Source organism: Streptomyces sp. NPDC043870 (assembly GCF_056435785.1).
On sequence record NZ_JBWKDT010000027.1, the window covers coordinates 1 to 57,671 of the forward strand.

Below are 57,671 nucleotides of genomic sequence, written 5' to 3' on the forward strand. Positions count from 1 at the left end.
TTGGGGGGGTGGAGCCGCGCGTTTGCTCGCGCTACCTTCCCCGCCCCCCACCCCCCCCCCCCCCCCCCCCCCCCCCGCCCCACCCCCCCCCCCCCCCCACAACCCCCCCCCCCCCCCCCTCCCTCTCCCCCCCCCCCCCCCCCGGGTCGTCGGCCCGCAGGTGGCCGTACATCTCCCGGATCAGAGAGGGGCGCTCGGTCCACAGGAACTCGAAGAAGGTGCCGGCGTAGTCGTAGAAGCGGAAGCCGTCCCCGTCGTACGTGGCGTGCAGCAGCTGGTTCACGGTCATGCGCGGCTTGCCGCCGGAGGTGTCGTCGATGATGCCCTGGACCAGGGCCTTACGCACCTTGATGCCGTTGTCGCGGGTGGCGCCGTCGAAGATCAGGACAGTTGAGAAGCCTGGTGCCCCCGCACGAACGATGCGCGGGACACCAGGCTCTCCTGGCTCAGTTCTTGCCGGTGACCGAGGCCCCGGTCACCGGCCGCTCCGGGCCGGCAGTTGGCCGCAGTCGCCGCCGGCGCACTTGCTCAGCCAGTCGGCGAAGTCGGCGTCGTACTTGGTGCCGATGGTGTCGCGGAGCAGCCTGTGGGCCGCGTCGTACTCGCCTGCGCGGTAGTGGCCGAGCAGGGTGGCCACGTCCTCGGGGTGCGACTGGAGCATGTAGCGGACGCCCAGGTAGCCCCACTGGTAGATACGGGTGGTGTCGGCGTTGTCGTAGGTGGTCCCGAAGAGCTGGCTGAGCTTGTAGGTGTTCTTGCCCGCCTCCTCGATCGCCCTGTCGTAGGTGATGCCGCGGTACGAGTAGGAGACGTACTCGGCGAAACCCTCGATCCACATCACGGTCGGGGTGGTCTGCCCGGCTGCGAAGTCGCCGTACATGTCGTAGCGGCCGTCGAGGTAGTGGGTGTACTCGTGGTTGAGGTTCCAGATCTGGAAGGCGTCGTCCTGGGCCGGCTGCTCGTAGGCGATGAAGCGCGGCTGGTTGCCCTCAGCGGCCGGGTCGCCCTCCAGGTACATGCCGCCGTTGTTGGTGTCGATGCCGAAGACGACACCGGCGTAGGTCTTGTAGTCGGTGCTGGAGTTGAAGGCGACGATCTCGATGCTGGTGTTGTTGTCGTCCTTGACCGGGCCGTTGTCCTTGACGATGTTGTGGAAGACCGGGTCCTGCTTGAGGACGCTGTCGCACGTGGCCGAGAGTTCGGACGCGCTCAGCTCCTGTGCGAGGATCTTCGCGCTCGGACCGCATGCGTGCTTGACCGTCAGCACGGCGTCGCGCACGCGGTTCTGCAGGTCACAGGTGTCGTACTCGGCGCAGTTCTCCTTGTCGTACTCGTCCGTCATCTCGGCGAGGCCGACCCAGAGCGGGGCGGTGCGTCCAGTGATCTCGCTGCGGCCGAGCAGCTCCTTGACCAACGGCTTGACGGTGTCCTTGAGGTCGGCTTGCTGCAGGAAGCGGCCGAGTTCGCGTCCGGCGTTGCTGGCCAGGTAGGACTTGTCGGTGCCGAGCAGATCGTCGTGGGCGACGGCGAAGTCACGTAGTCCGGTGAGGACGCTCGGGTCGGCCTTCACGGCTTCCACGAACTCCGGCAGCTGGTGGCCGCGGAAGAGCACGGTGTAGGTGTTGTTGACCGCCGCGAGCATCCCGTAGAACTGGTCGTACGACGAGTTGTAGTCCTTCTGCAGACGCTTGACCACGTCGAGGTAACGGGCGTTCTCTTCGGAGCTGTCGATCAGGGTGACCGTCTCGGCCAGGGTTTCTCCGTTGGCCTCGGTGACGTCGAAGGCGTGGGACGAGCCGAAGAAGGCATCCAGGGCGCCCTGAATGGCGCTCTTCAGCGTCGGGCCGTATTCGCCGACGTTCTCCGGCTGGTTGTACTGGATGTAGTAGCCGGCGCGCAGGTACAACACCACCTGGGTTGCGAAGGTGCTGTTGTCCCCCGGGTAGTTGGTCGCGACATCCTTGAGCGCGTTCGCCACCGTGATCATCTGCTCTTCACGGAAGAGGGCCTTGGAGTCCTGACCGGCCACGCTGAACAGCGTGTTGATGCAGGTGGTTTCCGACTGCTTGATCTGCTCGACCAGGGCAGCGCCGGTCTTCGAGGTGAAGTCGCTGATGTTGCAGTCCGCCGCGGCCTTCGCCGCAGAGCGGGCCTGCTTGCGCTCTGCGGCGTTCTGGGCCGCGGGGAGCGGAGGGCGTTGCGCGGCGTTCGAGGTCTTCGTGGCCGATCGCGCGGGGTCGGCGGCGTGTCCGGGTGCGAGATCGGCGGCAAGCACGGTGGCGGAGGCGGGCTGTGGGGCGGGGGCCGACCTCGGTGTGGGCTTGGGTGCCCCGGCGCCGGCCGGGGCCGCCGCGCCATTGGGAGCGAGCATGGTGAGCCCCAGGCCGGCGGCGGCCACGGTAGGTATCAGCAGTTGTCCGAGTTTCCTGAGTGTGGGGGGTCTGCGCATAGCGATGGCCTCCAGGCCGGTCGGCAGCCGTGCGTGGGGCACGGCGGTGGGGGTGCGGACCGTGATGGCAACGGAAGTTGAGCGCTCCGGAGCTGTCATGCCCACGGAAAGTGTGACCGTACAATTTCACAGTTCACATGGCAGTGAAAGAGGGCTGCGCGCAACAGAAGAAAGTGACGAGTCGTCAGAATGGGATCCTGTCGGTGGCCTTGAGATACCCGGACGGAAATACGTGATAGCTGGGCATGCTCATGCCGGTTTCGAGGGGTGACCGTCGTCCCTGAGGTGAGCCGGTGCCCCTCCATCCCCACTCTGGTGCGCGGATTCCGCCTCGGACCGCGCGGGTGGCGCGGGCGACCAATCCCGGTGGCACGACGGCGACATGGATACGGGGCCGGCTGGACGGGCCGTGGAGCAAGGTGATCTCACGGCGGGCTGTGGCACCAGTGCGGTCGAGGTCAACCGCCTCGTCACTTGGGCCGAGTTCCCGTGGTGATCTCCTGCTGCTGCCTTCGGGTTCAGAGAGTTGAGGGCGGCACCACCGGCGGCCGGGCTGCGGCCCGGTGCCGCTCCCGCCAGCGCGCGTACACCGGGCCGGCGGCGCAGGTGGACAGGTAACCATCGGCGACCCGGCGCAGGATCTCGGTGCCGCAGGCCGCGAGCGGGCCCTCGTGGTGCCAGGCCAGAATGTGCCGGTACCACAAGGGGTTTTCGGCCAGAGGGCGGACTGCGACGCCGGGCACCTCGATGAACGTGGCCTGGCAGAGGCTGACGGCCAGGCCCGCCCTGACGATCTCGATCAACTGCCGCCCCTCCGCCTCGTAAGGAGCGAACGGAGCGCGGTCCGTCAGGGCGCAGACGGAAGCCCAGTACTCGCGGGTCCGGTCGCCGTCGGGCCGGGGAACCGCCCAGTCCTCGTCCAGGAGCTCGGGCAGCGGGACCTCGTCCCGCGCGGCAAGCGGGTGGGTCGCCGGCAGGAGGGCGAAGACCGGCTCCGTGACGATCGGGTGGAGCGCCACGCCCTCGCGCTGCGGCAGCTCCTGGTCCGGGTGGTCACCGAGCACCGCCGCTTCCAGCCGGCCCGCGGCGAGGTCGTCGAGCAGGGCGACGGGCGAGTACTGGCAGCGGGCGGTCAGGTGGGCTTCGGGCAGCAAGGCCTTGACGGCCAGGAGGAGATGACCGAGCAGCGGAGCGCCGACCGAGCCGACACGGATCCGGTCCGCGGCCGACAGGCGGCGGGCGGCCCGTGCCGTGTCGGCGAGGAGCCCGTCGATGCCCGGCAGGACGGCGCGGGCCCGCCCGATGACGAGCTCGCCGAAGGGCGTGGGGACGGTGCCCTCCTGCCGTCGGTCGAACAGGGTGCCGCCCAGCATGGCTTCGATACGGCGCAGTTGGGCGCTGAGCCCCGGCTGCGTCATGCGGAGCGCGGCGGCAGCGCGGGTGAGGCTCGCCGCCTCGGCGATCGCGCACACGACCCGCAGGTGCCGTATCTCCAGATCCATGGCGCGGATGTTATGGACCGGCGACAGCTTTCGGACAGAGTCGTGCGCCAGCAGTCTTATGTGAAATGTCACACGCCATTCATGGAAAGGTAGTGATCGCGTGAGTCCCCCACATCTCTCGTCGACCACCCGGTCGGCTCTTCTTCCGCTGCTGCTCGCCGCCCTGCTCCCGCTCCTCCACCTCGCCACCCCTCCCGCCCGGGCTGCGACGCCCGCGGACAGCACGTCGGCCTGTGCGCTGCGCGGCACCACCGGCTGGACGGACGAAGGGCAGAACACGGACTATTCCGTGTTCAAGCGCCCGTCGGGGACCATCAAAGTCGCCATGATCTTCGTGGACTTCCCCGATGCCCCCGCCACCGAATCCCCTGCCGAGGACGCGGCACAGATCTCACCCGGTGCGGACTGGCTGTGGAACGCCTCGTACGGCAAGGCCTGGCTGGCCATCACCCAGCACCAGCACTGGGTGAGGATGCCGCACAACTCGACCGATTACGGATACGCGCGCGGGCTGTCGCACGAGGATCACGAGGCGTACGTCAAGGACGCGGTCACAGCGGCCGACCCGTACGTGGACTTCTCGCAGTACGACATGGTCTACGCCGTGGCTACGAGGAACGCGTCGGCCGTCTCCTTCACCCCCACCTATGTGTACGACCCCGGAACAGCGGGTGTCGTCGCCGACGGCAGCCGGATCAAGTGGGCGGTGACCTTCGGCCAGGACATGTGGCACTGGGGCAAGAAGCTGGTCGCCCATGAGACCGGCCACACCTTCGGCCTGCCCGACCTGTACGCCTTCGCCGCGGGTACCGATGCCCACCGCTTCGTGGGCGGATGGGATGTGATGGGCCTGATCGGAGGGGCGGGGCCGCAGTACCTCGCCTGGCACTCCTGGAAGCTCGGCTGGACCGAGGACGATCAGGTCGTCTGCCGGGCCTCGGCAGGCAGCGACACCGTGTATCTCACCGCCGTCGAATACGGATCCGGCACCAAGATGGCGGTCGTACGCACCGGCCCCACGACCGCGTACGTCGTCGAATCGAGGCGGGGCGTTCAGGCGGACACGGCCGTCTGCTCCACCGGTGCGCTGATCTACCGGATCGACACCTCCGTGCAAACCGGTGAAGGGCCGGTCCGGGTCATGGACGCCAAGCCGAGTACCACGCCGGCCTCCGGCTGCCGCCCGCTGGACGACGCCCCGTACTGGGCCGGTGAGTCGTTCACCGACACCGCGGCCGGCGTCCGGATCGACGTACTGGGCGCCGACGGGTACGGCGAGACCGTGCGGATCACCAAGTCGTAGCGCAACACGGACGGCTGTGCCCCGGCTCCTCGGCGGGAGCCGGGGCACAGCCGTGCTCAGCGCGGGCCGGGCACCCGCTCAGGCCGCTTCGGGGAAGTGGCAGGCCACTTGCCGCGCCGCGACCGGCACCGTGTTCCCCAGCGACGGTGCCTCGGTACGGCAGATCTCCCGGGCCTTGGGACAGCGCGGGTGGAAGGTGCAGCCGGGAGGGGGCGAGGCCGGGCTGGGCGGGTCCCCGAGCAGGGTGATCCGTTCTCGGGACCGCTCGGCGGCCGGGTCGGGCAGCGGTACGGCGGACAGCAGCGCGCGAGTGTACGGGTGGGCCGGGGCGGCGTAGACCTGGTCCTTGGGGCCGATCTCGACGATCCGGCCCAGGTACATCACGGCGACCCGGTCACACACCCGCTTGACGACCGACAGGTCGTGGGCGATGAAGAGGTAGGCCAGGCCGAGTTCGCCCTGGAGCCGCTCCATCAGGTTGACGATCTGGGCCTGGACGGACACGTCGAGCGCGGAGACCGGCTCGTCGGCGACGACCAGCCGGGGGCCCGTGGCCAGTGCGCGGGCAATGCCGATGCGCTGGGCCTGACCGCCGGAGAACTCGTGGGGATAGCGGTCGATGTGCTCGGGGATGAGCCCCACCAGCTCCATCAGCTCGGCCACGCGCGTACGGGCGTCCGCCGCCGAACTGCCCTGTACGAGCATCGGGTCGGAGATGATCCGTGCCACCGTCTGACGGGGGTTGAGGGAGGAGTGCGGGTCCTGGAAGACCATCTGCAGGTCCTTGCGCAGCGGCTTGAGTTCCCGCTGTGAAAGGTGGCTGATGTCGCGTCCGTCGTAGGTGACGGAACCGGTGGTGGGTTCCAGGAGCCGGACGATCATGCGGCCGGTGGTGGACTTGCCGCAGCCGGACTCCCCCACCAGTCCCAGCGTCTCGCCCGCCGCCACATCGAAGGTGATGCCGTCGACGGCCCGGACCGGGGCGGATCGACGTCGCCCGGGGAACGTCATCGTCAAATCCCGTACGGACAACAGTGGTTCTGTGGACGTCATGAAGCCATGCCTTCGTACGCGGGGAAGTGGCAGGCGGCCGGATGCCCGGCCGGGCCGTCGAGGAGCGGCAGCACCGTCTCGCAGCGGGAGCGCTCCTCGGCACAGCTGCGGGCGAGCCTGGGACAGCGTGGCGCGAACGCGCAGCCGGGAGCTGGCGTGAGCAGGGACGGCGGGGTGCCGGGGATCGCCCGCAGCGGTTCGTCGTCGCTGTCGTCGAGGCGCGGCAGGGAGTCGAGCAGGCCGCGGGTGTAGGGGTGGGCCGGCGCTGTGAACAGGCTGTCCACGGCGGCCCTTTCGACAGCCCTGCCCCCGTACATCACCAGCACCTCGTGGGCAACGCGGGCGACCACGCCCAGATCGTGCGTGATCATGATGACGGCCAGCCCCCGCTCCTGCTGGATCCGTGCGATCAGCTCCAGGATCTGCGCCTGGACGGTGACGTCCAGGGCCGTGGTCGGCTCGTCCGCGATCAGCAGCTCGGGTTCGCAGGCCAACGCCATCGCGATCATCACGCGCTGGCGCATGCCGCCGGAGAACTGGTGCGGGTACTCACGCGCCCGGCGTCCGGGCTCGGGGATGCCGACCTCGGCCAGTGCCTCCACGGCCCGTTCACGGGCGGCCCTTCTGCCGCTGCCGAAGTGCACGCGGTGGTGCTCGGCTATCTGTTCGCCCACGGTGTAGTAGGGATGAAGGCTGGAGAGCGGGTCCTGGAAGATCATCGCCATCCTGCGGCCGCGCAACCGGTTCAGCTCGCGTTCCGGCAGAGCGCTCAGCTCCCGGCCGCCCAGGGTGATGGAGCCGGTGACCGAGGCGTCGGTGTGCAGGCCCATCACCGCCAGGGAGGTGACGGACTTGCCGGAACCGGACTCTCCGACGATGCCGAGCGTCTCTCCGCGCCGCACCTCGAAGCCGAGGCCGTCCACGGCCCGCACCGGACCGCGAGTGGTGGAGAAGGTGACCGTCAGGTCCCGTACCGACAGCACGGGTTCGAGGGCGCCCATCAATACCTCACTCGCGGGTCGACGACGGCGTACAGCAGGTCGACGGCCAGGTTGGCGACGACGATGAAGGTGGCGGCGAGCAGCGTGACGCCGAGGATGACCGGCTGATCGCCGGTCGACAGCGCTCCGTAGAAGAGCCGTCCGATGCCGGGGATCCCGAAGATGGACTCGGTGATCACCGCGCCCGCGAGCAGCCCGCCCAGGTCCATCCCGAAGAGGGTGAGGACGGGCGTCATCCCGGCCCGCAGCCCGTGCTTGACCACGACCGTCCGGCGCGGCAGACCCTTGGCGCGGGCGGTGCGGATGTACGGCTCCGCCATCGTCTCGATCATCGAACTGCGGCTCTGGCGCGCGTACATGGCCGCGTACAGGATGGCCAGGGCCAGCCAGGGCAGCAGCAGGTTCGAGGCCCAGTGGAGGGGGTCGGAGGTGAACTCCACGTACTGCGGGTAGGGGAGGAGGCCTGCTGTTCGGATCAGCCCGTAGATGAGCATCATCGAGGTGAAGTAGACGGGCAGGGAGGCGGCGGCGACCGCACCGACCATCAGGGCACGGTCGGTGTACGTGTCCTTGCGCAGGGCGGCGGTGACTCCGGCGGTCAGACCGAGGAACAGCCAGATCACCGCGGCACCCAGGGCGAGCGAGGCGGAGACCGGGAGCCGGTCCGTCAGCAGGTCCCACACGCCTTGGCTGTTCTCGTACGAGTAGCCCAGGCACGGGAAGTCGCAGTGCAGCGCGTACTGGCCGCTGCCCATGGTGCGGCCGGTGAAGATGCCGGTGACGAAGTCCGCGAACTGCCGCCACAGTGGCTGGTCCAGCCCCATGTGGGCGCGGATCGCCTCCAGACGCTCGGCGCTGCACGACTTGCCGCAGGCCGCGGCGGCCGGGTCCGAGGGCAGGACGTAGAAGATGGTGAAGGTAACGGCCGCGATGGCGATCAGGACGCCGATGACGCCGGGTAGCCGACGGCCGAGGTAGACGATCACGTGCGGCTTCCCCTCGGGTCGAGGACGTCGCGCAGCGCGTCGCCGAGCAGTGTGAACGCGAGCACGGTGAGGAACAGACAGAGGCTCGGGATGACGAAGTACATCGGATCGGTGTCGTAGAAGGCGACGCTCTCGGCGATCATCTGCCCCCACGAGGGCGTGGGCGGGCGGACGCCGACACCCAGGTAGCTCAGGGCCGCCTCGGTGGCGATCATCCCCGGGACGATCAGCGTGGTGTACGCGATGACGGGCCCGGCGACGCCCGGGAGGATGGACCGGCCGATGATCCGCCAGGGCCCCGATCCGGCGACGCGCGCCGCGTCCACGTACTCGCGGTGCCGCAGCGAGAGCGTCTGGCCGCGCACGACGCGGGCGATGCCCGGCCAGCCGAACAGGCCGATCACGGCGGTCATCAGGACCACCCGGTTGACGTCCCTGGCCACGGACATCATCGCGATCATGAAGATGAGGGACGGGAAGGACATGGTGAGGTCCATCAGGCGGGACAGCACTGCGTCGGTACGGCCGCCGAAGTAGCCGGCCGCGATCCCGGCCACCGTCCCCGCGATGACGACGATCGCGGTGGCGGCGAAGGCGATGAGCAGGGAGATCCGGGCGCCGTGCACGACACGGGCGAACAGGTCCCGGCCCGTGACGGGTTCGACGCCGAGCCAGTGCTCGGCCGAAACACCACCGAGCGGACCGATGGGCTGTCCGCCCAGGTAGGGGTCGACGGCCGACTTGTCGAACTCCTCGGGGGACCAGCCGCCCAGCGCGCTGAGCGCGGGGGCGGCCACCGCCATGACCGCGAACAGCGCGACCACGACGAGGGAGACCTTCACAGAGGGGCGACGGCGCAGTTCCGCGCGGGCGAGCTGCCAGGGGCTGCTGCCCACCGGAACGGAGACGGTGGAAGCCATGAGATGACGCGCCTTCAGTTGGCGCTCTTGGAGGGGTCCTTGAGGCCGACCGTGGCGTAGTCGATCTGGCCGCCGAAGGAGGTGTGGCCGAAGGCGCCCGCGACGTTGGTGCCGAGCAGGAGGGGCATGCGCTCGATGACGGCGGGTGCCGCGGGGGCCTTGGCGAGGATCTGTCCGTCCAGCTCACGCCATGCCTTGCCCGCCTGCTCGGCATCGGTCATGGCGGCGATCTCGTCCATCCGCTTCATGGTCGCCTCGTCGCGGAAGAGCGAGTGATTGCCGGAGTTCCCCTTCTCCTTGATGTAGCGGCCGTCGAAGACGAAGGGCAGGAAGGTGGAGCCGGAGGGGTAGTCGGGGCACCAGCCGGTGTAGACCAGGTCGGTGCGGTTCTTGGTGTCGCCGATGGTGTCGTAGAAGGCGGACGGGTCCACCGTCTCGATGGTGACCTTGATCCCGGCCCGGCCGAGGGACTGCTGGATCGCCTCGCCGACCCCCTTGTCGCCGTTGGAGACGGTGATGCTGGTGGAGAAGCCGTCCGGCTTGCCCGCCTCCTTCAGCAGCTGCTTCGCCTTCTCCGCGTCACCGGTTGCGGGGATCTTCAGCGTGTCGGGCTGACTGCCGCCGAAGAGCGGGCCCGGCATGTAGGCGGAGGCCACGTCGTTGAGGGCCGGCCCGCCGGAGGCGGTCAGGATGCCCTCGCGGTCCAGGGCGTACTGCACGGCTTGACGCACCTTGACGTTGTCGAACGGCGCACGGCCGGTGTGCATCTGCACCATCTCGGTGCAGTTGGTGGACTCGGCGAGCAGCCGCTTTCTGACGTCGTCCTCGGTCAGCACCTTGGGGGTGCTCTCGGGGCGCAGCTTGCCCCAGGGCACAGCGGAGGCGTCCTGCCCCTGGCCGGCGATGAGCCGGTCGTCGATCTGGTTGGCCTTGAGCCCCATCACCACGACCACCCTGTCCGGATACGCCTTGCGCACGGTGTCGGTTCCCGGGTCCCACTGGGTGTTGCGGACCAGCACGAGCTGCTTGTCGCGGTCGTACGACTCGATCTTGTAAGGACCCGACGAGAACGGGCGGTTGTCGTACTGAGGCCCCTTGTCCTTCGCCTTCGGCACCGGGGCGAAGGTGGGCAGGACCGTCGCGTAGGGGAACTCGGCGAAGGGCTTGCGCAGTTCGAAGACGATCGTGTGCTCGTCAGGGGTCTTGATGGAGTCGAGGTGCTTGCCCTGGGCCGTGCCCTGGTAGCCCTCCGCGCCCGCGAGGTAGCGGGCCGCGTAGTCCGGGCCGCCGGGCAGGTCGGGGGAGAAGGACCGCTCCACGTTGTACTTGATGTCCTGAGCCCTGATCGGCGAGCCGTCCTCGTACTTCAGGCCCTTCTTGAGCTTGAAGGTCCACGTCTTGGCTCCGTTGGAGGAGACACCGAGATCCTCGGCGAGGTCGGGGACCAGCTCCCCGCCCTTGGCGCCCGGTTCCGCCTTGTACGTGACGAGGGTGCGGTAGAGCAGCCGGGTTCCGAAGTCCATGTCGCCCATCACCCAGTTACGGGCCGGGTCGAGGTGGGTGAAGTCCTGGTTGGAGAGGACGGTGAGGGTGCCGCCCTGCTTCGGCGTCCCGCCAACCACATGGCCGTTGTTGGTCGTTGCCGGGTTCTTGCCGTTACGGGCGCCGCTCGCCGCCGTTCCGCCGGAGCAGCCGGCCATGCCGAGGGTGAGGGTCGCCACCAGCGCTGTGGCGAGAGCGGTACAGGTGCGCTTGTCCATGAGTGGTCACTCCGGAAGCAGTCGGACAGCCCAGGGCGGCTGGAATGTGACCTGTAACATAGTAATGTGAAATTGCACTGCCAAGGGGTCGGGTGCCTCGTTATCTATCCGTGTCCGGGGAGGTCTGCCGCTGCGGTCTGGCGAGATGCTGTGCAATGTGAAATATTACTGCCGCGCTCACGCTTCGGGGCTGCCCACACACCCTCGTGAAATGTCACATACCGTAGAGAGGTTGCGCTGACATGACCGACACCACCTGGAACAGCACCCGCCCCTGGCGCGGCATCATGGTGGCCACCACCCTGCCCCTGCGGGAGGACCTGTCCGTCGACTACGACGCCTACGCCGACCACGTCCGCCGGCTGCTCGACAACGGCTGCGACGGCGTCGTGCCCAACGGCTCACTCGGCGAGTACCAGACCCTCACCGACGAGGAGCGTGCCCGCGTGGTGCGGACCGCGGTCGAAGTGGCGGGCGGCGCACGGGTCATGCCCGGCGTCTCCGCCTACGGCAGCGCCGAAGCCCGGCGCTGGGCGGAACAGGCGGCCGGGGAAGGCTGTGGCTCGGTGCTCCTCCTGCCCCCGAACGCCTACCGGGCCGACGAGTCGGCCGTGCGTGCCCACTACGCCGAGGTCGCCCGGGCAGGGGTGCCGGTCGTCGCGTACAACAACCCCATCGACACGAAGGTCGATCTCACCCCCGGCACGCTGGCACGGCTGCACCAGGACGGCAGTGTCGTCGCCGTGAAGGAGTTCACCGGTGACGTCCGGAGGGCGTACGAGATCGCCGAACTCGCCCCGGAACTGGATCTGCTGATCGGTGCCGACGACGTCCTGCTCGAGCTCGCCGTCGCCGGTGCCGTCGGATGGATCGCCGGGTACCCCAACGCGTTCCCCGCCAGCTGCTCCACGCTGTACCACGCCGCCGTCGCCGGCGATCTGGCCACGGCGCTCCCGCTCTACAAGTCCCTGCACTCCTTGCTGCGCTGGGACTCCAAGACGGAGTTCGTCCAGTCCATCAAGCTGTCCATGGACATCGTCGGACGGCCGGGCGGGCCCACCCGCCCGCCGCGCTTCCCGCTCACCGGGGAGACCGAGGCGGGAGTGCGGGCCGCCACCGAAAAGGCCGTCGCCGACGGCCACCGCTGACCACTCCGCCCGCTGACCGCAGGAAGCCCGTGCGTACGCGCCATGTCTTCCCTGCGGTCGACTCACACACCGAGGGGACGCCTACGCGCGAGATCACCGGCACCGCCCCGTACTTCCTCGACCCGGACGACCCCTTCCCCGGAGGTTTCCTCCTGTGACCACCACCGAATCCCTCATCACCTCACGCAATCCGGCCGACCCGTCCGACGTGCTCCTTCAGATTCCGGCGCCCGGCGCCTTCGCGGCGGCCGACGCCGTGGACCGGGCACGCGCCGCCCAGCCGGAGTGGCTGCTCGGCGGGGCGGCCGCCCGCTCGGCCGTTCTCGGGTCGGTCGCCGACGCCATTGATGCCGCGGAGACCGAGCTGACCGCGCTCGCCGTCCGGGAGGTGGGCAAGCCCCTTGCCGAAGCCCGCGCCGAGGTCGCGCGCACGGCGGCGATCTGGCGCTACTACGCCCAGGCCGCGTACGAGCCCGTCGGCGAGGTCCACGAGACCGCCGCGGGCCCAGGTCTGCTGCTCACCCGCCGTCGGCCGCACGGCGTGGCCGGACTGATTACGCCCTGGAACTTTCCCTTCGCCATTCCGAGCTGGAAGGCCGCACCGGCACTCGCGGCCGGGAACGCGGTCGTCCTCAAACCCGCCCCCGAAGCCACCGCCTGTGCCGGGCGCCTGGCCGAGATCGTCCAGCAGGCCCTGCCGGCAGGGGTGTTCACCGTTCTGCCCGGCGGGGCGACGGAGGGCAACGCGCTCGTCTCCTCCGCCGATGTGGTCTCCTTCACCGGGTCGACCGCCGTGGGACGGGCCGTCGCACGAGGCGCCACGGCCCGAGGGGTTCCGGTCCAGGCCGAGATGGGCGGTCTGAACGCGGCGATCGTCCTGCCCGACGCCGACATCGAGCAGGCAGCGGCCCATATCGCCACCGCGATCGCCGGGTACGCGGGCCAGAAGTGCACCGCCACCAGCCGTGTCATCGCGGTGGGCGCCGCCCTGGAGCCCCTGCGCGACGCACTCGCCGAGGCGCTGCGGACCGTACAGGTCGGCGATCCGTCCGATGCGGCGACCGTGAGCGGGCCGCTCATCAACCAGTACGCCCGCGATCAGGTCTGCGACGCCTGGCACGGACTGAGCACACCGGCCGGCGGCACCGTGCCCGACGGCCCCGGCTGGTACGCGGCGCCGACCCTTGTCGAGAAGGTCCCCCCAGGACACCGCCTGCTGAGCGAAGAGGTCTTCGGACCCGTAGCCGCGCTGCTGCCCGCCGAGGACGTGACCCGCGCGGTGCAGATCACCAACTCCGTGCCGTACGGCCTGGTCACGTCGGTCCACACCGCCGATCTGAACACGGCCCTGTGCGGACTCGACCGGCTCGACACCGGAATGATCAGGATCAACGCACCGTCCACCGGCGTCGACTTCCACGTGCCGTTCGGAGGCACCAAGGCATCCAGCCACGGGCCGCGCGAACAGGGCCGGGCGGCACTGGGGTTCTACACCTCCAGCCGGACTTACACACTGTCACCTGCGAAGCGCTCGGCCTGAAGCGGCACGAACCCCATAACACGGTGCTATGTCCGAGTGAGAGTTCCTCGGGACGGGGTCGTTGATTCACGCTACTTATGCAATGTCACACGTCACCTGGCGCTTGCGTGCTGTGAAAGGGACCCATGAACCCGGCGTACGCCACGACCGATCACTTCTTCACCGTCCCGCTGGACCACTCCCTTCCGAGCGGCCCGACCATCCAGGTGTTCGCTCGCGAAGTCGTCGACCCCGCCCGCACCGGTGAACGACTGCCGTGGCTGCTCTATCTGCAGGGCGGCCCCGGCGGCAAGGCACCGCGTCCTTCGGCAGGCTCGCCGGGGTGGCTGGCTCAGGCGCTCAAGACCCACCGGGTGCTGCTCCTCGACCAGCGCGGCACCGGCCGCTCCACCCCGGTCACCGCTCGCACGGCCTCCCGGTTCGAATCACCCGCCCGACTGGCCGCGTATCTGGCCTGCTTCCGTGCCGACGCCATCGTGGCCGACGCGGAACTGATCCGTCGCCGTCTGTGCGGCGACGCGCCCTGGGAGACGCTCGGCCAGAGCTACGGCGGCTTCATCACCCTCACCTACCTCTCCCAGGCCCCAGAAGGTCTGCGGGCCTGCTACGTCACCGGCGGCCTGCCCGGTCTCACCGCGACCGCCGATCACGTGTACGCCCGCACGTACCCCCGGGTGCGGGAGCGGGTCCTCGACTTCTACGCCCGCTACCCGGACGACGCGCCTCGACTCCGCAAGATCGCCGATCTCCTCGCGGCCGAGGACATCCGGCTGCCGGGAGGGGACCGCCTCACCACCCGCCGCCTGCGCACGCTCGGCCTCGCCCTCGGCATGGGTGACGGCTTCGAACGGATCCACTGGCTGCTCGACGAATCCCTGGAGGACTCGGGCGGCGAGTTGACGGACACCTTCCTCCACCAGGTGGAGGATCTGACCGGGTTCGCCGGCAACCCGCTGTTCGCCGTCATGCAGGAGACGCTGTACGGGCAAGGGGCCGGTCCGACCGGCTGGGCGGCCTCCCGGGCACTCGCCGGCTTTCCCGAGTTCGCCGAGGAGGCGGACCCTTTCCTGCTCACCGGGGAGATGATCTACCCCTGGATGTTCCGGGAGATCAAGGGTCTGCGCTCTTTCGCGGACGCTGCGGACCTCCTGGCCCGGCGCAGCGATTGGCCCCCGCTCTACGACCCTCGCCGCCTGGCCGCCAACCAGGTCCCCCTTGCCGCGGTCGTCTACCACGACGACATGTACGTCGACGCGGATCTCTCCTTGCGCACGGCGCGCGAGGTCGGTGCCACCCGTGCCTGGGTCACCAACGAGTGGGAGCACGACGGCGTCACCGCCTCCGGCGGCCGCGTACTCGCCCGCCTGATGGACATGGCCGCGGGCCGCGCGTAACTCCCTGGCTCCTCGCGCTCCCCCCTTCCCTCCCCTTCTCTTCCCCTCCCCTTCCCCCTCTCTTCCCCTTCCCCATCCCTTCCTTCCCCTGCCACCGCCTCCGACGGGAGAGTCATGCCTGTCCTGCCGACCCGCCTGCGTCCCTACACCGCGGCCTTCGCTCTCGCCGCCTCGTGTCTTGCCGCCTCCACCCCGGCCAACGCGGCCACCTCAGCCCCTCTCCCCGCTTCCCCCGCCGCCCCCGCTTCCCCCGCCGCCCCCGCTGCCCCCGCTGCCGATTGCGCGCTACCCGGCAGGACCGGCTGGACCGACGAAGGCCACGACACCGACCGCACCCAGTTCCAGCCCTCCACAGGAACCCGGCGTGTGCTGACGCTGTTCGTGGACTTCCCCGACGCCGAGGCCACCGACTCCACGGATGCCTACGCCGCCCAACTGGCCCCGGCCGCCGACTGGATGCACACGGCCAGCTACGGCCGCTCCCGTCTCGACGTCACCTCGCTGCATCGCTGGATCCGTATGCCGGCGAATTCGGACTCGTACGGATTCGCACGCGGCCTCACCTTCGAGACCCACGAGAAGTACGTACGCGACGCGATCGTGGCCGCCGACCCGTACGCGGACTTCTCCCGCTACGACATGGTCTACGTCGTCCCCACCAGGGTGGCGTCCGCGATCTCTTTCTCCCCGACCTACCTCTACGACCCCACCGCGTCCGGCGTGACCGCCGACGGCACCCGCCTCAAGTGGGCTGTGACGTTCGGCCAGGACATGTGGCGCTGGGGCCCCAAGGTCGTCGCCCACGAGACCGGCCACACCTTCGGCCTCCCCGACCTGTACTCCTTCACCGGCGCCACCCACCAGTACGTCGGCGGCTGGGACGTCATGGGCAACATCGCCGGCCACGCCCCTCAGTACCTGGGCTGGCACTCCTGGAAGCTGGGCTGGACCCGCGACGACCAGGTCGCCTGCCTGCCCGACCGCGGACACCGCACCGTACGGCTGACTCCCGTGGAGCGACCCGGCGGTACCAAGATCGCCGTACTGCGCATCAGCGAGACGACGGCGTACGTCGCGGAGTCCCGCCGGGCCGAGGGCAACGACCGGCAGGCGTGCTCGGCCGGAGTCCTCATCTACAAGGTCGACTCCGCGACCCGGACCGGCGAGGGGCCGGTCCGGGTCATGAACGGCAGCCGGTCCGAGTCGCCGCGCACCGGCTGCAGCGGACTCGACCTGGCGGCATTCACGCCCGGCCAGACCTTCACGGACCCGGACGGCGGCGGCGTCCGTATCGACGTTCTCGCGGGCGGCAGAGCGGGGGATGTGGTGCGGCTCCGCATGTCGTAGGCCATGTGGCCGGGAGCCGATCCCGCCCACCCGTTGCGGTTCCCGGGCGTTCAGGAGCGCGCCCGGGAACCATCGCTTTCGTCTGCCGGCCCGTTTCCCCCGGAAGGCTTCGTCCTTCTCAGTCGAGGACGCGCCGCAGATAGGACTGCGGGTCGTCGAGATAGCGGCGCCAGTGGTCGACCAGGGCGAGATCGCGCCAGGCCACCCGGCGCATCCCGTGTTCGCCGACCTCGACGATGTCCGCGCCCGGCAGTGCGGTGAGCAGTGGCGAGTGCGTGGCGCAGATGACCTGACCGCCGTTCTTCACCAACTGGTCGAGATGACCGATCAGTTCAAGGCAGGAGGAAAACGAAAGCGCCGCCTCCGGCTCGTCCATCACATACAGGCCGGGCTGCAGGAACTTCCCTCGAAACGCCGCGAGGAAGCCCTCACCATGACTGACCGAATCCGGTGCGAACCCTTCCCGGTCCAACGCGTCCAGCGCCGTCTCGGCGCGCAGGAAGAACCCCTTGCGGGCGGACCAGCTGCTGAGCATGCGCCGGCCGCGCGGTGCCGCATCGAAGCGGATCCGCTCACCCAGCACCGACTTGGCGCGATGGCTGGCATAGCGCCAGTCGTGCGAGCCACCCCAGGAATCCAGGCCGAAGCCTTCCGCAAGGGCCTCGACCAGAGTCGACTTGCCCGAGCCGTTCTCACCGACGAGAAAGGTCACCGGCGCGGAGAAGCGCAGTCCGTCCGTGAGGAGTTCGCGCACACAAGGCACGGACCAGGGCCATTCCCCTTCTTCGTACGAGGCCACGTGTGCGTACGCATGCTCGACGATCATGCGTCGAGTCTCCCACAGCGCGCGTCAAGGAGGCGCATGGCGGTGTCACTGAGGTTGTCGTTGGACGTCCAGCCTGAGATGTTCGTACCGTCGACGGCCGCGTACAGCGTCATTCGAGCACCTGCCGTACGGGCTCAGCTGCCGTCCGGGCCGTGGCGGGACCGCGAGCGGAAAGTGCGGCGGTAGGTGTCCGGAGCCACACCGACAGTGCGGTTGAAGTGTCGGCGCAGCGTCGTGGCGGTGCCCATTCCGGTGGATGCCGCGATGGCGTCCACACTGTCGTCGGTAGTCTCCAGCAACTCCTGGGCGTAGCGAATCCGTTGGGTCAGCAGCCACTGCAGCGGGGTGGTGCCCGTCGCCGCCCTGAAGTGGCGGCCGAGGTTGCGCGAGCTCATCCGTGCCTGGCGTGCCAGGTCCTCCACGGTCAGCGGGTGGTCAAGGCGTTGGATCACCCAGGGGAACAGCGCGGCGATCGGGTGGGTGCCCTGGGCGGGCACCGGGGCGGTGACGAACTGGGCCTGGCCGCCGGCCCGGTGCGGCGGCACGACCAGGCGGCGGGCGGCGGCGTTGGCGATCGACGAGCCGTGGTCGAGGCGGACGAGGTGCAGGCACAGATCCATCGCGGCGGCCTTGCCGGCGGAGGTGAGCACACTGCCGTTGTCCACGTAGAGCACGTCCGGGTCGACGTCCACCTCGGGGTAGCGGTCGGCCAGGGCCCCGGTGTGCGCCCAGTGGGTGGTCGCGCGCTTCCCGTCCAGCAGTCCGGCGGCGGCCAGCACGAACGCGCCCGTGCACAGGGAGGCCACGCGCGCGCCGGCTTCGTGGGCCGCGCGCACCGCGTCGACCAGGTCGGCAGGCGGGTCCTCGTCCACATTCGCCCAGGCGGGGACGATCACGGTGTCGGCGCGCCGGAGCCGGTCGAGCCCGTGGTGGGGATCCACCCGGAACAGGCCGACCTGCACGGCGTCTGACCCGCAGACGGCGACGTCGTACCAGGGGACGGTCACCGCTGCCGGGGCGGAGCCGAACACCTCGTAAGCCAAGGACAGTTCGAGGTGCAGCATCCCGTCGGTGACGGCCAGCGCGACAGTTCCCATGTCCGGAATTGTACGTGTCATGTCGTTCCGGACACTCGCGCCGGGACGCCCGCCCTCGCAAGGATGTCCTCAGTGGATCATTCGAGCACGGGGAGAACTCATGGGATCGGGGCGTACGGTGGCGGTGTTCGGCGCGTACGGGCACACCGGACGGTTCGTGGTGGCACAGCTACGGGAACGCGGGTTCGTCCCGGTTCTCTCCGGCCGGAACGCCGACAAGCTGCAGGCGCTGGCGGCGTCTGATCCCGGGCTCGAAGCCCGGACGGCGTCGGTCGACGACGCGACCTCGCTCGACCGCGCATTCGCGGGTGCGGCGGCTGTGATCAACTGTGCAGGTCCCTTCGCCACGACAGCCGCCCCTGTGATCGAGGCGGCGCTGCGCGCCGGAATCCCGTATGTGGATGTGGCAGCCGAAGTCGAGGCCAACGTCGATACGTTCGCGCACTTCTCGGAACGCGCACGCGCCACGGGAGCGGTGATCGTCCCCGCGATGGCCTTCTACGGCGGTCTCGGCGACCTGCTGGCCACTGCGGCGATGGGCGACTGGGAGACGGCCGACGAGGCGCACATCGCGTACGGGCTGAGCAGTTGGCACCCCACAACCGGGACGCGTGCCGCGGGCGCGGTCTCCCGGCAACGGCGGAACGGGCAACGGGTCCGCTACACGAACGGGCGGCTGGAGTACCGTCATGACGACCCGCCCATCCTGGAGTGGCCCTTCCCCGACCCGATGGGCACCCGTGCCGTCATCGGGGAGTTCACGATGGCCGACGCGGTCACCATCCCCAGCCATCTGTCCATCCCTGAGGTACGCACGTACATGACGACCGAGGCGGCCAGGGACTTGTCGGGCCCGGACACGCCGACGCCGGCTGTGGTCGACGAGCGTGGGCGGTCCGCGCAAACCTTCCTCGTCGACGTCGTCGTGCGGTCCGGCGGTACCGAACGGCGCGCCGTCGCGAGGGGCCAGGACATCTACGCTGTCAGCGCGCCGCTCGCGGTGGAGGCGGTTGACCGCATCCTCACGGGGCGGACCAGGACGGTCGGTGTCGCCTCCGCCGGCGAGATCTTCGACGCGCCCGACTTTCTCCGCGCGCTGTCCACGCATATTTCCCTCGAGTTGCTCCAGTAGCGGACAGACCGTCTGCACGGTGCGCCGGGCTGCTGCGGTTGCGGTGAGAGTTTCGCTGCGAAGGCTGTTGTCAGGCCGTGGTCTTCGTCCATGGCTTTCCTGGTCGGGTCAGTCGGCGCGTTCATAGTGGTATCCGTCGCCGTGGGCGGGTCCGACGTTGTGGCGGATGCCGGTCGGGTCGTCGAGGATGAAGTAGGAGGGGGCGGAGTCCGCGCAGACGGAGGGGCTGGAGCGCGCCTCGTCCACTTCGGCAGTGCCGACGTTGATGCGCGCGCCACTGTCCGCCACTGAGACCAGGTCGGCCACCTGCTCGCAGTGTGCTCCGCCCGCATCCGTGACGAGGGTGACCGCGTGTCGGCCGGGCACGGCCCGGTAGATGGTCACCTTCTGCGGTTGCGGAGCGTACGGGGATGTGAGGGACCAGGTGCCGGCGAACTGCGCCGGAACCCGGTTGTCGGACGTGCCGGAGCCGGGGTCCGGGTTGCCGCCGCTGCCACTGCCGGGAGGGGGCGTGGTGACGCCGCCGGGCGAGCCACCGCCGTCGGAGGCCGGGGCGCCGCCGGAGGAGTTGGTGCCGGTGCCAGTGCCGCTGCCGCTGCCGCTGCCGCTGCCGGACGAGGACGAGCCATTCCCGCCCTCGCGGCCGTCCCCGCCGTTGTGCGTGTCCCCGTCCCCGTCCCCGTCCTCGTCCTCGCCCTGGTGCTGTCCTTGTCCTTTGTCGGCGGGGTCCTTGGACCGTGAAGGCATGGCGTGCGGGGCGGAGTCGGTGGGCCGGGGCGCGACGGTGCGGTGGTCGCCGGGGGCAGCCCCTTGCCTGCCGCCGTGGCGGTCGAGAAGGGGGACGGCGGTGCCGGTGACCACTACGGCGATGGCGACAACCCCGATGCCCAAGGTTCTGCGTTGGCGGATGTGGGTGGGGCCGGGGGCCGTTGTGGCTCCGGCAGGGGCGGAAGGGGGAGCCTTGGCCGCCGGTGCCGGCTCGGGTGCGGGTTCCGGTGCCACCCGTTCCGGCGTCGGCGCCTCGGGCTCCTCGGAAGCCGCCGGCTTCGGTCGTAAATCAACTGTGGCGATGTCGGCTGCCGCCGGAGCCGCCGGAGCCGCCGGTTCGGGTGCCGGACTCGGCCCCCGCCCCGCAGTGGATGGTGCCTCCGCGTCGAGAAGCCTTGCCGCCTGCTGCGCAATACGGGTGACGAGCCCCGGGGGCAGCCAGGCCCCGCTCGCCGGCTCCGAAGACCTCGGCCGCGCAGGGTCCGCCAACAGCGTTTCCACACCTGGGCGTTCGACGGCTGCCTTCGTCAGACAGCGGGCGATCAGGGCGCGTAGCGGCGCGTCCTCGACCGTTGCCAGATCCGGCTCGGACTCGACGATCCGGTACATCACCGCGTGCTGGTTGCTCGCGCCGCGTCCGAACGGCAGCCGCCCGGTCGCCGCGTACATCAGCACACAGCCGAGCGCGAAGACATCGGCGGTGGGCCCGGTCTCCTCGCCGAGGATCTGTTCGGGCGCCATGAACCCGGGCGAGCCGATGACCATTCCCGTACTGGTCAGCAGGGACTCCACAGAGGTCTGCAGGGCGCGTGCGATACCGAAGTCGATCACCCGTGGGCCCTCGACGGTGAGCAGCACATTGGACGGCTTCAGATCGCGGTGCACGATCCCGGCACCGTGGATGCCCTGGAGCGCCCGCAACAGCCCGTCGGCCAGCGCATACACGGAGGCGGTGGGCAACGGACCGTACTCTCTGAGGACCTGGTCCAACGACGGCCCCGGCACATAACCGGTGGCCACCCAGGGGCGCTCGGCCTCCGGGTCCGCGTCGAGCACGGGCGCGGTGAAGTGCTCGCCGACGCGTCGAGCCGCCGCGATCTCCCGGCGGAAGCGCGCCCGGAACTCCTGGTTCGAGACGTGCTCCTCGTGCACCACCTTCACGGCCACCGTGCGACCGCCCTCGGAACGGGCCAGATAGACCCGGCCCATCCCCCCGGAGCCGAGCCGGCCGAGCAGCGTGTAGGGGCCGACCCGGAGCGGGTCGCCGGGCGACAGCGGCTGGATGCCCCCGGGGCCGCCGTCCCGCTCGTCGCCATGGTCACTGCTCATGCCGCTTCGATCTCCCCCACGGTGACGGTTCGTGCCCCTGTGTGGTCACGCGAACTCGGTCCGGAACACATCGGCTTCGCTTCCAGGTGGCGAGCGGCTTGTCCGCATCGTCCGGGTCCCACTGGTCACTCCTCACGGTGGTCATCTCCGCACAGGCAGCAGTGGCAGCCGGTGGCGCAGCTGCACGTTCCCAGGTCCAGTGTGCGCGACTGGACGTCGCCATTGAAGCACTTTTCTAGAACGATCTTCTAGTTGTGCTCTACAGTGCCCGGCATGGAGGACAACTTCACGACGGTGGTGACAGGCGGCAACCGGGGCATCGGCTACGCGGTGGCCGCCGAACTGTTGCAACGGGACTGCCGGGTTGTGCTCGTCACCCGGGACCGGGAACGAGGGGAGCGGGCGGCCGCGGCACTGGGCGGCTCCGTCGACCTGGTGATCGGCGATCTGTCCGCGCTCTCCGATGTGCGGTCGGTGGCCGACGAACTACTGCGGCGGTATGAGCAGATCGACGTGCTGGTGCACAACGCCGGCGTGTGGCCCTCGCGGTTGGTACGCACCCCGGAGGGGTTCGAGTACGCATTCGCCGTGAATCATCTGGCGCCGTTTCTGCTCAACCACCTGCTGGAGAGGCGATTCCTGGAGAACCGGACCAGGGTCGTCCAAGTCAGTGCCGGTCTGTACGTCAAGGGGCGACTCGATGCGGACCGGACACCGGTGGGCGCCGACTTCCACCGGATGCGTACCTACTGCACCACCAAACTCGCCAACCTCCTCATGATCCCGCTGTTCGCCGGTCGTTGGCGGGGAACGGGCGTGAGCATCGACGCGATACACCCGGGCGTGATCAGGACCGGCCTCGGAGACCCCGGGGGAGTGGTGGGCGTTCTTCTGAAGGCGATGAAGCGGTCCTGGGCCACCCCTGAGCAGGGTGCCGCCCCGGTCGTCCGGCTCGCCCTCGAACCCGGTGACGCCTCCGGTCGCTACTTCGACGCCGACCGGCAGGTCCCCCTCGACCCCCTCGCGGCGGACCAGACCCTGGCGCAGCGGGTGTGGGAACAGGCCGAGACGCTGACAAGGGTGCGTGGTGTCGCCTGAACCGTGGCCAGGCGGGTCAGTCCGGTCGTAGGGATCGCCAGATCCGGTCGGGAAGGATCCGCGCGGCTTGGGCGAGGTCGATGTCGTACGTGCTGGACAGCCAGCGACGCGCGGTCTCGGCAACCGGTCCGATCACCAGGGCCTCGATCAGGGGTTCGGGGGTGGGCAGGATCTCGCCTGCTTCGATCCGCGGCCGCATCCAGTCCACGATGCCTCCCAGCATGACGGCCTTGGCGGCGCGGATCCGGTCGGCGTGAGCCGCGAGATAGCCGGAGTACGCGGAGGCATGGATGAAGAGCGCGGCGTCGGGCCGCTCCTCGGTGAAGCGCAGATAGGCCCTGACGAGCGCGGCCACACCGGTGCGGGCGGTGCGGGTGCGGGTCACGGCACCGGTCAACTCGTCGAACAGCTCCTCCATGCACCGGGTGTAAAGGCCCGCAGCGAGACCATCGAAGCTGCCGAAATGGTGGTAGAGGCTGCCGAGGCTGACGCCGCTGGCTTCGGTGACCGCGTTCACCGTGAACCCCTGCTGGCCCGATGAGGCGTACACCTGGAGGGCGGCAGTCAAGAGACGGTCGACGGTTGCCTCGCCGCGCTGTTGCTTAGGAGACATGGCTCGATCCCGTTGACGTCATGGCAGACAGCCTAATGCAACAGAAATAGAGGGAATTACTAGAAGAACGCACTACTACCGCCTACGCACCGTGTCAGGGCCCGGTGAAATAGTTCGCGTCCTTGGGGCGCGCGGCGTCATGGTTGGCGGAACGGGGGGCTGGTTCCAGGTGGGGTATGTACTTGGAACAGTGGATGTATGCCTCTTCGACGCTGATCTGGACCCACATCTCAGGGCTCCGACCAGGCGCGACGGCGGTGGGCAGGCCGGGATGCAGGGAGCGTAGGCCCGCGTCGCTGCAGAGCCGGGCTGTGCCGTTGACATGAAGTCCCACGTGGTGGTGCGTGAAGTCCACGAAAAGCATGCCGAGGTGGGGGTTCTCCGTCATGTTTCCGGCGCTGGCGAGCACACCGTTCCCGCGGAACTCGGGGTACGCGAGCGTGTGGTCGTCGATCACGTGGACAAATCCCGGCGGCCCGGCGCGGAAGCTGGCATCGCATTCTCCATGGGAGTCGGCGGTGGCCAGGAAGACCATTGCCTGGCGGCCGATGAAGTCCCGCATCTCGGGTGTGAGGCCGGGGCGTACCTGTTGGTCGTAGAACCGGGCGGCGCGGTCGGCCGTACCCAGTTGCTGCTGCAGCCGGTGTTCACCTGCTGATCCGAAGGGCGGCGCGGGGAAGGTCACAGTGCGTTCTCCTGGCAGGACGGGCCGGCGCGTGGCTCAGGGAAAGGACAGGACGGGCGTCTCGAACGGGTCGTGATGGATGCGGTCGGGCGAGGTGCCGCCCAATGTGAGTGTCTCAGTGGCGGCGACGACCATCGGGGCCGGGTCGCTGAGACAGACGTCGTTCTGGTACCACGGTCCGTACTCGGCCTCGCCGCGACGGGCGACCTCTTCGACGAGCGCGCGGATCGGGGCGAGCCCCGGAGACGGGTGCCGGCGCTGCAGTACCGATCCGCACGCACACCGAAGGTCCCGGTCGGCCGATGAACGGCCGGCCGGGACCTCGGGCTCAGCGGAGGTCGAACCGGTCGAGGTTCATCACCTTGTCCCACGCTGCCACGAAGTCGCGCGTGAACTTCTCTCCCGCGTCCTCGGACGCGTACACCTCCGAGACGGCACGGAGCTGGGAGTGCGAACCGAAGATGAGGTCGACGGCGGTGGCGGTCCACCTGACCTCGCCCGTGGCGCCATCCCGGCCTTCGAACACGTTCTCGTCCGAAGCCGACGCCTTCCACTCCGTGCCCATGTCGAGCAGGTTGACGAAGAAGTCGTTGGTCAATGTCTCCGGCCGGTGGGTGAACACGCCGTGCGGGGATCGTCCCAAGCCGGTGTTCAGGGCCCGCATGCCGCCGATCAGAACCGTCATCTCGGGAGCGGTCAGTGTCAACAGGTTGGCGCGGTCCAGGAGGAGAGTCTCCGGCGACAGCTTCTCTCCCGCCCGGAGGTAGTTGCGGAACGCGTCCGCCCTGGGTTCGAGCACGGCGAACGACTCCACGTCCGTCTGCTCCTGCGAGGCGTCCGTGCGCCCCGGTGCGAACGGGACTGTGATGTCGTGCCCGGCGTTCTTCGCAGCTTGCTCGACGGCCGCGCACCCGCCCAGGACGATCAGGTCGGCGAGTGAAACCTTCGTTCCGCCGGCCTGTGAACCGTTGAAGTCCTGCTGGATCCGCTCAAGGGTCTGCAGCACCTCAGCCACCTCGGGCAGGTCGTTGACCTCCCAGTCCCTTTGCGGCGCGAGCCGAATCCGCGCCCCGTTGGCCCCACCACGCTTGTCGGTGCCGCGGAAGCTCGCCGCCGCCGCCCAAGCGGTGGTGGCCAGCTGGGAGACGGACAGTCCCGAGGCGAGGATCCTGCCCTTGAGGGCGGCGACGTCCTCGTCCGTGACGAGTTCGTGATCGACCTCGGGGACGGGGTCCTGCCACAGCTGCGGCTCGGGAATCCACGGGCCGAGGTAACGCGAGAGGGGTCCCATGTCGCGGTGCAGCAGCTTGTACCACGCCTTGGCGAACGCTACCGCGAGCTTGTCCGGGTTCTCGTGGAAGCTCTTCGCGATCGGCCCGTAGACCGGGTCCAACTTCAGCGACAGATCCGTCGTCAGCATCATGGGAGCGTGCCGCTTCGACGCATCGTGAGCATCAGGCACGGTGCCCCTGGCCGAGGGATCCTTGGGGGTCCACTGCTTCGCACCGGCGGGGCTCGTCGTCAGCTCCCAGTCGTACCCGAACAGGTTGTCCAGGTACCCGTTGTCCCACCTCGTCGGCTCGGTGGTCCATGCGCCCTCGAGCCCACTGGTGAGCGCGTCCGCGCCTTTGCCGCTGCCGTACGCGTTCCTCCAGCCGAGGCCCTGCTGCTCGATGGGGCTGGCCTCGGGTTCCGGGCCGATGTACTCGGCATCGACCGCACCGTGACACTTGCCGAACGTATGGCCGCCGACGATGAGCGCAACCGTCTCCTCATCATTCATCGCCATACGCCCGAACGTCTCGCGAATGTCCCTGGCGGCAGCCATCGGATCCGGATTGCCGTTGGGCCCCTCCGGATTGACGTAGATCAGTCCCATCTGCACGGCACCGAAAGGACCGGCGAGATTCCTGTCGCCGCTGTAGCGCTCATCTCCGAGCCATGTGTCCTCCGGCCCCCAGAAGATTTCCTCGGGTTCCCAGATGTCCTCTCGCCCGAAGCCGAACCCGAACGTCTTGAACCCCATCGATTCCATGGCACAGTTGCCGGCGAAGACCAGAAGATCGGCCCAGGAGATTTTGCGGCCGTACTTCTGCTTGACCGGCCAGAGCAAACGGCGCGCCTTGTCGAGGCTTGCGTTGTCCGGCCAGCTGTTGAGGGGGGCGAAGCGCTGAGCGCCGGAGCCGCCACCGCCCCGGCCATCGGCGATACGGTACGTTCCCGCGGCATGCCAACTCATCCGGATGAAAAGCGGCCCGTAGTGGCCGTAGTCGGCAGGCCACCAGTCCTGCGACGTCGTCATCACCTCGAAGACGTCCTGCTTCAGCGCGTCGAGGTCGAGGGTCGTGAACTCTTCTGCGTAGTTGAAGTCCTCACCCATCGGATTGGACTGAGGCGAGTGCTGGTGGAGAACCTGAAGGTCCAGCTGATTCGGCCACCAGTCCCGGTTCGTTTTGGGGCGAGTCGGCGTGGGGGCCGGGGAGGGGATTGCTGGGTTCTCGCTTTCGCTGCCGGACACGTCCGTCCTTCTTCCTGTCTTGGTGTTTCCTTCTGCTGAATGCCTGCTCATGACTGTGCCTGTGTCGGCGTCCGTATGGTCGCGCACCGCAGACCGCACCGCTACGAGAACACGCAGGGCACCCCCTGCAACAAGAACTCAAAAGCCCAAAGTCGTTCGAGGCCTGACGCCGGCACAATGGTTGACGACTCCCCGGCCTCTGAACCATGTGAGAGCACGCGGCTTTTTCTTATCATCGTGCTCGCCCCGCTGACGTGAGAAGCGGAAGCGAAAAGTAATACGCCGGCCTGGGAGGTAATAGAGGGCTCGGTGTCGTGGGCTCCCTGAGGGGGCGCCGGCCGGACGACTCGTTGTGAGGCATGGAGGAGGCACGGAGATCGAGGAACTCGCGCATGGCAGCACCCCGTTGTCGACTGCGGTGCAGCTGACGCAGCCCCGAGAACACCGGCGCGAAGGGGCGCACGGCCCGGGCCAGCGCCCCCTTCCGAGCTCAGAGCCCGGCGACTTTGGCGTTCGCCGACAGCTCGTAGACCAGGGTGACCGTGCGGCGGCTGCCGGGTGGGAGGCTGATGTCCCAGGCGGCGATGCCTTCGGCGTCGACCACGTCGGGCACCGGGGAGCAGGCTTCCTTGCACAGGCGTGTTTTCACCGCCGAGACCTCGGAGACCGGCATCCGCTCCCGCAGGACGACCACCCGTTCGTCGTGCTCTCCGGGAGCAGAGAACCGGGACAGGTGCAGCCGTACCGTGCGGGTGACCACGGTACGCTGGGTGATTCCGGCGGAGTCGCGGGACTCCTCGGCGTACCGGACAACCCGATAGTCGTCGCAGCTGCCGAAGGCGAGCTCGACGGGAGCGCCGGGCGCGCTGAAGTCCAGCGTGCCGCGGCCGGCGAATCCGCTGCCGCGGACCAGGTCCACCGGCCCGGCGAGCAGCGCATGGCCGGACAGGTTGTCGAACCGCACCACCTGGGTGACCAGTGGAGACAGCTCGGGTGAGCAGGCGTACTCGCTGCTCGCGGCCGCGGTGAAGACGGAGAGCGGCACCCGGTGAGCGCGGCCGTCTCCGGGCACGGCGACCGGCGCGGGGGAGCTCAGCACCCGCGCCTCGCCGCCGTCGTCCACCCCTGGCAGGCCCAGCACGGTGGCGGGGCCGAGGTCGCCGATCTCCTCCTCGCGCAGCTCGACGTCGACCGTGCGGCGCTCCGCAGCGGAGCGGTCCTTGAGCGTCAGCCGGTCCTCGCCCAGCCGCGGGGGATCGGTGGCCAGCGCCGACCGTGCCGTCGACAACGTCAGGCGTACGTCCGACCAGTCCTCGCCGGTGCGCTGCCAGACCATCGCGTCGGTCTCCAGCGTCAGGGAGTCCCCGTCGAGCACGGCCCGGTAGGCGGGCCGCCAGAGCGCACACGGGGTGAGGTGGCTCAGGCGCAGCCCGGCCGGCCCGGCGACAGCGGCCTCCACCGTCAGCTCGATATGGCCGACCAGCTGGGCGGGCTCCGCCTCGGAGAGATCCATGGCTTGCTGGACCTCAACGAGTTCGGGGGCGAGGGCGGCCAGCCGGGCCTCGATCGTGCGGAGTTGCTCGCCGCACGAGTCGCGCTCCTCGTCCACCCGGTCCAGTTCGCGGGCCCATCGGGGCCCTTCGGTCTCCCCGGAGCCGGCTCCTTCGCCGATCTCCCGCAGCAGATCGGCGGCGAGACGGCCGAGCAGGTCGAGGCGGGCATGCAGCCGATCGCGTTGCTGCCCTAGGACGAGCCGCTCCTCTTCGAGGGTGTGCACGCGGTGGCGCAGCGCCGAGTCGTCGTCGGTCGACGGCAGCGGCCCGCGCGGCGTCCAGCTGCGGACGATCCGCACATCGAGCACGGTCGCGGGGTGATCGGCGGCCAGCTCGGCGTGAAGGGTACGGTCGACGGCCAGCGCACTGACCGGCCCGAGACGCAGCCGCTGCACCCCGGCCTCCAGGTCGAGCACGACGGCGCGCTCGATGTGGGCGCGATCCTCCAGGCAGGTGACGGCGGTGACGGGAAGGGCGATCGGCTTCGGGGCCGTGGACATGGCGTGTGTCAGCTCCTGCGGTTGCCGCCGACCAGAGTCTTGCCGGCCGGGATGCGGATCTCGTAGCCGCCGTCGAGGGCGGCGGTGCCGCCGGCGGGCAGGTCCACCCGCCAGACGCGGGTGCCCGGGGCATGGTGTCCGGGCCCCGCGTCGTCCTCGGGTGCCGTCCAGTCGGCTCGTTCCTCGACCCGGACCTCGGGTTCGTAGGTGACCGGGACCCGCTCGTGCACCTCGACCATGACGGGCCTCGCGAGCCGGTTGGCCAGCTCCACATGGACGCGGTGGTCCAGCACAGTGGTGTTGTTGCGCAGGCCCGCGGTCGACTCGTGGAGGTTCGTACGGCGGGTGACCCGGATGCCCTCGGCCGGCCCGAGCCCCACCCGGCGGACACCGCCGGGGGCCAGCGTGGGCAGTGCGGCGGTCAGCAGGAAGTCGTCGCCGATGGTGACCTCCACCGGGCCGGCCAGCAGAGCCTGGTCGGTGGCATTGGAGAGCACCAACGTCGCGTACACGGTCTGCTCCACGGACGGCACGCACACGTACTCGGTGCGCAGGCCGACCGGGATCTCGCCGACGGTGATGGTGTGCCAGGTGCCGTCCGACGGAATGTCGGCCCGCGCGGCGGCATCGAAGCGGTGGTCGAAGGAGTCCGCCGACTCACGGGGCCGCACGGCGTGTCCGGGAAGCGGCAGTGCGGCCACCGCTTCGGCGCGGCGGCGGTACTCGGCAGCCACCGGGTCGCAAGGAGACCGGGGAAACAGCCGGCCTCTGCGACCGCCCTGCTCGTCGGGGCCGCACAGGACGAGGGCGGCGTAGTCGAGTTCGGCGCCGCTCGGCTGCGGCGGACCGGCTGCAGGTGCCGGAAGCGGTGGCGGCGCAGCACTGCCAGGAGCCGCAGGTGCCGGAAGTGGTGGCGGCGCTGCACTGCCAGGAGCCGCAGGTGCCGGAAGTGGTGGCGGCGCTGCACTGCCAGGAGCCGCGGGTGCCATGGCGGCGGGGACCGCGAAAGACCTGCCGCCGGTACCCGGCCTGCCGGCGGGTCGCGACCGGGCCCGCCGCGCTGGATCGGTCGTCCCGTCGGCGAAGACCTCAGGGGAGGCGCCGGGTGCGCCACCGGGCACCGGGATCGCAACGGGCGGCCCGCCGTAGGCCTGCGGTGGCGGTGGCGGTGGCGGTGGCGGTGGCGGTGGCAGTGGCGGAACGGGGCCGGCCGCGGAACCGCCCGCGGCAGCCACGGGCGCGGAGCCGGCGCCGACAACCGCTGGTGCCGCGGTCGTGGCAGGGCGAGGGCCTGCCGAGTCGTACCCGGCGAACAGGTCGGCGAGCCCCGCCGGAGGCTCGCGCCAGCCGGAAGGTGTGGGGGCGGGCTGACGGCGTCCGATCCGGATCGAGCGGAGCCTCGGCAGGTCGGTGCGGCGCCGCAGGTCGGCGGTGGCCAAGGCGATGCGCACGCCGGTCCAGTCCTCGCCGGTGCGCTGGGCGACCGAAGCGCGCAGCACCAGACGGCCGCTGCCGTCGCCCTGACGCTGGGTGAGACGGTAGGCGGGCACCCAGACGGCGCCCGGCACCCCGTACTCCAGCTCCAGCTCCACTTCCGCGTCACTGGTGCCGTCGAGGGTCAGGACCGCGGAGACCGTGGTCTCCACGTGCGCCGACGGTGCGTCGGTGGAGGCGCGGGCGAGCTTGTCCGCGGCGACGGTGAGCTCGTGCTCGACGCGGCGCAGGGCCTCCTCCAGCTCGGTGAGGCGCATATGCAGTCCTGTCAGCCGCTCGTCGACGAAGTCGGCGAGCATCAGCCACGCGTCGACCGGGGTGCGGCGGTGCGGGTCGTCGCGCCTGCGAGCCGGCGGGACCGGGTGCAGGGCCCTGACCTCCTCGATCAGGCTCAGCTGCCGGTCCCGGCGTCCCTGCGCCGCCGCGTACTCGTCGCGCAGCCGATCCACCTCGCGTCGCAAGTCGTCGGGCGTGCCGGGGCCGAGAGGCTCGGCCTCGACCTCCACCCGGGCCGCGGTGACGCGCACCTCGGGGGTGCGAAGGACACAGGCCCGCAGTGAGCCGGGGTCCAGCGAGCGGGGCAGTCCCGTCACCCTCACCCGGCCGTCCGGCGGCACGCTGCCCCGGGCCAGGCGGCGGCAGAGCGCGCCCTGCGCGTACACCACGACCGAATCGAGGGTCGACCCCCACCTCTGTGCCGTCTCAGCCGTCATGTGCTCCCGCCCCCCGCCGCGTCGTGCTGAGCGAAGCCTACGCCCGAGCGGTCGGCGCATCCGCGTCGACGCCCGATGTCAGGGGCCCGTCGTACGGCGGGGCATGAGCGCCACCATGCGGCCGAGTGCGTCATCAATCGCCGCAAGAGACACCGGGCGGTTGCCACTCGCTACGGGAAACTCGCCGTCCGCCACGAAGCGGCCGTCCTCGTCGTGGCCATCAACGAGTGGCTGTGACCAGCACATTCGCTACATGGTTCAGGCCACGTGCCGCACCCGCAGGCTGTTCACCGCACGTCGCAGCTTGGCCGTGCGCTTCGCGAGCCCGGCCGCCTCGGGGCCCTGCGCGTTGCGCAGTTGCAGCTCGATCTGGGCGAGCTCTTCGGCGATCTCCGCCAGCCGGTCGTCCGGTCCCGCCGCCTCCACGGGCGTCCGGTCGGTCACCAGAAGCCGCCGCAACTGCTCTGCCTGCATCGCCAGCTGGCGGTTCTTGCGGTCCAGGTCCAGGAAGACGCTCACTTTGGTGCGCAGCACCCAGGGGTCGAACGGCTTGGTGAGGAAGTCGGCGGCGCCGATCGCGTACCCCCGGTAGGCGTAGTCCGTGTCGGCGTCGGTCCCGGTCAGCAGGATGATGGGCACGTCCTTGGTCTGGTCGAGGCGCTTGATGTTGGCGGCGGTCTCGAAGCCGTCCATGCCGGGCATCAGGACGTCGAGCAGTACGACGGCGAAGTCCTGGCGCAGCATCGCCTTCAGCGCCTCCTCCCCGGAGGAGGCGCGTACCAACTGCTGGTGGAGGGGGCCGAGTACGGCCTCCAGCGCGATGAGGTTCTCCTCCATGTCGTCGACGAGGAGGATGCTGCACTTGTCAGGGGCGGTGGTGGTCATGGCCTCTGCCTCGGCGATTCTCGTCATCGTCATGGTCATCGCCACGACCTTCGGCTTCGGCGATCGTGGTCCGTGCCTCGGCGGTTTCCGGACGGGGATGCTGCACCTGCACCTGCTCAGGTTCGCGCGCCGGATCCGGCTTCGGCGCCGAGGGCGCGCCCTGCGGGTCGAGCAGGTCGCAGATGACCGACAGCAGGTGGTCGATGTCCACGGGCTTGGGTACGTAGTCGGAGGCGCCGCTGTCGATCGCCTTGGCGCGGTCTCCCGGCATGGCCTTGGCGGTCAGCGCGATGATCGGCAGATGGGCGAGGCGGGGGGTGCCGCGGATGGCTCGCATCGTCTCGTAGCCATCCATCTCGGGCATCATGATGTCCATCAGGACCAGCGACACATCGGGGAACCGCTGCAGAACCTCGAGGCCCTCGCGGCCGTTCTCCGCGTACTTCACCGTGATACCGACGCGGCCCAGCACATGTGTGAGCGCGAAGACGTTACGGATGTCGTCGTCGACGATGAGGATGAGGCGTCCGGCCAGCACCCGGCCGGGGCGTCCGCTCAGCCACTCCTTGAGCCGTGTCGTATCCGGCCAGGCGTCCTCCCGGACCTCCGCGGGCGCCACGGTGCCCCAGCCGACCAGACTGTCCGGACTGCCGATCACGGTGTCCGGCCCATAGTCGGCGGCGGCCCGCTCCGGCTCCGGCTGCATGGGGAGCGTGGGCCGCATGGGGAGCGTGGGCGGAGGAGGAGCCGGGGCAGCCGCGGCAGCCGGGGCAGATTCGAGCTCGGGGGGAGTGGCAGGGGGGCCCGTGACCCGCAGTGCCGCCGCTTCCGGCGTGGCCGCGGCGCCGGGGTAGCGTGCCGGAATGTAGAGGGTGAACCGGGAGCCGACCCCCAGCTCGCTCTCGGCGACGATCCGGCCGCCGAGCATCCCGGCGATCTCCCGGCTGATGGACAGGCCGAGACCCGTACCGCCGTACTTGCGGCTGGTGGTGCCGTCGGACTGCTGGAACGCTTCGAAGACCACCGGAAGCTTCTCGGGCGGAATGCCGATTCCGGTGTCCTTGACCGAGAAGGCGACGACGTCCTCCGCCCTCTTCAGCGTCTCCTCCTCGAAGCGTTCCCCCGACACCCGGTCGACACGGAGCTCCACGCCACCGGAGGTGGTGAACTTCACCGCGTTGGACAGCAGATTGCGCAGGATCTGCTGGAGCCGCTGTTCGTCGGAGAACAGCTCCCGTGGCACGTCGTCGGCCACCGCGATCTCGAAGCTCAGCCCGCGGTCCACGGTCAGCGGGTGGAACGTGGCGTGCACGTAGTCGAGCAGCTTGTTCAGCGGCAGCTGCTTCGGGTGCACGTCCATCCGGCCCGCCTCGATCTTGGACAGGTCGAGGATGTCGCTGATCAGCTGGAGCAGGTCGGATCCCGCGCGGTGGATGGTGGCGGCGAACTGCACTTCCTGCTCGGACAGATGACTGTCGGGGTTGTCGGCGAGGAGCCGCGCCAGGATCAGCAGCGAGTTGAGCGGAGTGCGCAGCTCGTGCGACATGTTCGCCAGGAACTCCGACTTGTACTGCGAGGCGGTCGCGAGCAGCGCCGCCTTCTCCTCCAGCTCGGCATTGGAGCGCTGCAGCTCGTCGGAGCGCATCCGCAGCTCGGCGGTGAGCCGCTGCGACTCCGACAGCAGCGACTCCGTACGGGAGTTGGCGATGATGGTGTTGATCGACACACCGATGGTGTTGGCGAACTGGTCGATGAAGGCCAGGTGTACGTCGCTGAACCTGCTGAGCGAGGCCAGCTCGATCACTCCGAGTACCTTGTCCTCGAAGAGGATCGGCAGGATCACGACGCTGTGCGGGAGCGCCGAGCCGAGCCCGGAGTTGATGGTGATGTAGTCCGGCGGGGCGTCCGTGATGATGATGCGCTGCTTCTCCTGGGCGGCCTGGGCGATGAGGCCGCGGCCCGGGGTGCCGGTTCCGGGGAGCGGTCCGCGGCCGCCGGCCTGGTCGGTGCCGTACCCGGCGATGAATTCCAGGCCCGCGCCGGGCAGTGCACCGGCCTCGGACAGGAAGAACGCGCCGAACTGCGCGTTCACCAGCGGCGTCAGCTCGCGCAGGATCAGGTCGGCGACCTCCACCAGGTCGCGGTGGCCCTGCATCAGAGCGGCCATACGGGTGAGGTTGGACTCGAGCCAGTCCTTGGCACGGGTGGTCTCGCGGAGGTTGGCCACCATGAGGTTGACGTTGTTCTTCAGCTCGGCGACCTCGCCCTGCGCCTCGACCGCGATGGAGCGGGACATGTCGCCCTGGGTGACCGCGCTGGCCACCTCGGCGATGGCGCGCACCTGGGTGGTCAGGTTCAGGGCCAGCTCGTTGACGTTCGTGGTGAGCCGCTTCCACGTCCCGTAGACGCCCTCGACGCGGGCCTGGCCGCCCAGCTGCCCTTCGCTGCCGACCTCGCGGGCGACGCGGGTGACCTCGGAGGCGAACGAGGACAGTGTGTCCACCATCGTGTTGATGGTCGTCTTCAGTTCCAGGATCTCGCCGCGTGCGTCGACGTCGATCTTCTTCGACAGGTCGCCCTGGGCGACGGCGGTGGCGACCTGGGCGATGTTGCGTACCTGGGAGGTGAGGTTGTCGGCCATGAAGTTGACGTTGTCGGTGAGGTCTTTCCAGACGCCGGAGACGCCGCGGACCTGGGCGCGGCCGCCGAGCCGGCCTTCGGTGCCGACCTCGCGGGCGACGCGGGTGACTTCGTCGGCGAACGCCCGCAGCTGGTCGACCATCGTGTTGATGGTGTCCTTCAGTTCCAGGATCTCGCCGCGTGCGTCGACCGTGATCTTCTTCGACAGGTCACCGTCGGCGACGGCCGTGGTCACCTGCGCGATGTTGCGTACTTGGGAAGTCAGGTTCAACGCCATGAAGTTGACGTTGTCGGTCAGCTCCTTCCAGACGCCCGAGACGCCGCGGACCTGCGCCTGGCCGCCCAGGTTCCCCTCGGTGCCGACCTCGCGGGCGACGCGGGTGACTTCGTCGGCGAACGCGGACAACTGGTCGACCATCGTGTTGATCGTCGACTTCAGCTCCAGGATCTCGCCCTTAGCCTCCACGGTGATCGTCTTGCTGAGGTTGCCCTGGGCGACGGCGGTGGCGACCTGGGCGATGTTGCGTACCTGGGAGGTGAGGTTGTCGGCCATGAAGTTGACGTTGTCGGTGAGGTCCTTCCAGACGCCGGAGACGCCGCGGACCTGGGCGCGGCCGCCGAGCCGGCCTTCGGTGCCGACGTCGCGGGCGACGCGGGTGACTTCGTCGGCGAACGCGGACAGCTGGTCGACCATCGTGTTCACGGTGCTCTTGAGCTGCAGGATCTCGCCGCGTGCGTCGACCGTGATCTTCTGGCTCAGATCGCCGTTGGCGACGGCCGTGGTCACCTGGGCGATGTTGCGTACCTGGGAGGTCAGGTTCGAGGCCATGAAGTTGACGTTGTCGGTCAGGTCCTTCCACACCCCGGAGACGCCCGGTACCTGGGCCCGGCCGCCCAGCTGCCCCTCGGTGCCGACCTCGCGGGACACCCGGGTCACCTCGTCGGCGAACGCCCGCAGCTGGTCGACCATCGTGTTCACGGTGAGCTTCAGCTCCAGCAGCTCGCCGGTCGCCTCGACCGTCACCTGCTGGGTCAGATCGCCGCGCGCCACCGCGGTGGTCACGACCGCGATGTCGCGGACCTGCGCCGTCAGCCGCGAGGCCATCGTGTTGACGGCCTCCGTCACGTCACGCCAGTCGCCCGACAGGCCCTGCACCTTGGCGCGCCCGCCCAGTCGGCCCTCGGTGCCGACCTCACGGGCGACCCGGGTCACCTCGCCGGTGAACAGCGACAGCTGGTCCACCATCCGGTTCACGCCGCGCCCCAGACGTCGCAGGTCGCCGCGGAGCTGGCGGGTCTCGTGGTGCAGCTCGACCCGCTGGGTCAGATCGCCGTCCGCGACCGCGTCCAGCACGCGCGTCGCGTTCCCGACCGGTACGACCAGCGCTTCGAGCAGGGAATTGGTGGCGTCCACGCTGGTGGTCCAGGCGCCCTGTCCGGGGCTCGCCGCGATCCGCTCGTCCAGCCGGCCCTGCCGGACCACTTCGCGGCGCACCCGCTGAAGTTCCGAGGCCAGATGCGCGTTCCGCGCGACGATCTGGTTGAAGACTCCCGCCATCTCGGCGAGCGGGCCCTCGTGCGATCCCTCCACACGTACGGTGAAATCGCCGTCACACAGAGAGTTCATCGCTGCGAGCAATGGGCGCAATTCGGCCGGGCGCACCCACTGCCCATCGGGGGCGGAGGTCGGTTGGCCTGTGCGGTCAGGTGATTTTTCGAATTCCCCGGACGAGGTGGCGGGGAAGACGGAATCGGGTGCGGCCGGGTCGAGTGCCATGAGCACCCCATTCGCAGAAATCCGTACATATGGGCATCTTGATCGCTTTATTAGGTTACATTGGGTGCTCTGAATGTCGAAGTGATCCAGGGGCCGCACGTGGGGCCGTCCTCCCTTTACCCACGAGAGTCCGTTTCGCGGATGAGGCTCCCCGCGAACGAGATGGCGGCTTCTGCTGCGCGAAAGTTCGTGCGCGCCGCACTCGCCGAATGGGGCTCGCAGGCGCCCTCCGGGCCCTCCGCGCCCCGGCCGCCGGTGATCACCGACCGGCTCGTCGACGACGCCGTGCTTCTCGTCAGCGAACTGGTCACCAACGCGATCATGTACGCCGGCACGGACGTCGAGGTCGCGTGCAGTCTCGAGTCCGGACCCCGCCCCCTCGCCCCCTCCGCAGCGGATGGACCCGCGCCCTCGGGCGTCGTCGTCGAGGTGGTGGACCACAATCCCTCCCGCGCGGTACGCGGCGGGAGGGACGCATGGCGCGAGGGCCGCGGCCGTGGCTTCCAGCTCGTGCGCGCACTGGCCGAATCGTGGGGGGTGATCTACCGGCGCACCGAGAAGTCCGTGTGGTTCCGGCTGGAGACCGCTCGCAGCACGCCGGAGCCCGACGGCCCCGTCAACGCCTCCACCGGCAGCACCTTCGACGACACCGCCGAGGACGCGCTCCAGCGCGAGCCGCGGGCCCCCGGCATACTCCCTCCCTCCCGGCCCCGCCCCCGTCCGGGCCGCACCGCCGAATGGGTCGACCGCGGCGGGCCCACGTTCCTCGCCGAGGCCGGAGAACTCCTCGCCGGGCAGCTGGACGAGGACATGGTCGCCGCGATCGCGGGACAGCTCCTGGTGCCCAGGCTCGCCGACTGGTGCGGGGTGTGGCTGACCACCGAGTCCGGCACCATGCGGCTCTCCCGCGTCTGGCACACGGACGAGCGGTGCATCGGCGCACTGCGCAAGGCGCTCGAGAACGACCCGCCGCCCGCCCGGCTCCCCACGACCGGCATTCCCTGGCCCTGGCCGCAGAACGCGGACGCCGCCGGCGCGGGCGGCGCTGCGCTGCTCTTTCCCCTCGTCGCGAGCGGTTGCTGCCACGGCGCGGTGTTGCTGGGGCGCAAGGGAGTGTCGCAGATGACCGACGGCCTCGTACGGCTCGCGGAAGACGTGGCCCGGCGCGTGGCCCACGCCGTCGCCACGGCCCGCCACTACACCAAGCAGGCCACCATCAGCCGGGCGCTCCAGCGCCGGCAGCTGCCCGGATCCCTCGCCGAGATCCCGGGCATCGACACGGCGATCGTCTACGAGCCGCGAGGCGAGGGCCAGACGGTCGGCGGCGACTTCTACGACCTCTTCCCGATGGGAGACCTCGCAGACCGCCGCTGGTGCTTCCTGCTCGGCGATGTCATGGGCCACGGTGTGGAGGCGATGTCCGTCACCGGCCTCGCCCGGCACCTGGTGCGCCTGCTGGCCCGCGAGGGGCACGGCGTCGAATCACTTCTCGGCAGGTTGAACATCGCACTGACGGAGGAGAGCGTGGAAGCCGTCGCACTCGGCGGCGAGCAGGCGGGGCCACGCTTCCTGAGCCTGCTCTACGGGGAGCTGGAACCCGACCCGGTGGAGGGCGGCGCGCGCTGCACGATCGCCAGTGCCGGGCACCCGCTGCCACTGCTGCTGTCGGCCGACGGCGACGTGGCGCCGGCCGCGGACCCGCAGTTGTTGCTGGGGGTCTCCGAGAGCGCGGAGTTCCGCGCCAACTCCTTCCACCTCGCCCCGGGCGAGACGCTGCTGTGCGTGACCGACGGCGTGACCGAACGCCGACGGGGAAACCGCCAGTTGGACGATGCCGACGGGTTGGCCGAGGTGTTGCGCGGGTGCGTCGGAATGGGTGCGAAGGCCGTGGCGGAGCGGGTGCGGCAGGCCGCGCACGACTTCGACACCAGTCCGATCGACGACGACCTCGCTGTGATGGTGATCGAAGCGACACCGGTGCCTGCGCCGGGGGGCGGGCGGGGCGCGGAGCCGGACGCAGCCCGCCCCAACCGCGGTGCGCAAGCCGGCCCGTACGCAGCCGGGCCCACGGCGTGACGCGCTCACGCGGCTCGGTACGGGCCCGGTCGACCGGGCCCGGCAGCCCGCGGACCGCTGGATGATGAAGGCCTTGACCTCCTCGCCCGGCTGGTATGGGGACTCCGACGACGTGTTCGGCACATGCGTCGTGCTCGATCCGGCTCCCTGTCGTCGACCGCTCAGGGCTGCCTTCTGACGCCTCCTCAGCCGCCCATGACTGGAGGTTTCTATGAATTGCCGTGTGTGTTGAACACGCCAGGGGCCGCCTCCGTATGTATCACGGCGCAGCCCCCACTGCCTTCACGGCAACGACGCACAGGAGTTCTCTTGACACGCACCTCACGAAGACGCTCGAAGAGCGGCAGAAGAATGGTCGCTGCCTCGGTCGCGCTGATGCTGGGCGGGGGTGGACTGATTGCGGTCAACTCCTACGCTGCGGCCGGCGAGGGATGGGGGCTCAGGTCCGACGGCGGGAACGAGCAGACACAGACACTCGGTGCCGGACCCTCCACCATCAAGTGCCCGGAGGTCGCGAACGGGCTCTCCGAGGTGCCGGATGCGGCGAGGCCGGAGGTCGACCGCGAACTGGCCGTGCTGGACAGCCAGATCACCGAGGCGTACGAGCGGTTCGTCGATCAGAAGGAACAGGTCGAGCGCGATCCGCAGTTCGCTGAGAACGCCGTCCTCGAACCGCTGAAGAACAAGCGCACCGCGAGCATCGACCGCATCGCCACAGCCATCGGCCGTGTGGCCGGGGAGCGCCCACAGGGACTGGAGGCGATGGCCCCGTGCACCCTGCAGGTGGATGACGCGGACGGCGCCGGCGGCGGTGAGGGCAACGGCCAGGGCCAGGACCAGGGCGACGGACAGAACGACGCCGACGGTGGCCAGAACAACGGCAACGGCAACGGTGACGGCGACCAGGGCAGCGCCGGTCAGGCCGGGAACGGCCCCGAGGCGTCCGACTTCGTCGACATCGCGTCCGTCCAGCCGAATGTGCGAAGCCCCCGCGAACTCGCCGACGCCTCGCGCGGCACCTTCGCCACGGACTGCGGCCGGAACGAGAACGGCAAGTTCAACCCGGACAACGTGATCGTCGCCCCCGGTGTGAGCAACGGGGCGCACCACATGCACGACTACGTGGGCAACCAGGCGAACGACGCGTTCGCGAGCGACGACGATCTCGCCGACGGAGCCACCACCTGCCGTGACCAGGGCGACAGATCGACCTACTACTGGCCGGTCCTGCGACTGCAGAACGGACAGGACGAGAACGATGCCCAGGCCGACGGCGGCGGCAAGGACAAGAACGTCGGAAGGATCCTGACGCCGGCCCAGGTCACGCTGAACTTCGTGGGAAGTCCGGTCTCCAAGGTCACGGCTATGCCGCGATTCCTGCGGATCATCACAGGTGACGCCAAGGCGTTCGTCAACGGCAACGCGAACGCCAACGCGTCCTGGAGCTGCACCGGATTCGAGGACCGTCAGCTGAAGGACAAGTACCCGGTCTGCCCGCAGGGCAGCAAGGTCGTACGGACGTTCAAGTTCCAGAGCTGCTGGGACGGTCAGAACACCGACAGCGCCAATCACCGCACCCATGTCGCCTTCGCGGATGAGAACGGCCGCTGCCAGAACGGTTTCCGGGCCATTCCGCAGCTGGTGCAGCGCATCGTCTACGACGTTCCGCCCCCGGCCTTCGGTGGGGACAACCCGAGCGTCTTCGCGGTCGACTCCTTCCCGGAGCAGCTGCACAAGCCGGTCACCGACCATGGCGATTTCATCAACGTCTTCGACGACCGCCTCATGCGGGAGCTGGTGGACTGCATCAACGACGGGCGTGAGTGCGGGCCCGACGGCCCTGCGGAACCCGCTGAGCCCAGCGAACCCGGGAACCCGGGTGACCCTGCGGACCCCGCTGAACCGGCGGACCCCGGTGAGCCCGGGAACCCCGCGGACCCCGGCGATCCGGCGGAGCCCGGGGAGCCCGAAGCGCCCGGGGACCCCGGCCGGCCCGCTGAGCCCAGTGATCCGGTTGAGCCCGCGAAGCCTGCGGACCCGTCGGCCGGCAACGGGGAGAAGCCCGGGGCCGGGCCGGTCGCCGGGACGTCCGGTGGGCAGGCTGAGCCGGATGCCCCGGGTGAGGTGCAGAAGCCGGAGGGCTCGACCGATTCGGGTGCGGGTACAACTGGCGGCCAGGCCAAGCCGTACACGAAGGGCGATGCGCAAAAGCCCGGGGTGCCGACCGGGTCGGGCAAGGGCACGTCCGGTACGGAGGCCACGCCGGAGACCGGTGGGAACACCCCGCCGCCCGGCACCGGAGGCGAGCCTCAGGCCGGTAGTGGAAGCGGGACCGGCGGCCAAGCCCAGGCCGTCGGCGAGCCGCAGGGCGGCCGGGGCGGGCTCGCCGCCACCGGCGCTCAGCTGTGGCCCTCCGCGGCCGGGGCCGTGCTGCTGATCGTGGGTATCGTGCTCCTGCGCACGCGCAACCGACGTGGACCCGCCCGGCATTGATGAAGCCGGCCGTGCTCAGGCCCTGGCCGGACCCGCAGTTCGCTGGTCCGGCCAGGGTTCACGGCGGCGGAAGCGCCCGGACCCCGGCGAAGACCGACGCCGGCGCCAGGGCCGGCGTCCGTACGGCCGGCCCGTCAGCGCCGGGCTTGCTCCTGGGTGACAGCGCTGTGCGGCCAAGCTCCGGAACTTGGGCAGATCGTCGGGGCGTCATGCGGGTGGCGTCATGCGGCACGGGCGGCGCACTCGGTCCGGCTGCGGATCACCGAACCGGGCGCGCAGGGGCCATCGCGACCCGGGGGACACCGCTCAGCGGGTGCGCCACCGGCGTCGGAGGTGGGCGCCGACAACGGCGCCCACGGCGACCAGCGCCGCTGCCGCAGCAGTGACGGCAAGGGGAACGCCACCCGAGCCGGCTGCGCTCGACGAGGGCTTCGCGGCGGCTTCCGGTTGGGACGAGGCGGGTGCCTTCGGCGGCTGCGGCGCCGTGGGCCGGCCGGCGGAGACGCCCGGGGCCGACGGTGCGCCCTCGGCGTCCGTCGAGCCGCGGCCGTCCTCGGTGTTTCCGTCGGCCTGTCCCTCGTCACCGGCACTGGAACCGGCATCGGTGACGACGATGTCCGAGCAGGAGTAGTACGTGTCGGGCGTGTCGGTGTTCCGCCAGATCGTATAGATCAGATGGCGACCGGTTCGCCCCTCGGGCAGAGTGCCCTTGATGCGATAGCGGCCGTCATGGAGTACCGGGTCGGTGGCCGTCACGAACGGCTCATTCTCCAGATCGTCCCAGGACAGCGGCGTGTTCGGATCGTAGCCGTCCTTGGTGAGATACACGCTGAAAGTGCCCCGGTGCGGGATGGTCGACGCGTAGGTGAGAGTGAACGGCTCGCCCGCTTCGAGCGTGCCGGCCGGCCAGTCGGCGCGCGCGACGTCCAGGCCCTTGTACTGGTCGATGCCGGCGCTGCACATCTTCCCGTCGGGGATCTTCGTACGGTCACGCCCCTCTACATCTGCCACACGGATGTTGTCCCATTTCTCGAACGCCGCACTCCCACCCGCCTCGGCGGCTGCGGTGCAGGCGGCCGAGCCTGCATGTCCACCCTGTCGACTGCACGCGACGGCCCGGCTGATCGGATCGGTCGGGGCGCCATGTGCCTCCGCCGGGCCGGCAGCGACCCCGACGAGGAACAACGGGGCACTACCGACGAGTGAAACCATGGCCATGGTGCTGCGATGAGTGGACATTTCTGACAGACCTCCCTGGGCCGGAACGGCAGGCGCTCGCCTTGCCCACTAGTACGGCGCAAAGCGAGGGCACTGCTCAGCCCGAACCCGCCGAGGACCACGATCCCTTGCGGGTCCGTTTCAGGGCGCCAGGAACCCGGTGAGTGCTGCAGCGACTGTCTCAGGATCCTCCAGCTGCGGGTAGTGCCCGACGGCCGGCGGCCCGGCGAGCTCCACGACGTGGGCCTCCGTCATGCGCGCCCGGATCCGGGCGAGTACGTGGGCCCCGCTGATGGGGTCGGCCGGCCCCCACACGAACAGCGTGGGCCCGGGGAAGCCCTCCAGGGCCGAGGTCCAGCGCGCGGCGTGCCGGCGGCGCTCGTCGATGTAGCGCAGCAGTCGCGGGGCGAGGCGGTGGCCGTTGGCGCGGGACGCGGCCGCCCACAGATCGCGTACGTCCTCGTCGTGGATCGGCCGTCCCAGCACGGCGCGCAGGGTCGCGGCGAACCGCCGCTCCGTGGTGAGAGGCGCCAGCAGCGGACCCAACGGGCCGTGCAGCAGGCGCTGGACCGGCACGGGGCGGTGAAGATCCGGATAGAGGCCGCCGTTGAGCCAGGCCATGCGCGTGATCCGGGACGGGTCGCGGGTCAGCAGCTCCTGGCCGACACTCACCCCGTAGTCGTGCGCGACCAGAGCGGTGCTGCCGATCCCGTACCGGCGCCAGACCTCCTCGACCAGCGAGGCCTGGTCGAGCACCGAGTAGCGGTGGCGTCGGGGCTTGTCGCTCTCCCCGAAGCCGAGCAGGTCCAGCGTGGTGACCCGGAGTCCGGCTGCGGCGAGCGCCGGGACGACGGCGGCCCAGTCGTGGGAGGAGGTCGGGAATCCGTGGACGAGGGTGACGGGCGCGCCGTGCGCGGGCCCGTCCTGGCGTACGAAGACCGAGTGACCGCCGATCCGCAGGGCGCTGCCTCCCTCGGCCCATCGGCGCAGCGGCGGCAGGACGCGTCCGCCGGTCATGCAGGGGCCTCCTCGGCGTGCAGGTGCCCCAGCCCGTGCAGCAGCGTTCGCAGGCCGAACTCGAACTCGGCGTCGGAGTCGAGCGAGTTGAGCAGTTCGGCGTGTCGGCGGACCACCGGGTGGGTGCGAGGGGACAGGGAGGCGAACAGTTCGGCCATCGCGGCACGCTGTCCGGCGGTGCGGGCCGCGCCGCCGGAGTCGAGCACTGCGGCACCGATCACGAAGTGGGTGACCGTGAGGTAGACGTGGACGGCCCACCGCGGCTCCCACCCGTGGGCGAGGAGCTCTCCGAGGGCGTGCTCACGGGCCCGCAGGGCGTTGGGGCCCAGCAACTGACCGGTGGTCAGCAGGGGGACGACCGCCGGGTGTGCCGAGAGGACCCGGCGGAACTCCCGGGCCCCCCGCTCCAGGCCGGCCCGCCAGTCCTCGTCGAGAGAGGGCAGCCGGATCTCGCCCAGCATGTGGTCGACGGTCTCGATCAGCAGTTCCTCCCGGCTCGCGATGTGCCGGTAGAGGGAGGTGTGGCGGACCTGCAGGTGGTCGCCGAGCCGGCGCATCGTGAGTGCCTCCAGGCCCTCACGGTCCGCCAGTTCGAGCGCGCCCGCGGTGATCCGGTCGAGCGTCAGCCCACCCTGGCGGGGCCTGCGCCGGTCGCGTTCGGCGTACCGGGCCTGCCACCAGGCGGGGGATCCGGGCTCGGCGGGGCCCGGGCAGGGGTCGGCCCGCTGAGGGCGGGCGGAAGCGGGTCCGGCTTCGGGTCGGAGTGTCATGGACGGCGCCTACTCGAAGAGGTCGGGTTCTGTGCGGACGATCTCGTCCCAGAGGGGCTGGAAGGAGAACCAGCCCGCGAGCGGGAATCCGGTCTGGTCCCGGGTGTGCCGGGCGGCCTCGGGGTCGATCAGGTGCGGAGTGCCCGCAGCCTCCGCCAGCAGCTGCGCCTGGGCACTGCGCTCCATGGAGATGAACCACCAGGCCGCCTCGTCGACCGATTCGCCGACGGTGAAGATGCCGTGGTTCTGGTGGATGACGGCCTTGTGCGGCCCCAGCCCCGCGGCGAGCTGCCGGCCGGCCTCCTCCTCGACCACCACTGCACCGGCGCCGTCCCGGTGGACGGTGTGCTGCTCGTACAGGGCGCACGCGTCCTGGGTGATCGGGTCCAGCAGTCGTCCCAGGCTGGAGAAGGCCTTCCCGTGGACGGCGTGGGCGTGACAGGCGGCGACCACGTCGGGGCGTGCGGCGTGGATGGCGGAATGGATCACGAATCCGGCCCGGTTGACCGGGCGCCGGCCGTGGCGGACCTGTCCCTCGTGGTCCACGAGGATCAGGTCGGAGACCCGGATGTGCCGGAAGGACATGCCGAACGGGTTGACCCAGAACATGTCCGGGTGCTCCGGGTCCCGCACGGTGATGTGTCCCGCGACCCCTTCGGAGAAGCCGAGGCGGCCGAAGATACGGCAGGCGCCGGCGAGCCGCTGCTTGCGATGCTCGCGCTCCCGTGCGGGGTCGGTGAACACGGGCGGCAGGGGCAGTTCGAGGTTCTCCTGTCGCGGGAGGAACGCACTGCCGCGCAGCCCGTCCGCGTCGCCGTCCCCCGGAACGGCCCCTGCCACCGGGCCCGTCCTGTGGTGCTCTCGCGTACTCGTCGCCTGGTCCACGCCCCGCCTCGCTTCCGCTATGCGTCCGTTGGACGCACATAATGGGTCCGTTGGACGCATAAAGCAAGACCCGCGGCCGCTCGGAGGCGTTCCCGCTTCCCGGGAACGCCATGAGGGGAGGGCGGGGACCGGAGGCGCTTGCCGCCTGCTCACCCTGCCGGGGGCCGGGTGGGCTCGGCCGAACGGGGGTTTCGCGGTGTGGACCGGTGCCGGTGCCGCCGTTGCGGGTATGGCGGCGCGCATGAGCGGAATTGAACTCAGCAGCAGCGCGTTCGACGACCATACGGTGATCCCCCGTCGGTACAGCGGGGAGGGAGAGAACGTCTCGCCGCCCCTGACCTGGTCGGGGGTGCCCCACGAGGCCACGGAGCTGGTACTCCTGTGCGAGGACCCGGACGCGCCCGGGACGTCCTTCGTCCACTGGCTCGTGACCGGTATCGATCCGGGGACCACCGGGGCGGCTGAGGGCCACAAGCCCAAGGGGGGCCTGCCGTGGCCCAACGGCTTCGGGAGCGTCGGCTGGGGAGGCCCGATGCCTCCACCAGGGCACGGGCCGCACCGCTACTTCTTCCGCCTGTACGCGCTGTCCGAGCCGCTGCCGCTGCACGACCACCCGGGTGCCGAGGACGTGCACCGTGCTCTGAAGGGAAGGGAGCTGGCTTCCGGCACCCTGGTCGGAACGTATCAGCGCTGAGCGCGTCACCGCCGGCCGTTCTCGCCGGGCGATCTCACCGCGCAAGCCGTGGGTGCCGCCGTACAGACGGACGAACCGGCCGGATCGGGTGCGGAGCCGACTTGCGTCACGCCCTTCGGACGGACGGTGTCATGTCCCGGACCCACCGGCGACGTCGTGGATCGTGATCGCCTGTACGGGGCAGGCGCGGGCGGCTTCGCGGATCAGCGTTCCACCGACGTCCTCGCGGCCCGGTAGGACCGTTCCGAAGCCGTCGTCGTCCTGGGTGAAGACGTCCGGTGACGTCAGGGCGCATTGCCCGGCGCCGATGCAGACGTCTTTGTCGATGGAGACATGCATGCGCATCACTCCTTTCACCATGTGACGGGGAGTTCGAGCAACCCCTGGATCGTGTCGCCCGGCTTGAACGGGATCTCCTCGGCAGGAGCGGCGAGCCGCACCCCCGGCAGCCGGCGCAGCAGCGTGCCGAGCGCGATCTCCAGCTCCGCGCGGGCGAGGTTCTGCCCGAGGCACTGGTGGATGCCGAAGCCGAACGCCACGTGGTGGCGTGCCGGGCGGGCCCAGTCGAGGGTGTCGGGGTCGCTGTAGGCGGTGACGTCCCTGTTGATGACGGAGGTCGAGAACACCACGCCTTCGCCCGCGCGGATGACGGTTCCGGCGACGTCGATGTCCTCGCGCGCGACCCGCAGCAGACCGTCCGCGATCGACAGGAACCGGAGCAGCTCCTCGACGGCGGTGGGCACGAGCCCGGAGTCCGCCCTCAACTCGGCCAGTCGCTCGGGGTGGCGCAGCAGCGTGTAGGTGCCCAGGGAGATCATGTTCGCCGTGGTCTCGTGCCCCGCGACCAGCAGGATCGTGGCGAGCTGCACCAGCTCCTCCCGGTCGGGGGCGCCGTCCTGGAACCTCCGCGCCGCCAGGTCGTCGAGCACGCCCTCCCCGGGCTTCCGGTGCTTGCGGTCGATCAGGTCGCCCAGGTAGCCCTCCAGTTGGGCCAGTGCGTCCTCGGTGTCCGCTCCCGTCGGTCCGCGCAGCAGCCGCCGCGACTGCTTCTCGAAGAATTCGTGGTCCGCGTACGGCACGCCCAGCAGCTCGCAGATGACGATCGACGGCACCGGCAGTGCGAACGCGCTCACCAGCTCGGCCGGCGAACCCTGGGCTTCCATCGCGTCCAGCAGCTGGTCCACGGTTTCCTGGATGCGGGGCCGTAGTCGCTCGGCGCGCTTGAGGCTGAAGCTCGGGATCAGCAGCCGGCGCTGGGCGTTGTGCTCGGGGTCGTCCCAGCCGAGGAGCGCCGCGCGGCGGCGCCTGCGCAGGGTCGCGGACCGTTCGGTCGGCAGTGGGAAGTCGTCCCGGGTGCTGTCGGTGGAAAGACGCTGATCCGCGAGGAGTGTCCGGGCGATCGCGTGCCCGGTGACGAACCACACCTGCCGCCCGTCCCAAAGGGTCACCCGCGACAAGGGGCGCTCCTCGTGGAGCCGGGGGTAGTCGGTGGGCGGGTGGTAAGGGCAGGTGCGGTCTTGGGGGAACGCCACGGTTTTCGTCATGGGGCCTCGCAAGGTGCGTAGGGGTGGCTCTGACGTGGGTACCGTCACCACTACATGCCTCAGGCACCTATCCGGTCTACACGCAGTTCGGCCAATCCACTGGAACAGGCTCGTCCATTCGGAGCTTCCGCCCTCCGGTCGCATGGCTCACCACCAGGCGCGCCCGGCCAGCAAGGCGTCCATAGTGAGTTCGACGCGCTCGCCGTTGGCGTCGTAGCCGAACATACGGGTGGGCGCGTTGAGAGCCTCGGTGTGGCTGGGGTAGGTGAAGTAGAGGAGTTCGCCGCAGTAATCGGCGGCGTCGTCCAGAAGTGATTCCTGGCAGGTGCCCAGGACGGTGATGCCGTGTTCCTTCGTGCTCTTGGCGAGGGCTCCGAGGACCTCTTGACGATGGTGCGTGCCGAGGGAATCGCCCAGTTCGTCGAGGATGAGCACGCGGCCGCGTGGCTGGGGTGAAGCGAGGAGCGCGGCCAGTACGAGGTGGATCGAGAACAGCTTCTCCTGCGCCGAGTTGGTGATGTTGTCGTAGGGCAGCAGGGGGCCGTGGGGGCTACGCCGCCAGTACGGTGTGACGTCGCAGCGCCACACGTCCTGCAGGGCGGGCGGCGGCGTGAGCGCATGGCGGAGTTCGGCACCGTACAGACCGGCGTCGCGGTTCAGAGTGGTCAGGGCGTCTTCGATGTCGTCCAGGGCCTGTTCGAGCCGCAGGGCGATGCTGCCCTGCATGATGTGCAGGCTTTCGCGGAGATCGGCGACTTTCTGCTCGCCGAAGGCGATACGACCGGCCCGCTGGGCGCGCTCGGCTGTGATGCGATCGGCGGCCGAGGTGTCGGCGTCGGCGAAACGGTCGAGCCAGTCCCGGAGAGCGCGGGCGGGCGCCTCGAACGCGGTGGCATCGGCGAACGGGCGGCTGCCACTGTCGTCGGTGAGGTTGTTGCGGTGCCGGAGGGCGTCCTGGAGCGCGGTGGTCGGAGCGCCGGCGCCGGTGTCGGTGTCCATACCGACCGCTTCAAGAGCGTGGTCGAGGTGGCGGCCGGCTCGCTGACGCAGGGTGCTCTCGCTGCGGCGTTCGGGCTGCGGGGTCCGAGGGCCGGCGGCCACGGGTGAGGTCGTGGTCCGGCGCAGGGTGCGCAGGGCGGCTTCGCGGCCGCCGCCGTGCTCTTGCCAGTAGGTGAGGTCCAGAGCGGTGATCTGCTTCTTGAGGGCTGCTTGTTGTCCGGCGGCCTGCCGTTCGGCCGACCGGGCCTTGTCGATCACACTCTGGGCTTGAGCGTGCTGGAGAGCGCGGGTGGCACGGGCCACGACCGCTTGCTGCAGGGTGTTCTCGGCGGCGTCCCGTGCCTGCTTGCGTGCAGCGGTCTTGCGCTGGAGACCGGCGAGTTCACGTTCGAGCACGGGGCGCTGGGACCGCAAGTGAGCGGCAAGAGCGGCGGCCTCCAGGCGGCGGACCAGTTCCTCGCTCTGTGCTTCGGCTTCCCCGGCCCGGTCCCGTAGCCGGTGCGCCGCGGCGAGGTCCTGCTCGGCTCGTGCCACCTCGGTGCCAAGACGGTCGACGAGGGCGGCCCGGCCGGTGAACGGTTCCGTGAACCCGCCCAGCACATACAGGCCCAGGGGGTCGTCGACCGCAGTGTCCGGGCTGTGTTCCAGACGCATGCGCTCGGCCAGGGCGTCGAGGAAGCCCCGCACGGGGTCGCCGGTGTGTTCGTCCGTATGCGGGACGGCGATCAGGACGGCGGCGGGCAGGTCGGTCAGGGCCACGCGGGCGGCGGGGACGTCGGATGCCCTGATGCACACGGCGTCGCCGTACAGCGCCAGGCGCGGCTCCCATGCGGAGCGCTCCTCTCGGGACAGGCCGAGCCCGTCGAGCAGCCCCTTGGCGCTGATCCCCGCCGTGCTCAATGTGCTGATCGTCCGTCCGGCGGCGCCGTAGCGCCCTTCTTCGGCTCGGGAGAGGTCGTCGTGGGCGCGCTGAAGCCGCGCGTCGGCCTCGGCCAGGCGGACCTCGCAGGCGACGGTGACCTGATGGGCATTCTGCGCCTCGTGGCGAGCGTCGTCGACATGCCCCCGGGCCCCGGCTGCGCTGTCCTCGGCTTCTTCGAGAGCCCGGTTGTGCGAGGCGAGCCGGTGGCGTGCACCGCACTCGTCGTCGTGGGCCTGATCCAGCAGCCGCTCGGCGGTCTGCCTGGCGAGTTCTGCTGCGTCGCGCCGGTGTTCCAGGAGCGTGGGGTCCTCCAGCGTGTGCTGGACGGCTTCGGCCGACTCACGCTCGTTCCGGGCTCGTGCGAGCGCCTCGGCTTGATCGTCCAGCGCGCTCTGCAACTGCTCGGCGCGCTCGAGGGCGTCGAGCAGGCCGCGGGCGTGGTGAAGGGCCCACAGCTCCTGCGCGCGGGCGAGCTCCTCGCGCGCGGTGCCGCGCTGGGTGACGGCGCGCAGGGCTCGTTCCTCGATTGCCTGACTGCTGCTGTCCTCCGCCTGGCTGGTCTGCAGCTCATGCTCCGCCTGGCTCAGGTCATGGCGCAGGGAGGCGTCGGTGTCCAGGAGGGCGGCGCGGCCGGTGAGTTCGATCAGTGCGGTGCCGATCCCGGCAGGGGTGAACAATCCGGCGTCGAGCTTGAGCAAAGAGGGCCCGCCGCGCCGTTTCCCCCGGGACGTCAGGAACGCGAGGCAGCGGGGGACCGGCCCGTACAGGGCGGTCGCGTACTGGGTGGCTCCCAACGAGGACGCCGACGGCAGTCCGCGGTAGATCTCGGCGGCCTGATGGTGGCGTTCGTCGTCGTCCTGGGCGGTGGCCAGGTGAACGCCGGGGGCATGCCGGACCTCGACGTAGGTCGAAGTGGCGGACAGTTTCATCCATACGGTGTGGGCGGTGCCGGCGACGTCGTCGGGTGCGGCGAAGAGCCCCGCGATGTAGCCGGTGGTCGCCGGGGCGTAGCCCTGGGCGGCCACCCCGGCGGTCTGTGGTTCGAAGAGCAGGTCCGCCACGGTCGCCGGACCGCTGCTGTGCATCCGCCATTCCGGGTCGCCGAGGAGCAGGGCGACGGATGCCAGCCAGCTGGTCTTCCCGGACTCGTTCGCATCCCGGGGGCCCTTTCCGGACACGGCGACGAAGCAGCCGGGGATGAGCCCGACCGCAGTGGAGGGGTGCCGGGCGATGTCGAAGGTCTGGACGCACAGCAGCTGCCGGTCACCGATGATCCCGAGGCTCATCGGGGCATCGAGCGGGGGCCGCGCTTCTTGCGGTGGAGTGACGGTGATCATGGTGCTGTCTCGCGCAAGGAGCCGGGCCGGCCGCCGGGCTGCGGCTGCTGCCGGCGGCGCCGGCGGATGGCCTGCGCGTACATCGAGTCGGGCCGGGTGACCAGTACCAGGTCCTCCCACAGCCGGGTGGACTGAGCGTCGGTGAGGCGCAGCAGCGCGGGGCCGGGCAGCAGGGTGCGGTGGAAGCCCTCCCGCAGCAAGCGTCGGGCCTTGAGGCGGCGCACCGCCGGACGGAGTTGCTCATAGGTGAAGTACGGGTTGGCGTACAGCTCCTCGACGCTCGTACCGGGCCCGTCCGTGAGCCAGGTCGCCGAGCCGTGCACACCGCGGGCTCTGGGGGCCGCCACGGTACGCAGCAGCACCGACACCAGCACCGCCCGGTCCACCGCGGGCAGGACACCGATGCCCTCGGCGGCCAGGCGCTCGGCCACGCCGTCGTCGTAACCGCTGGTGAAGCCCGCCACCCCATGGTGCTCGCGGCTCAGCAGCGTCCGGCCGAGTGCGGCCAGTCGACGGGCGACGACCGTCCGCAGCGCATCGCTCTGCAATGCGGGAAACGCCTCGCCGGGGACGAGCCCGTCGGCGGTTTCCACCGCTGCGACAGCGGCCCGGACCTGTGCCTCGTCGTGGTCGGAGAGCGGTGTCTCACTCATCCTCGTCCTCCCACATCGGCGCGACGCCGTCCGGGCCCGGGAGCCGGTCGTGGAAGCGCCGCATGGTCTCGGCGAAGGTTTCCGGCAGCGCGGCCGCCGCCGGGCCCAGCCGCAGCCGGCGTTCGTCGCGTACGACCAGCAACAGCCATTGCAGTTCGCCGTCGAGGGCGGCCTTGGCGAACTTCACATCCAGACCGATGTCACCTGCCATGTCCAGGATGTCGGCCTGTTCGAAAGGACGGCCAGGGTACGGGGGCACGCGCTGGTCCGGCCACGCCTGGGCCAGGCACAGGGCAAAGGTGATCGTCTGGGTCGGGGTGAGCCGCGCGACGGGGTAGCTGCCCAGCTCCTCGGGAACGGGAGCCTCGGACCAGCCCAGCACGAGCGCACGGCCCAGCGCGCCCGGGTGGCCGACGGCACCGGCGGGGGCCGGCCACGGGCACTTGCACTCCACCAGACGGCGCCCCGCGACATGAGCCACCTCGTCGGCCTGCGCCACAAGGTTCGCCGGAAGACGGTCAGGGGCAACCGCGCCGCCTGCCCGGGCGGCGGCGAGGATCAGAGCCGGGTCAGGATTCTTCATCACCCTGCTCGCCTGCCACCTTGGTGGGCGACCGAGCGCCCGCCGGGGTTCCTGTGCGGTGCACCGTGACCGGGTGGACGTGGGTCACCCACGCCTCGCGGTCGATGACCAGCTCGGTGTCGATCTCCACCCGGTACGGGGCGTGGGGATCGGCGTCCAGCATGATCAGGTCGGCCAGGAGCCGGACGGCCCGCGGCCACCGGGAGCGACGCAACTCCTCCGTCATCTCGGCCTGGATCCGTTCCAGGAGCATGCGGTCGGCGGCCCGCTCGCGCCGTACCCGTGCACGTACCGCTCGCTCGGCCACCGCGCCGAACGGATCCCGGTCGGGAGACCCCTTGGGCACCGGGGGTCGGTAGCGCACCCGACGACGAGGCATGAACGCCTCCAAGGCGTCCACGACAGCCCCGGCATCGAGCCACACCTGCGGGGCATCCACGACCAGCCCGAGACCGGCTTCCGCGAGCTGCTCCGGCGGAGCGTTCCGGGCGGCCTCCAGGTACTCCTCGGCCGACAGGACATCGAAGTCCAGAGTCGTCCCGGCGCGGTCCAGCACGCGCAGCAGAGCCTGTGCGGCCCAATGTGCGTACTGCTGCTCGGCCTCGACCATGGCGACAGCTGTGTGGGCGAGATCGACGTCCTTCGGGAAGTGGTGGTTCACCGCCTGATTCAGTCGCAGCACCCGCTGGTCCAGGTCCTGATGGTGGTACTGCCACTGGTCCTCCATCAGCTCCTTCAGCGTGCCGTCGAGAACCAGAGCTTCCAGCTGCACGGCGAATGTCTGGAACACCCACCGGCAGAACACCATGTTGTGGGCGACCGCTTGACGGTCGGGGTGCTCGCGGTCAAGGAGTTCCTGCGTACGATCCAGCAGGACGATCAGCTCGTCGATGCCGCCGCGGCTTTCCAGCCGGTCGCAGATCATCAGGAAGACCGTGCCGAGCGGATGAAAGGAGTGCCGCAGCTGGTGCCTCTTGGACCGGTGGGGACGAATGAGCCGCTCGCTCTCGAAGACCTCCCACCGGGACTCGAACGCCTCCACTGAATAGGCGGGAGACGCATGTTGCGTGATCCACTCCCACACCTGGGTCTTCGTTGCCCCGCCCTGAGTGCTGTGAGCAGCGAATCCTTCCGCGATGTCCCGGGTGATCCGCAGATGTACACGGTCGGTGACCGTGCCGCCACTGTGGCGTGCGGCAGCACCCAGAAACGTACGCAGGTTCTCGGACTGCTGTGCGTCGCTCAGCTGCCGCCTTGCGTGATCGGGGGTGTCTTCGGGCACGGGCCTCACGTCGGTGTCCCTTCACACAGGACCGTCCGTGTCATCATCCCCGCACCCCGTCCGGCTTGCCAGCTCTGATCGGATATGCATGTGAAAGTCCATTCGGCCTCTCGCCGCAGGGGCCCCCGGCAGAAGGGGCGACAAGTGGGGACAGTCCCGTGCGCTGTGCTGTGACCACCGTCGGGAACCGTGGTGCCCCGCCCTGCATCGAGGGCGCCGCACGGGGAACGTCTCTTCAGCATTCGTAGGCGTAATACGGCACGTCACCGGGCTCGAGGGAGATGACGCCGACGCCGTAGCCGGGGATCCGGGTGCATTCCGGGTCGAAGCCATCCACCTCGACGGTGGCGTGGATCTCGTGAGCGCATTTGTTGGCGATCTCCGCCCAGCCGGCGCCGGCCTGCGAGGGCGGCGCAGCCATCCGCTCTCTCGGCATTCTCGGCAGCTACGGCGCGGCTCGTGGGCACGGCGAGCAGCGTGGCCGTCGCGAAGGTGGTCAGTGCGGTGCGGATCCGGATCATCAGGGCGCCTTCCCTTTCCGGAGGGGGTTGTTACGCAACGTATCTGATCCGGCACTCGATGCACGCAGGGGGCTGGTCGGGGGTCGTACTTCCCTGTGAGCGAGGGATGCGTCGGGCGCGCACTGACACAGGCCGCACACCCGCGCGGCGCTCGGCCCTGGCTCTCCGTCCTGCAGCAAGCGCGTTCGCCTCCCGGAACCCGGTCATTGCCTGATGGGGCGTCAGGTAAGGCTGTGGGTGCGGAAGAGAGGACGGGTGACCACGCAGCGTACCGGGCACGTGCTCTCGGCCAGGTGGCCCGAATGCCGTCGGTCGTCCGGACAAACCCCGCACGGAGCAAGATCACTGCATCGAGTATGACCAACGGCCTTATGGGACGAGTTGGGCGTAGTGGCCGTTACTGTTTTCAGGGATCGGGATGAACTCCCCGATATCAACCCTCTACTTCCTCTTTCATCGGTTGGCGCGCGTACGCCGATCACCTCCCTTGCGAAGGAGAGCCCGCCCGATGACCGTTGAGACCGGCCCGGAGCCGCAGGTGGAGCCGCCCCGGCAGTCCAGCCTGAGCACCGCGGCCGCCCGCAACCTCGCCACCACGACCAAGTCCGCCCCGCAGATGCAGGAGATCACCTCTCGCTGGCTGCTGCGGATGCTCCCCTGGGTGGAGACGAGGGGCGGCACCTACCGGGTGAACCGCCGGCTGAGCTACACCGTGGGCGACGGGCGCATCGAGTTCGTCCAGGACGGCGCCGACGTCCGGGTGATCCCCCGAGAGCTCGGCGAACTGGCCCTGCTGCGCGGCTTCGAAGACGTGGAGGTGCTGGCCGCGCTCGCCGGCCGGTGCGTCCAGCGGGACTTTCATGCCGGCGAGGTGTTGGTCGAGCGCGGTACCCCCGCCGAGCAGATCCACCTGATCGCCCACGGCCGGATCAACCAGACCTCCGTCGGCAAGTACGGCGACGAGGTCACGGTCACCGTGATCGCCGACGGCGGCCGGTTCGGTGAGAACGCCCTTCTGGACCCCGACGCGAGGTGGGACTGCACTGCAACTGCCGAGACCGCCGGGACCCTGCTCACCCTGTCCCGCGCCGACTTCGCCGCCGTGCTGTCCGCCGCGCCGGCCCTCCAGGCCCACGTTCAGCAGTTCAGCTCGCTTCCCCTGCAGCGGCAGAACCGTCACGGAGAGGCCGAGATCGCGATGTCGGCCGGCCATACCGGCGAAGTCGGGCTGCCGGGTGCCTTCGTCGACTACGAACTCAACCCGCGCGAGTACGAACTCTCCGTCGCACAGACCGTTCTGCGGGTCCACACGAGGGTGGCCGACCTCTACAACGGGCCGATGAACCAGACCGAGGAGCAGCTCAGGCTCACCATCGAGGCGCTGCGCGAGCGCCAGGAGCACGAGCTGATCAACAACCGGGAGTTCGGCCTGCTCCACAACGCCGACTTCAAGCAGCGGATCCAGACCCACTCAGGCCCGCCCACCCCGGACGACCTCGACGAGCTGCTCTGCCGCCGCCGCGGCACCAAGCTCTTCCTCGCCCACCCCAGGACGATCGCGGCGATCGGGCGTGAGTTCAACGCCCGCGGGCTCTATCCGGACCACGTCGACGTCGGCGGGCAGCAGGTGCCGGCCTGGCGCGGAGTCCCGATCCTGCCCTGCAACAAGATCCCCATCAGCAAGGAGAGCACCAGCTCGATCCTCGCCATGCGAACCGGCGAGGACAACCAAGGCGTCATCGGCCTGCGTCAGACCGGCCTGCCGGAGGAGTACGAGCCGGGCCTGTCGGTGCGCTTCATGGGCATCAGCGAGCAGGCGATCATCTCGTACCTGGTCTCCACCTACTACTCCGCCGCCATCCTGGTGCCCAACGCGCTCGGCGTGCTGGAGGACGTGCAGATCGCCCGCCGGCGCGACTAGGCCCTGTCCGGGCGATCTTCGAGGAACAGGCCGCGGAGTCAGATGCGGTGCATCGCAAGGCGGAGGATCGCCCTCGTACTGGGCGTACTTGGGCGACTCCGACAACGCAGCGAGGTGCCGTAGCTGTCGTCGCGGCTCCGACAAGATCGCCCGGACAGGGCCTAGAGGATCCTTCCGCCGGCCACGACAGCCCAGGCCTTCTGGCGCCGGGCGAGCATGCCCGGTTCCGGGACGGCCCTCGCAGCGGCCGGACGTGCGGCGCCCCGGACAGCGGCCGTCACCCCGCCCACCTCACCAAGGAGCTACGGATGCCCGATCCTGGGCCTTCTCCTCTGCATTCGAGCCTTCCCGACGCTGCGGCCCGCTCCGGGGCCCCTGCTCTCACCGGCACCCACGCCGCCGGTGTCGAAGCCGCCGCCGGCGCCTTGCCTGCCCTGCCCGCTCCGCCTTCCCTCCCCCTCCCTGCCGCAAGGGCCGTGCCCATGGACGTATCCGTACCCGAACACGGCCCCGGTGGCGACCTGATCGCTCAGCACGTGCGGGAGGGCGGTGCCGCGGCGAGGCAACCGAGCCCTGCCCTGGAACGGATCCTGCGCGGCCCCAGTGGTCTGGGTACGGCGAGCCTGCGACTGGTCCGGCGCGAGGAGTCGCCGGCTCCACCGGCGCCCGAGGCACCGGTGGAGGGCAAACCGGTCCCGGGCCTCTACCACCACCCGGTGCCGGAGCCCGACCCGGCGCGGGTGGAGGAGGTCAGTCGCAGGATCAAGGACTGGGCGGTGGACGAGGTCGAGCTGTACCCCGAGGAGTGGGAGGGCCAGTTCGACGGCTTCTCCGCCGGGCGCTACATGGTTGCCTGCCATCCGGACGCTCCGACTGCCGGCCACCTGATGATCGCTGCGCGGCTGATGGTCGCCGAGAACGCGGTCGACGACTGCTACTGCGAGGACCACGGAGGTTCGCCCATCGGCCTCGGCGGACGCCTTCTGCTGGCGCACACCGCCCTCGACCCCCTTCACGCGACGAAGGAATACCAGCCGCAGTGGGCGCAGTCGCTCCACACGGACGCCCCGCGGCGCGCCTACCGCTCCGCCATGGAGTACTTCGTCCGGCAGGCGACCCCCTCCCAGGCCGACCGGTTCCGGCACGACATGGCCCGTCTGCACCTGGGGTACCTCGCGGAGGCCGCCTGGGCCCAGACGGACCACACGCCGGAGGTGTGGGAGTACCTGGCGATGCGGCAGTTCAACAACTTCCGTCCTTGCCCCACCATCACCGACGCCGTCGGCGGCTACGAACTGCCGACGGACCTGCATGCCCAGCCCGCCATGCAGCGTGTTCTCGCGCTCGCCGGGAACGCCAGCACCATCGTCAACGACCTGTACTCGTACACCAAGGAACTTGCCGGCCCCGGTCGCCACCTGAACCTGCCCGTGGTGATCGCCGAACGTGAGGGCATCACCGACCGGGACGCCTATCTGAAGGCGGTCGAGGTCCACAACGACCTCATGCACGACTTCGAAGCCGAAGCAGCCGCTCTGGCCGCCGCCTGTCCCGTCCCGAGCGTGCTGCGCTTCCTCCGGGGAGTGGCCGTATGGGTCGACGGCAACCACTACTGGCACCAGACCAACACCTATCGGTACAGCCTGCCCGATTTCTGGTAAGAAAGGGAGTTCTCTGTGACCAGCACCGAGCTCACCACCATCAACGGCACCTCCGCGTTCGTTCCCGCTCCGGCGTCGCCCTACCAGGGTGACATCGCCCGGTACTGGGATCACGAGGCCAGGCCCGTGAACCTGCGTCTCGGCGACGTCGACGGGCTTTACCATCACCACTACGGCATCGGCGACGTCGACCACGCCGCCCTCGGGGACGCGAGCGACAGCGAGTACGAGAAGAAGCTGGTCGCCGAACTCCACCGACTGGAGTCGGCGCAGGCCGAAGTTCTCCTGGACCACCTCGGCTCCATCGGGCGCGACGACACGCTGGTGGACGCCGGCTGCGGCCGGGGCGGTTCGATGGTCATGGCCCACCAGCGTTTCGGATGCAAGGTCGAGGGCGTCACCCTCTCGGCCAAGCAGGCCGATTTCGCGAACCAGCGCGCCCATGAACTGGGCATCGAGGACCATGTTCATGCCCGCGTATGCAACATGCTCGACACGCCCTTCGAGACGGGGCGGGCCGCGGCCTCGTGGAACAACGAGTCGAGTATGTACGTCGACCTGCACGACCTCTTCGCCGAGCACTCCCGCATCCTCGCGGTCGGCGGCAGCTACGTGACCATCACCGGCTGCTGGAACCCGCGCTACGGACAGCCCTCGAAGTGGGTCTCCCAGATCAACGCGCACTTCGAGTGCAACATCCACTCCCGCCGGGAATACCTGCGCGCCATGGCCGACAACCGTCTCGTACCGCAGACCATCATCGACCTGACTGCTGCGACCCTCCCCTACTGGGAGCTGCGGGCCACGTCTTCTCTGGTCACCGGCATCGAAGAGGCGTTCATCAACTCCTACAAGGACGGCTCCTTCCAGTACCTCCTGATCGCAGCCGACCGCATCTGACCGACCGCATCTGACCGACCGCCGACTGAAGGGGCCGGGCCCGTCAGCCGACGGACCCGGCCCTTTCGGGGCAAGCGGCTCTCAGTGAGGTTCTCCGTCTGCGGCTGGTATGCGGACCGGTACGCCGGTCGTGGCGGACGCGGCTGAACCTGGGAACCAGCGGC

At 69.9% G+C, this 57,671-nt stretch carries 42 protein-coding genes and 1 pseudogene; 14 read left to right on the plus strand and 29 right to left on the minus strand.

Translation table 11 applies throughout. The features are described 5' to 3' along the window. Window positions 1–136: 136 nt before the first annotated feature. The 3 genes and pseudogenes from AC0699_RS27410 to AC0699_RS27420 all read right to left on the minus strand — a co-directional run. A pseudogene (locus AC0699_RS27410) lies at window positions 137–385 on the minus strand (collagenase); the annotation flags it as partial. Between the two features lie 90 nt (window positions 386–475). Further along, the gene (locus AC0699_RS27415) at window positions 476–2,449 is read right to left on the minus strand and encodes a collagenase (RefSeq protein ID WP_478665391.1); all 1,974 of its coding nucleotides are present in this window, start codon (window positions 2,447–2,449) and stop codon (window positions 476–478) included. Between the two features lie 518 nt (window positions 2,450–2,967). Beyond that, window positions 2,968–3,951, minus strand: coding sequence for a LysR family transcriptional regulator (locus AC0699_RS27420; protein ID WP_478665208.1), 984 nt, complete (start codon window positions 3,949–3,951; stop codon window positions 2,968–2,970). Between the two features lie 100 nt (window positions 3,952–4,051). On the opposite strand from AC0699_RS27420, the gene AC0699_RS27425 reads away from it, so the two are divergent. Next, entirely contained in the window at window positions 4,052–5,254 is a 1,203-nt protein-coding gene (locus tag AC0699_RS27425; RefSeq protein ID WP_478665211.1) for a M6 family metalloprotease domain-containing protein, read from the plus strand. 78 nt (window positions 5,255–5,332) lie between these two features. On the opposite strand, the gene AC0699_RS27430 is transcribed toward AC0699_RS27425, so the two are convergent. Genes AC0699_RS27430 through AC0699_RS27450 form a run of 5 tightly spaced genes read right to left on the minus strand, consistent with a single transcriptional unit; the run spans window position 5,333 to window position 10,974 of the window. Further along, window positions 5,333–6,307, minus strand: a complete 975-nt coding sequence (locus AC0699_RS27430) for an ABC transporter ATP-binding protein (RefSeq protein WP_478665213.1) — start codon at window positions 6,305–6,307, stop codon at window positions 5,333–5,335. Beyond that, window positions 6,304–7,308 carry an ABC transporter ATP-binding protein gene (locus AC0699_RS27435; RefSeq protein WP_478665214.1) on the minus strand — a complete coding sequence of 335 codons (1,005 nt, stop codon included), beginning with the start codon at window positions 7,306–7,308 and terminating at the stop codon, window positions 6,304–6,306. Before AC0699_RS27435 ends, AC0699_RS27430 begins: the two co-directional genes overlap by 4 nt. After that, a complete protein-coding gene (locus tag AC0699_RS27440) occupies window positions 7,308–8,294 on the minus strand; it encodes an ABC transporter permease (RefSeq protein WP_478665217.1) in 987 nt (328 codons plus the stop codon). The genes AC0699_RS27435 and AC0699_RS27440 overlap by 1 nt, the downstream gene beginning before the upstream one ends. Then, on the minus strand, window positions 8,291–9,214 hold the full coding sequence (locus tag AC0699_RS27445) for an ABC transporter permease (RefSeq protein WP_478665221.1): 924 nt from the start codon (window positions 9,212–9,214) through the stop codon (window positions 8,291–8,293). Before AC0699_RS27445 ends, AC0699_RS27440 begins: the two co-directional genes overlap by 4 nt. A gap of 14 nt (window positions 9,215–9,228) precedes the next feature. Continuing rightward, on the minus strand, window positions 9,229–10,974 hold the full coding sequence (locus AC0699_RS27450) for an ABC transporter substrate-binding protein (protein WP_478665224.1): 1,746 nt from the start codon (window positions 10,972–10,974) through the stop codon (window positions 9,229–9,231). A gap of 242 nt (window positions 10,975–11,216) precedes the next feature. Here AC0699_RS27450 and AC0699_RS27455 point away from each other — a divergent pair, with 242 nt between their 5' ends. The 5 genes from AC0699_RS27455 (at window position 11,217) to AC0699_RS27475 (ending at window position 16,403) form a co-directional block, all read left to right on the plus strand. Then, a complete protein-coding gene (locus AC0699_RS27455; RefSeq protein WP_478665225.1) occupies window positions 11,217–12,122 on the plus strand; it encodes a dihydrodipicolinate synthase family protein in 906 nt (301 codons plus the stop codon). Between the two features lie 29 nt (window positions 12,123–12,151). Then, complete coding sequence (locus AC0699_RS27460; RefSeq protein WP_478665227.1) at window positions 12,152–12,280, plus strand: hypothetical protein; 129 nt, start codon at window positions 12,152–12,154, stop codon at window positions 12,278–12,280. Continuing rightward, complete coding sequence (locus AC0699_RS27465) at window positions 12,277–13,662, plus strand: aldehyde dehydrogenase family protein (RefSeq protein ID WP_478665229.1); 1,386 nt, start codon at window positions 12,277–12,279, stop codon at window positions 13,660–13,662. The genes AC0699_RS27460 and AC0699_RS27465 overlap by 4 nt, the downstream gene beginning before the upstream one ends. Before the next feature lie 125 nt (window positions 13,663–13,787). Next, complete coding sequence (locus AC0699_RS27470) at window positions 13,788–15,056, plus strand: alpha/beta fold hydrolase (protein ID WP_478665230.1); 1,269 nt, start codon at window positions 13,788–13,790, stop codon at window positions 15,054–15,056. A gap of 114 nt (window positions 15,057–15,170) precedes the next feature. Beyond that, window positions 15,171–16,403 (plus strand): M6 family metalloprotease domain-containing protein, encoded by a 1,233-nt coding sequence (locus AC0699_RS27475; RefSeq protein ID WP_478665233.1) that lies wholly within the window; start codon window positions 15,171–15,173, stop codon window positions 16,401–16,403. A 118-nt stretch (window positions 16,404–16,521) separates the two neighbouring features. On the opposite strand, the gene AC0699_RS27480 is transcribed toward AC0699_RS27475, so the two are convergent. Both AC0699_RS27480 and AC0699_RS27485 read right to left on the minus strand, forming a co-directional pair. Continuing rightward, on the minus strand, window positions 16,522–17,229 hold the full coding sequence (locus tag AC0699_RS27480) for an AAA family ATPase (protein WP_478665236.1): 708 nt from the start codon (window positions 17,227–17,229) through the stop codon (window positions 16,522–16,524). A gap of 134 nt (window positions 17,230–17,363) precedes the next feature. Further along, the gene (locus AC0699_RS27485; protein WP_478665239.1) at window positions 17,364–18,326 is read right to left on the minus strand and encodes a helix-turn-helix domain-containing protein; all 963 of its coding nucleotides are present in this window, start codon (window positions 18,324–18,326) and stop codon (window positions 17,364–17,366) included. A gap of 100 nt (window positions 18,327–18,426) precedes the next feature. Here AC0699_RS27485 and AC0699_RS27490 point away from each other — a divergent pair, with 100 nt between their 5' ends. Further along, window positions 18,427–19,458: a saccharopine dehydrogenase family protein gene (locus AC0699_RS27490; protein WP_478665242.1), complete on the plus strand. Its 1,032-nt coding sequence runs from the start codon at window positions 18,427–18,429 to the stop codon at window positions 19,456–19,458. A gap of 108 nt (window positions 19,459–19,566) precedes the next feature. Here AC0699_RS27490 and AC0699_RS27495 read toward each other — a convergent pair whose 3' ends face one another. Next, entirely contained in the window at window positions 19,567–21,555 is a 1,989-nt protein-coding gene (locus tag AC0699_RS27495) for a serine/threonine-protein kinase (protein ID WP_478665245.1), read from the minus strand. A 273-nt stretch (window positions 21,556–21,828) separates the two neighbouring features. Between AC0699_RS27495 and AC0699_RS27500 the strand changes: the two genes are divergently transcribed. Then, entirely contained in the window at window positions 21,829–22,653 is an 825-nt protein-coding gene (locus AC0699_RS27500) for an SDR family NAD(P)-dependent oxidoreductase (RefSeq protein WP_478665247.1), read from the plus strand. A 16-nt stretch (window positions 22,654–22,669) separates the two neighbouring features. Here AC0699_RS27500 and AC0699_RS27505 read toward each other — a convergent pair whose 3' ends face one another. The 7 genes from AC0699_RS27505 to AC0699_RS27535 form a co-directional block, all read right to left on the minus strand. Next, window positions 22,670–23,266, minus strand: coding sequence for a TetR/AcrR family transcriptional regulator (locus AC0699_RS27505; protein ID WP_478665250.1), 597 nt, complete (start codon window positions 23,264–23,266; stop codon window positions 22,670–22,672). Between the two features lie 94 nt (window positions 23,267–23,360). After that, the gene (locus tag AC0699_RS27510) at window positions 23,361–23,951 is read right to left on the minus strand and encodes a pyridoxamine 5'-phosphate oxidase family protein (RefSeq protein ID WP_478665251.1); all 591 of its coding nucleotides are present in this window, start codon (window positions 23,949–23,951) and stop codon (window positions 23,361–23,363) included. A 328-nt stretch (window positions 23,952–24,279) separates the two neighbouring features. Beyond that, on the minus strand, window positions 24,280–26,520 hold the full coding sequence (gene katG / locus AC0699_RS27515) for a catalase/peroxidase HPI (RefSeq protein ID WP_478665253.1): 2,241 nt from the start codon (window positions 26,518–26,520) through the stop codon (window positions 24,280–24,282). 439 nt (window positions 26,521–26,959) lie between these two features. After that, window positions 26,960–28,522 (minus strand): mucoidy inhibitor MuiA family protein, encoded by a 1,563-nt coding sequence (locus AC0699_RS27520; RefSeq protein ID WP_478665257.1) that lies wholly within the window; start codon window positions 28,520–28,522, stop codon window positions 26,960–26,962. Window positions 28,523–28,530: 8 nt separating this feature from the next. Further along, window positions 28,531–30,729, minus strand: coding sequence for a DUF4139 domain-containing protein (locus tag AC0699_RS27525; protein ID WP_478665260.1), 2,199 nt, complete (start codon window positions 30,727–30,729; stop codon window positions 28,531–28,533). 258 nt (window positions 30,730–30,987) lie between these two features. Next, on the minus strand, window positions 30,988–31,647 hold the full coding sequence (locus AC0699_RS27530) for a response regulator (protein ID WP_478665265.1): 660 nt from the start codon (window positions 31,645–31,647) through the stop codon (window positions 30,988–30,990). Then, window positions 31,595–35,881, minus strand: coding sequence for a HAMP domain-containing protein (locus AC0699_RS27535; RefSeq protein WP_478665268.1), 4,287 nt, complete (start codon window positions 35,879–35,881; stop codon window positions 31,595–31,597). Before AC0699_RS27535 ends, AC0699_RS27530 begins: the two co-directional genes overlap by 53 nt. Window positions 35,882–36,172: 291 nt before the next feature. On the opposite strand from AC0699_RS27535, the gene AC0699_RS27540 reads away from it, so the two are divergent. Together AC0699_RS27540 and AC0699_RS27545 are read left to right on the plus strand one after the other, a co-directional pair. Continuing rightward, window positions 36,173–38,107 (plus strand): SpoIIE family protein phosphatase, encoded by a 1,935-nt coding sequence (locus AC0699_RS27540; RefSeq protein WP_478665271.1) that lies wholly within the window; start codon window positions 36,173–36,175, stop codon window positions 38,105–38,107. Window positions 38,108–38,458: 351 nt separating this feature from the next. After that, complete coding sequence (locus AC0699_RS27545; protein WP_478665273.1) at window positions 38,459–40,600, plus strand: DUF1996 domain-containing protein; 2,142 nt, start codon at window positions 38,459–38,461, stop codon at window positions 40,598–40,600. A 306-nt stretch (window positions 40,601–40,906) separates the two neighbouring features. Here the strand turns inward: AC0699_RS27545 and AC0699_RS27550 are convergent, their stop codons facing one another. The 4 genes from AC0699_RS27550 to AC0699_RS27565 form a co-directional block, all read right to left on the minus strand. Further along, entirely contained in the window at window positions 40,907–41,839 is a 933-nt protein-coding gene (locus tag AC0699_RS27550) for a lytic polysaccharide monooxygenase auxiliary activity family 9 protein (protein ID WP_478665276.1), read from the minus strand. Window positions 41,840–41,959: 120 nt separating this feature from the next. Beyond that, on the minus strand, window positions 41,960–42,835 hold the full coding sequence (locus AC0699_RS27555) for an alpha/beta fold hydrolase (RefSeq protein ID WP_478665278.1): 876 nt from the start codon (window positions 42,833–42,835) through the stop codon (window positions 41,960–41,962). Next, entirely contained in the window at window positions 42,832–43,605 is a 774-nt protein-coding gene (locus AC0699_RS27560; protein ID WP_478665280.1) for a TetR/AcrR family transcriptional regulator, read from the minus strand. Before AC0699_RS27560 ends, AC0699_RS27555 begins: the two co-directional genes overlap by 4 nt. Window positions 43,606–43,614: 9 nt before the next feature. Further along, complete coding sequence (locus AC0699_RS27565; RefSeq protein ID WP_478665395.1) at window positions 43,615–44,406, minus strand: class II aldolase/adducin family protein; 792 nt, start codon at window positions 44,404–44,406, stop codon at window positions 43,615–43,617. A gap of 325 nt (window positions 44,407–44,731) precedes the next feature. Between AC0699_RS27565 and AC0699_RS27570 the strand changes: the two genes are divergently transcribed. Then, window positions 44,732–45,184: a YbhB/YbcL family Raf kinase inhibitor-like protein gene (locus tag AC0699_RS27570; protein ID WP_478665283.1), complete on the plus strand. Its 453-nt coding sequence runs from the start codon at window positions 44,732–44,734 to the stop codon at window positions 45,182–45,184. A 129-nt stretch (window positions 45,185–45,313) separates the two neighbouring features. Here the strand turns inward: AC0699_RS27570 and AC0699_RS27575 are convergent, their stop codons facing one another. The 7 genes from AC0699_RS27575 to AC0699_RS27605 form a co-directional block, all read right to left on the minus strand. After that, a complete protein-coding gene (locus tag AC0699_RS27575) occupies window positions 45,314–45,523 on the minus strand; it encodes a ferredoxin (RefSeq protein ID WP_478665286.1) in 210 nt (69 codons plus the stop codon). Between the two features lie 14 nt (window positions 45,524–45,537). Next, window positions 45,538–46,728 carry a cytochrome P450 gene (locus tag AC0699_RS27580; RefSeq protein WP_478665290.1) on the minus strand — a complete coding sequence of 397 codons (1,191 nt, stop codon included), beginning with the start codon at window positions 46,726–46,728 and terminating at the stop codon, window positions 45,538–45,540. A gap of 147 nt (window positions 46,729–46,875) precedes the next feature. Next, window positions 46,876–49,935: a coiled-coil domain-containing protein gene (locus AC0699_RS27585; RefSeq protein WP_478665293.1), complete on the minus strand. Its 3,060-nt coding sequence runs from the start codon at window positions 49,933–49,935 to the stop codon at window positions 46,876–46,878. Window positions 49,936–49,982: 47 nt separating this feature from the next. Next, window positions 49,983–50,639, minus strand: coding sequence for a hypothetical protein (locus AC0699_RS27590; RefSeq protein ID WP_478665295.1), 657 nt, complete (start codon window positions 50,637–50,639; stop codon window positions 49,983–49,985). Next, window positions 50,632–51,222 carry a hypothetical protein gene (locus AC0699_RS27595; RefSeq protein WP_478665298.1) on the minus strand — a complete coding sequence of 197 codons (591 nt, stop codon included), beginning with the start codon at window positions 51,220–51,222 and terminating at the stop codon, window positions 50,632–50,634. The genes AC0699_RS27590 and AC0699_RS27595 overlap by 8 nt, the downstream gene beginning before the upstream one ends. Further along, the gene (locus tag AC0699_RS27600) at window positions 51,209–52,504 is read right to left on the minus strand and encodes a hypothetical protein (protein ID WP_478665299.1); all 1,296 of its coding nucleotides are present in this window, start codon (window positions 52,502–52,504) and stop codon (window positions 51,209–51,211) included. Before AC0699_RS27600 ends, AC0699_RS27595 begins: the two co-directional genes overlap by 14 nt. A gap of 235 nt (window positions 52,505–52,739) precedes the next feature. Then, a complete protein-coding gene (locus AC0699_RS27605) occupies window positions 52,740–52,925 on the minus strand; it encodes a hypothetical protein (RefSeq protein ID WP_478665301.1) in 186 nt (61 codons plus the stop codon). A 608-nt stretch (window positions 52,926–53,533) separates the two neighbouring features. Between AC0699_RS27605 and AC0699_RS27610 the strand changes: the two genes are divergently transcribed. The 3 genes from AC0699_RS27610 (at window position 53,534) to AC0699_RS27620 (ending at window position 57,507) form a co-directional block, all read left to right on the plus strand. Further along, a complete protein-coding gene (locus AC0699_RS27610; protein ID WP_478665303.1) occupies window positions 53,534–54,946 on the plus strand; it encodes a family 2B encapsulin nanocompartment shell protein in 1,413 nt (470 codons plus the stop codon). A 308-nt stretch (window positions 54,947–55,254) separates the two neighbouring features. Beyond that, window positions 55,255–56,607, plus strand: a complete 1,353-nt coding sequence (locus tag AC0699_RS27615) for a family 2 encapsulin nanocompartment cargo protein terpene cyclase (protein ID WP_478665305.1) — start codon at window positions 55,255–55,257, stop codon at window positions 56,605–56,607. Between the two features lie 15 nt (window positions 56,608–56,622). Further along, complete coding sequence (locus AC0699_RS27620) at window positions 56,623–57,507, plus strand: geranyl diphosphate 2-C-methyltransferase (RefSeq protein WP_478665308.1); 885 nt, start codon at window positions 56,623–56,625, stop codon at window positions 57,505–57,507. Window positions 57,508–57,671: the final 164 nt, after the last annotated feature.

Excerpts from the sequence above, each read along its gene's own strand:
- AC0699_RS27560 (WP_478665280.1), bottom strand. The coding sequence starts at position 43,605 with ATGACACTCCGACCCGAAGCCGGACCCGCTTCCGCCCGCCCTCAGCGG.
- AC0699_RS27575 (WP_478665286.1), bottom strand. The coding sequence starts at position 45,523 with ATGCATGTCTCCATCGACAAAGACGTCTGCATCGGCGCCGGGCAATGC.
- AC0699_RS27530 (WP_478665265.1), bottom strand. The coding sequence starts at position 31,647 with ATGACGATGACGAGAATCGCCGAGGCAGAGGCCATGACCACCACCGCC.
- AC0699_RS27430 (WP_478665213.1), bottom strand. The coding sequence starts at position 6,307 with ATGACGTCCACAGAACCACTGTTGTCCGTACGGGATTTGACGATGACG.
- AC0699_RS27580 (WP_478665290.1), bottom strand. The coding sequence starts at position 46,728 with ATGACGAAAACCGTGGCGTTCCCCCAAGACCGCACCTGCCCTTACCAC.
- AC0699_RS27435 (WP_478665214.1), bottom strand. The coding sequence starts at position 7,308 with ATGGGCGCCCTCGAACCCGTGCTGTCGGTACGGGACCTGACGGTCACC.
- AC0699_RS27475 (WP_478665233.1), top strand. The coding sequence starts at position 15,171 with ATGCCTGTCCTGCCGACCCGCCTGCGTCCCTACACCGCGGCCTTCGCT.
- AC0699_RS27415 (WP_478665391.1), bottom strand. The coding sequence starts at position 2,449 with ATGCGCAGACCCCCCACACTCAGGAAACTCGGACAACTGCTGATACCT.
- AC0699_RS27535 (WP_478665268.1), bottom strand. The coding sequence starts at position 35,881 with ATGAACTCTCTGTGTGACGGCGATTTCACCGTACGTGTGGAGGGATCG.
- AC0699_RS27590 (WP_478665295.1), bottom strand. The coding sequence starts at position 50,639 with ATGAGTGAGACACCGCTCTCCGACCACGACGAGGCACAGGTCCGGGCC.
- AC0699_RS27480 (WP_478665236.1), bottom strand. The coding sequence starts at position 17,229 with ATGATCGTCGAGCATGCGTACGCACACGTGGCCTCGTACGAAGAAGGG.
- katG (WP_478665253.1), bottom strand. The coding sequence starts at position 26,520 with ATGAGCAGGCATTCAGCAGAAGGAAACACCAAGACAGGAAGAAGGACG.
- AC0699_RS27485 (WP_478665239.1), bottom strand. The coding sequence starts at position 18,326 with ATGGGAACTGTCGCGCTGGCCGTCACCGACGGGATGCTGCACCTCGAA.
- AC0699_RS27420 (WP_478665208.1), bottom strand. The coding sequence starts at position 3,951 with ATGGATCTGGAGATACGGCACCTGCGGGTCGTGTGCGCGATCGCCGAG.
- AC0699_RS27505 (WP_478665250.1), bottom strand. The coding sequence starts at position 23,266 with ATGTCTCCTAAGCAACAGCGCGGCGAGGCAACCGTCGACCGTCTCTTG.
- AC0699_RS27455 (WP_478665225.1), top strand. The coding sequence starts at position 11,217 with ATGACCGACACCACCTGGAACAGCACCCGCCCCTGGCGCGGCATCATG.
- AC0699_RS27595 (WP_478665298.1), bottom strand. The coding sequence starts at position 51,222 with ATGAAGAATCCTGACCCGGCTCTGATCCTCGCCGCCGCCCGGGCAGGC.
- AC0699_RS27540 (WP_478665271.1), top strand. The coding sequence starts at position 36,173 with ATGAGGCTCCCCGCGAACGAGATGGCGGCTTCTGCTGCGCGAAAGTTC.
- AC0699_RS27550 (WP_478665276.1), bottom strand. The coding sequence starts at position 41,839 with ATGTCCACTCATCGCAGCACCATGGCCATGGTTTCACTCGTCGGTAGT.
- AC0699_RS27555 (WP_478665278.1), bottom strand. The coding sequence starts at position 42,835 with ATGACCGGCGGACGCGTCCTGCCGCCGCTGCGCCGATGGGCCGAGGGA.
- AC0699_RS27495 (WP_478665245.1), bottom strand. The coding sequence starts at position 21,555 with ATGAGCAGTGACCATGGCGACGAGCGGGACGGCGGCCCCGGGGGCATC.
- AC0699_RS27450 (WP_478665224.1), bottom strand. The coding sequence starts at position 10,974 with ATGGACAAGCGCACCTGTACCGCTCTCGCCACAGCGCTGGTGGCGACC.
- AC0699_RS27470 (WP_478665230.1), top strand. The coding sequence starts at position 13,788 with ATGAACCCGGCGTACGCCACGACCGATCACTTCTTCACCGTCCCGCTG.
- AC0699_RS27520 (WP_478665257.1), bottom strand. The coding sequence starts at position 28,522 with ATGTCCACGGCCCCGAAGCCGATCGCCCTTCCCGTCACCGCCGTCACC.
- AC0699_RS27490 (WP_478665242.1), top strand. The coding sequence starts at position 18,427 with ATGGGATCGGGGCGTACGGTGGCGGTGTTCGGCGCGTACGGGCACACC.
- AC0699_RS27610 (WP_478665303.1), top strand. The coding sequence starts at position 53,534 with ATGACCGTTGAGACCGGCCCGGAGCCGCAGGTGGAGCCGCCCCGGCAG.
- AC0699_RS27545 (WP_478665273.1), top strand. The coding sequence starts at position 38,459 with ATGGTCGCTGCCTCGGTCGCGCTGATGCTGGGCGGGGGTGGACTGATT.
- AC0699_RS27570 (WP_478665283.1), top strand. The coding sequence starts at position 44,732 with ATGAGCGGAATTGAACTCAGCAGCAGCGCGTTCGACGACCATACGGTG.
- AC0699_RS27605 (WP_478665301.1), bottom strand. The coding sequence starts at position 52,925 with ATGGCTGCGCCGCCCTCGCAGGCCGGCGCCGGCTGGGCGGAGATCGCC.
- AC0699_RS27585 (WP_478665293.1), bottom strand. The coding sequence starts at position 49,935 with ATGAGCCTCGGGATCATCGGTGACCGGCAGCTGCTGTGCGTCCAGACC.
- AC0699_RS27525 (WP_478665260.1), bottom strand. The coding sequence starts at position 30,729 with ATGACGGCTGAGACGGCACAGAGGTGGGGGTCGACCCTCGATTCGGTC.
- AC0699_RS27500 (WP_478665247.1), top strand. The coding sequence starts at position 21,829 with ATGGAGGACAACTTCACGACGGTGGTGACAGGCGGCAACCGGGGCATC.
- AC0699_RS27615 (WP_478665305.1), top strand. The coding sequence starts at position 55,255 with ATGCCCGATCCTGGGCCTTCTCCTCTGCATTCGAGCCTTCCCGACGCT.
- AC0699_RS27445 (WP_478665221.1), bottom strand. The coding sequence starts at position 9,214 with ATGGCTTCCACCGTCTCCGTTCCGGTGGGCAGCAGCCCCTGGCAGCTC.